At 66.1% G+C, this 55,789-nt stretch carries 52 protein-coding genes (2 of these 52 running past the window's edge); 31 read left to right on the top strand and 21 right to left on the bottom strand.

Annotation, left to right across the window (positions count from 1 at the left end; all coding sequences use genetic code 11):
- Together ACEN9F_RS15485 and ACEN9F_RS15480 are read right to left on the bottom strand one after the other, a co-directional pair.
- Positions 1-576 carry the 5' portion of a hypothetical protein gene (locus tag ACEN9F_RS15485; RefSeq protein WP_413420990.1) on the bottom strand. The gene continues 807 nt to the left of window position 1, outside the view, so only the first 576 of its 1,383 coding nucleotides appear in the window; it begins with the start codon at positions 574-576; the stop codon falls past the left edge of the window.
- Complete coding sequence (locus tag ACEN9F_RS15480; protein WP_413420988.1) at positions 573-3,050, bottom strand: DUF6531 domain-containing protein; 2,478 nt, start codon at positions 3,048-3,050, stop codon at positions 573-575. Before ACEN9F_RS15480 ends, ACEN9F_RS15485 begins: the two co-directional genes overlap by 4 nt.
- Positions 3,051-3,337: 287 nt before the next feature.
- On the opposite strand from ACEN9F_RS15480, the gene hutU reads away from it, so the two are divergent.
- The 8 genes from hutU to ACEN9F_RS15440 all read left to right on the top strand — a co-directional run bounded on the left by hutU (position 3,338) and on the right by ACEN9F_RS15440 (position 14,835).
- Complete coding sequence (gene hutU / locus ACEN9F_RS15475) at positions 3,338-5,041, top strand: urocanate hydratase (protein ID WP_413420986.1); 1,704 nt, start codon at positions 3,338-3,340, stop codon at positions 5,039-5,041.
- Between the two features lie 8 nt (positions 5,042-5,049).
- A complete protein-coding gene (hutH, locus tag ACEN9F_RS15470) occupies positions 5,050-6,591 on the top strand; it encodes a histidine ammonia-lyase (RefSeq protein ID WP_413420985.1) in 1,542 nt (513 codons plus the stop codon).
- 18 nt (positions 6,592-6,609) lie between these two features.
- Complete coding sequence (gene hutG, locus ACEN9F_RS15465) at positions 6,610-7,398, top strand: N-formylglutamate deformylase (RefSeq protein WP_413420983.1); 789 nt, start codon at positions 6,610-6,612, stop codon at positions 7,396-7,398.
- Positions 7,395-8,756, top strand: coding sequence for a formimidoylglutamate deiminase (locus ACEN9F_RS15460; protein ID WP_413420981.1), 1,362 nt, complete (start codon positions 7,395-7,397; stop codon positions 8,754-8,756). The genes hutG and ACEN9F_RS15460 overlap by 4 nt, the downstream gene beginning before the upstream one ends.
- Positions 8,753-9,328, top strand: a complete 576-nt coding sequence (locus tag ACEN9F_RS15455; RefSeq protein WP_413420979.1) for a HutD family protein — start codon at positions 8,753-8,755, stop codon at positions 9,326-9,328. The genes ACEN9F_RS15460 and ACEN9F_RS15455 overlap by 4 nt, the downstream gene beginning before the upstream one ends.
- Positions 9,329-9,350: 22 nt before the next feature.
- A complete protein-coding gene (gene hutI, locus ACEN9F_RS15450) occupies positions 9,351-10,562 on the top strand; it encodes an imidazolonepropionase (protein WP_413420977.1) in 1,212 nt (403 codons plus the stop codon).
- Between the two features lie 81 nt (positions 10,563-10,643).
- Positions 10,644-13,295 carry a zinc-dependent metalloprotease gene (locus tag ACEN9F_RS15445; RefSeq protein ID WP_413420975.1) on the top strand — a complete coding sequence of 884 codons (2,652 nt, stop codon included), beginning with the start codon at positions 10,644-10,646 and terminating at the stop codon, positions 13,293-13,295.
- A 7-nt stretch (positions 13,296-13,302) separates the two neighbouring features.
- Positions 13,303-14,835 (top strand): glycine betaine ABC transporter substrate-binding protein, encoded by a 1,533-nt coding sequence (locus ACEN9F_RS15440; RefSeq protein WP_413427079.1) that lies wholly within the window; start codon positions 13,303-13,305, stop codon positions 14,833-14,835.
- Here ACEN9F_RS15440 and ACEN9F_RS15435 read toward each other — a convergent pair.
- The 3 genes from ACEN9F_RS15435 to ACEN9F_RS15425 all read right to left on the bottom strand — a co-directional run bounded on the left by ACEN9F_RS15435 (position 14,830) and on the right by ACEN9F_RS15425 (position 16,665).
- Entirely contained in the window at positions 14,830-15,006 is a 177-nt protein-coding gene (locus ACEN9F_RS15435) for a hypothetical protein (protein WP_413420974.1), read from the bottom strand. The genes ACEN9F_RS15440 and ACEN9F_RS15435 overlap by 6 nt on opposite strands.
- A gap of 247 nt (positions 15,007-15,253) precedes the next feature.
- A complete protein-coding gene (locus ACEN9F_RS15430) occupies positions 15,254-15,745 on the bottom strand; it encodes an N-acetyltransferase family protein (protein WP_413420972.1) in 492 nt (163 codons plus the stop codon).
- Positions 15,745-16,665 carry a DMT family transporter gene (locus ACEN9F_RS15425; RefSeq protein ID WP_413420970.1) on the bottom strand — a complete coding sequence of 307 codons (921 nt, stop codon included), beginning with the start codon at positions 16,663-16,665 and terminating at the stop codon, positions 15,745-15,747. The genes ACEN9F_RS15430 and ACEN9F_RS15425 overlap by 1 nt, the downstream gene beginning before the upstream one ends.
- Positions 16,666-16,824: 159 nt before the next feature.
- Between ACEN9F_RS15425 and ACEN9F_RS15420 the strand changes: the two genes are divergently transcribed.
- Positions 16,825-16,962: a hypothetical protein gene (locus ACEN9F_RS15420; protein ID WP_413420968.1), complete on the top strand. Its 138-nt coding sequence runs from the start codon at positions 16,825-16,827 to the stop codon at positions 16,960-16,962.
- Here ACEN9F_RS15420 and ACEN9F_RS15415 read toward each other — a convergent pair whose 3' ends face one another.
- Positions 16,963-17,397 (bottom strand): DUF962 domain-containing protein, encoded by a 435-nt coding sequence (locus ACEN9F_RS15415; protein WP_413420966.1) that lies wholly within the window; start codon positions 17,395-17,397, stop codon positions 16,963-16,965.
- Between the two features lie 96 nt (positions 17,398-17,493).
- Here ACEN9F_RS15415 and ACEN9F_RS15410 point away from each other — a divergent pair, with 96 nt between their 5' ends.
- Positions 17,494-18,027, top strand: a complete 534-nt coding sequence (locus ACEN9F_RS15410; RefSeq protein ID WP_413420964.1) for a DNA-deoxyinosine glycosylase — start codon at positions 17,494-17,496, stop codon at positions 18,025-18,027.
- A 108-nt stretch (positions 18,028-18,135) separates the two neighbouring features.
- A complete protein-coding gene (locus ACEN9F_RS15405; protein WP_413420962.1) occupies positions 18,136-19,689 on the top strand; it encodes a PQQ-binding-like beta-propeller repeat protein in 1,554 nt (517 codons plus the stop codon).
- Between the two features lie 15 nt (positions 19,690-19,704).
- Here the strand turns inward: ACEN9F_RS15405 and ACEN9F_RS15400 are convergent, their stop codons facing one another.
- Entirely contained in the window at positions 19,705-20,385 is a 681-nt protein-coding gene (locus ACEN9F_RS15400; protein ID WP_413420960.1) for a GNAT family N-acetyltransferase, read from the bottom strand.
- Between the two features lie 120 nt (positions 20,386-20,505).
- Here ACEN9F_RS15400 and ACEN9F_RS15395 point away from each other — a divergent pair, with 120 nt between their 5' ends.
- Entirely contained in the window at positions 20,506-20,883 is a 378-nt protein-coding gene (locus ACEN9F_RS15395; protein WP_413420958.1) for a homoserine dehydrogenase, read from the top strand.
- 93 nt (positions 20,884-20,976) lie between these two features.
- Here the strand turns inward: ACEN9F_RS15395 and ACEN9F_RS15390 are convergent, their stop codons facing one another.
- The 4 genes from ACEN9F_RS15390 to ACEN9F_RS15375 all read right to left on the bottom strand — a co-directional run bounded on the left by ACEN9F_RS15390 (position 20,977) and on the right by ACEN9F_RS15375 (position 27,114).
- Positions 20,977-23,601, bottom strand: coding sequence for a BACON domain-containing protein (locus ACEN9F_RS15390; RefSeq protein WP_413420956.1), 2,625 nt, complete (start codon positions 23,599-23,601; stop codon positions 20,977-20,979).
- Between the two features lie 117 nt (positions 23,602-23,718).
- Complete coding sequence (locus ACEN9F_RS15385; RefSeq protein ID WP_413420954.1) at positions 23,719-24,897, bottom strand: tetratricopeptide repeat protein; 1,179 nt, start codon at positions 24,895-24,897, stop codon at positions 23,719-23,721.
- 119 nt (positions 24,898-25,016) lie between these two features.
- Positions 25,017-26,237, bottom strand: coding sequence for a hypothetical protein (locus ACEN9F_RS15380; RefSeq protein WP_413420952.1), 1,221 nt, complete (start codon positions 26,235-26,237; stop codon positions 25,017-25,019).
- A gap of 10 nt (positions 26,238-26,247) precedes the next feature.
- Positions 26,248-27,114: an HDOD domain-containing protein gene (locus tag ACEN9F_RS15375; RefSeq protein WP_413420950.1), complete on the bottom strand. Its 867-nt coding sequence runs from the start codon at positions 27,112-27,114 to the stop codon at positions 26,248-26,250.
- Between the two features lie 263 nt (positions 27,115-27,377).
- Here ACEN9F_RS15375 and ACEN9F_RS15370 point away from each other — a divergent pair, with 263 nt between their 5' ends.
- Entirely contained in the window at positions 27,378-27,956 is a 579-nt protein-coding gene (locus ACEN9F_RS15370; RefSeq protein WP_413420948.1) for a DNA-3-methyladenine glycosylase, read from the top strand.
- Here ACEN9F_RS15370 and ACEN9F_RS15365 read toward each other — a convergent pair.
- Together ACEN9F_RS15365 and ACEN9F_RS15360 are read right to left on the bottom strand one after the other, a co-directional pair.
- Positions 27,861-29,507, bottom strand: coding sequence for a methyl-accepting chemotaxis protein (locus ACEN9F_RS15365; protein WP_413420946.1), 1,647 nt, complete (start codon positions 29,505-29,507; stop codon positions 27,861-27,863). The two genes, ACEN9F_RS15370 and ACEN9F_RS15365, sit on opposite strands and share 96 nt — an antisense overlap.
- Before the next feature lie 42 nt (positions 29,508-29,549).
- Positions 29,550-30,002: a cache domain-containing protein gene (locus tag ACEN9F_RS15360; RefSeq protein WP_413420944.1), complete on the bottom strand. Its 453-nt coding sequence runs from the start codon at positions 30,000-30,002 to the stop codon at positions 29,550-29,552.
- A gap of 139 nt (positions 30,003-30,141) precedes the next feature.
- Between ACEN9F_RS15360 and ACEN9F_RS15355 the strand changes: the two genes are divergently transcribed.
- From ACEN9F_RS15355 to ACEN9F_RS15340, 4 genes are read left to right on the top strand one after another with little or no spacing between them, the layout of a single operon-like run.
- Positions 30,142-31,590, top strand: a complete 1,449-nt coding sequence (locus ACEN9F_RS15355; RefSeq protein ID WP_413420942.1) for a KamA family radical SAM protein — start codon at positions 30,142-30,144, stop codon at positions 31,588-31,590.
- 9 nt (positions 31,591-31,599) lie between these two features.
- Positions 31,600-32,979 carry an MFS transporter gene (locus ACEN9F_RS15350; protein ID WP_413420940.1) on the top strand — a complete coding sequence of 460 codons (1,380 nt, stop codon included), beginning with the start codon at positions 31,600-31,602 and terminating at the stop codon, positions 32,977-32,979.
- Positions 32,976-33,860 (top strand): 2OG-Fe(II) oxygenase, encoded by an 885-nt coding sequence (locus ACEN9F_RS15345; RefSeq protein WP_413420938.1) that lies wholly within the window; start codon positions 32,976-32,978, stop codon positions 33,858-33,860. The genes ACEN9F_RS15350 and ACEN9F_RS15345 overlap by 4 nt, the downstream gene beginning before the upstream one ends.
- Positions 33,861-33,908: 48 nt before the next feature.
- Positions 33,909-34,763: a fumarylacetoacetate hydrolase family protein gene (locus ACEN9F_RS15340; RefSeq protein WP_413420936.1), complete on the top strand. Its 855-nt coding sequence runs from the start codon at positions 33,909-33,911 to the stop codon at positions 34,761-34,763.
- A gap of 6 nt (positions 34,764-34,769) precedes the next feature.
- Here ACEN9F_RS15340 and ACEN9F_RS15335 read toward each other — a convergent pair whose 3' ends face one another.
- On the bottom strand, positions 34,770-36,101 hold the full coding sequence (locus ACEN9F_RS15335; RefSeq protein ID WP_413420934.1) for an aspartate aminotransferase family protein: 1,332 nt from the start codon (positions 36,099-36,101) through the stop codon (positions 34,770-34,772).
- A 107-nt stretch (positions 36,102-36,208) separates the two neighbouring features.
- Between ACEN9F_RS15335 and ACEN9F_RS15330 the strand changes: the two genes are divergently transcribed.
- Positions 36,209-36,760, top strand: a complete 552-nt coding sequence (locus ACEN9F_RS15330) for a carboxymuconolactone decarboxylase family protein (protein WP_413420932.1) — start codon at positions 36,209-36,211, stop codon at positions 36,758-36,760.
- An 84-nt stretch (positions 36,761-36,844) separates the two neighbouring features.
- On the opposite strand, the gene ACEN9F_RS15325 is transcribed toward ACEN9F_RS15330, so the two are convergent.
- The 3 genes from ACEN9F_RS15325 to yjgA are packed head-to-tail and all read right to left on the bottom strand — an operon-like array spanning position 36,845 to position 38,710.
- Positions 36,845-37,510 carry an alpha/beta hydrolase gene (locus tag ACEN9F_RS15325; protein WP_413420930.1) on the bottom strand — a complete coding sequence of 222 codons (666 nt, stop codon included), beginning with the start codon at positions 37,508-37,510 and terminating at the stop codon, positions 36,845-36,847.
- Positions 37,511-37,518: 8 nt separating this feature from the next.
- Positions 37,519-38,124, bottom strand: a complete 606-nt coding sequence (gene mog, locus ACEN9F_RS15320; RefSeq protein ID WP_413420928.1) for a molybdopterin adenylyltransferase — start codon at positions 38,122-38,124, stop codon at positions 37,519-37,521.
- Positions 38,114-38,710 carry a ribosome biogenesis factor YjgA gene (gene yjgA / locus ACEN9F_RS15315; protein WP_413420926.1) on the bottom strand — a complete coding sequence of 199 codons (597 nt, stop codon included), beginning with the start codon at positions 38,708-38,710 and terminating at the stop codon, positions 38,114-38,116. Before yjgA ends, mog begins: the two co-directional genes overlap by 11 nt.
- A 94-nt stretch (positions 38,711-38,804) precedes the next feature.
- On the opposite strand from yjgA, the gene pmbA reads away from it, so the two are divergent.
- The gene (gene pmbA / locus ACEN9F_RS15310; protein WP_413420924.1) at positions 38,805-40,157 is read left to right on the top strand and encodes a metalloprotease PmbA; all 1,353 of its coding nucleotides are present in this window, start codon (positions 38,805-38,807) and stop codon (positions 40,155-40,157) included.
- A gap of 23 nt (positions 40,158-40,180) precedes the next feature.
- Here pmbA and ACEN9F_RS15305 read toward each other — a convergent pair whose 3' ends face one another.
- From ACEN9F_RS15305 to paaX, 4 genes are all read right to left on the bottom strand, one after another.
- The gene (locus tag ACEN9F_RS15305) at positions 40,181-40,621 is read right to left on the bottom strand and encodes a hypothetical protein (protein WP_413420922.1); all 441 of its coding nucleotides are present in this window, start codon (positions 40,619-40,621) and stop codon (positions 40,181-40,183) included.
- Positions 40,622-40,788: 167 nt separating this feature from the next.
- Positions 40,789-41,892: a hypothetical protein gene (locus ACEN9F_RS15300; RefSeq protein ID WP_413420920.1), complete on the bottom strand. Its 1,104-nt coding sequence runs from the start codon at positions 41,890-41,892 to the stop codon at positions 40,789-40,791.
- Between the two features lie 102 nt (positions 41,893-41,994).
- Entirely contained in the window at positions 41,995-43,125 is a 1,131-nt protein-coding gene (locus tag ACEN9F_RS15295) for a M14-type cytosolic carboxypeptidase (protein WP_413420919.1), read from the bottom strand.
- A 116-nt stretch (positions 43,126-43,241) separates the two neighbouring features.
- Positions 43,242-44,159, bottom strand: coding sequence for a phenylacetic acid degradation operon negative regulatory protein PaaX (gene paaX, locus ACEN9F_RS15290; protein WP_413420917.1), 918 nt, complete (start codon positions 44,157-44,159; stop codon positions 43,242-43,244).
- 164 nt (positions 44,160-44,323) lie between these two features.
- On the opposite strand from paaX, the gene paaA reads away from it, so the two are divergent.
- The 12 genes in view from paaA to paaZ are tightly spaced (at most 50 nt apart) and all read left to right on the top strand, a layout consistent with a single transcriptional unit that may run on beyond the window.
- Entirely contained in the window at positions 44,324-45,313 is a 990-nt protein-coding gene (paaA, locus tag ACEN9F_RS15285; protein ID WP_413420915.1) for a 1,2-phenylacetyl-CoA epoxidase subunit PaaA, read from the top strand.
- Between the two features lie 22 nt (positions 45,314-45,335).
- Positions 45,336-45,620: a 1,2-phenylacetyl-CoA epoxidase subunit PaaB gene (paaB, locus tag ACEN9F_RS15280; protein WP_020701068.1), complete on the top strand. Its 285-nt coding sequence runs from the start codon at positions 45,336-45,338 to the stop codon at positions 45,618-45,620.
- An 8-nt stretch (positions 45,621-45,628) separates the two neighbouring features.
- On the top strand, positions 45,629-46,381 hold the full coding sequence (paaC, locus tag ACEN9F_RS15275; RefSeq protein ID WP_413420912.1) for a 1,2-phenylacetyl-CoA epoxidase subunit PaaC: 753 nt from the start codon (positions 45,629-45,631) through the stop codon (positions 46,379-46,381).
- Between the two features lie 13 nt (positions 46,382-46,394).
- Positions 46,395-46,955 carry a 1,2-phenylacetyl-CoA epoxidase subunit PaaD gene (gene paaD / locus ACEN9F_RS15270; protein WP_413420910.1) on the top strand — a complete coding sequence of 187 codons (561 nt, stop codon included), beginning with the start codon at positions 46,395-46,397 and terminating at the stop codon, positions 46,953-46,955.
- Positions 46,956-46,960: 5 nt separating this feature from the next.
- Entirely contained in the window at positions 46,961-48,040 is a 1,080-nt protein-coding gene (gene paaE, locus ACEN9F_RS15265; protein WP_413420908.1) for a 1,2-phenylacetyl-CoA epoxidase subunit PaaE, read from the top strand.
- A gap of 21 nt (positions 48,041-48,061) precedes the next feature.
- A complete protein-coding gene (paaG, locus tag ACEN9F_RS15260) occupies positions 48,062-48,853 on the top strand; it encodes a 2-(1,2-epoxy-1,2-dihydrophenyl)acetyl-CoA isomerase PaaG (protein WP_413427078.1) in 792 nt (263 codons plus the stop codon).
- A gap of 1 nt (position 48,854) precedes the next feature.
- A complete protein-coding gene (paaH, locus tag ACEN9F_RS15255; RefSeq protein ID WP_413420906.1) occupies positions 48,855-50,444 on the top strand; it encodes a 3-hydroxyacyl-CoA dehydrogenase PaaH in 1,590 nt (529 codons plus the stop codon).
- Positions 50,437-50,916: a hydroxyphenylacetyl-CoA thioesterase PaaI gene (gene paaI / locus ACEN9F_RS15250; RefSeq protein ID WP_413420904.1), complete on the top strand. Its 480-nt coding sequence runs from the start codon at positions 50,437-50,439 to the stop codon at positions 50,914-50,916. Before paaH ends, paaI begins: the two co-directional genes overlap by 8 nt.
- A gap of 13 nt (positions 50,917-50,929) precedes the next feature.
- Positions 50,930-52,240: a phenylacetate--CoA ligase PaaK gene (gene paaK, locus ACEN9F_RS15245; protein ID WP_413420902.1), complete on the top strand. Its 1,311-nt coding sequence runs from the start codon at positions 50,930-50,932 to the stop codon at positions 52,238-52,240.
- 9 nt (positions 52,241-52,249) lie between these two features.
- Positions 52,250-53,455, top strand: a complete 1,206-nt coding sequence (pcaF, locus tag ACEN9F_RS15240; protein WP_413420900.1) for a 3-oxoadipyl-CoA thiolase — start codon at positions 52,250-52,252, stop codon at positions 53,453-53,455.
- Between the two features lie 50 nt (positions 53,456-53,505).
- A complete protein-coding gene (gene paaY / locus ACEN9F_RS15235; RefSeq protein ID WP_413427076.1) occupies positions 53,506-54,117 on the top strand; it encodes a phenylacetic acid degradation protein PaaY in 612 nt (203 codons plus the stop codon).
- Positions 54,118-54,144: 27 nt separating this feature from the next.
- Positions 54,145-55,789: the 5' portion of a phenylacetic acid degradation bifunctional protein PaaZ gene (gene paaZ, locus ACEN9F_RS15230; RefSeq protein WP_413420898.1), read on the top strand. Its footprint extends 401 nt past the window's final position; the window shows 1,645 of its 2,046 coding nt (coding positions 1-1,645); the start codon lies at positions 54,145-54,147; its stop codon lies beyond the right edge, outside the window.

The following is a 55,789-nucleotide window of genomic DNA, read 5'->3' as shown; positions in this document are numbered from 1 at the left end:
GATAGTGCGCGCCTCCGCCAGCACCCTGCCGTGCTGGTCGTAGCTGTACTGCGTGGTGCCGCTGATATCCGTTAGCTGGCTCAGGCGTCCGATGCCGTTCTCGCCTTGATCGTAGACGTAGGTTGCGCTGCTGCCATCGGCGTAGCTGATCGAGACAGGACGGTTCAGCAAGTCATACTGAAAAGTGGTGAGCTGTCCTTTCGCGTCTGTCTGCGTCTTGAGGTTGCCGGCGGCGTCATAGGTGCTATTGACGATGCCGGTGTCGGGACTCGTGGTTCGTGTCAGGTTGCCCAGGCCATCAATCGCGTACGCAGTCACCAGAGTGCGAGCGTCAGTTACCTGGGTTAGCTGATCGAGGCCATCGTACTGATACTGGGTAATACCGCTGTTCGTATCCGTTACTTTGATGCGGCGCCGTAGCAAATCGTAGTCCTGCTTCGTGATCCTGTTCAAGGGATCCGTGATCTGGGTCAGGTTGCCCACCGTGTCGTACACGTAGCTCGTGGTTGTATTCTGAATTTGGGCCGTAGCGGTGCTGCACAACACCGCTACGAATGGTAGAAGTGCGCGCTTCATTGCGATGCTCCCGTGATTTGCTTCAGACGATTCAAAGGATCAAATACGCGGCTGATCTTGCGGGCAAGGGTGCCGTTGGCATCTGTGACTTGTTCTGCGATACGATTTCCGACCAGATCGAGCGTGTAGGTAATGCTATTGCCATTGCTGTCAGTGATGCCGGTCAGGCGGTGGGCAGGATCGTAGGTGTAGATCAGGGTTGAGCCGCCAGGCATGGTTGCCTTGGTCATTTGACCTACGCCATCGTATTCATAGCTGGTGCTTTCTCCTCCGCTAGAGCTGGTTGATAGCCAACCGCGGGGCGTATAGCTAAGGTCTGTCACCAGTCCGTTCGGGTCGGTGATTTTGCCTACTCTGCCATTGGCGTCATAGTTGCTATAGCTGATCACATGCCCGGCGGCGTTGGTCACGCTGGCGAGGTTTCCCTGGCTGTCGTAGCTGAGATTGGTCGTGTCGTTGAGCGGTCCGGTAACGGTCAACGGTTGGCCAACGTCGTTATAGGTATAGGACCAGTTGCGAACCGCACCCGCAACCGCCGCGCCTAGTCCCTGCGCGCCGTTGATGTCGGTGGTCGCTTGTATGGATTTACTGAGCAAATTTCCGGCGATGTCGTAGGCCAAAGTCGTCATCCGCAGTGGCGTGGCGATCTTGACGGGCAAGCGCATGGTGGGGTGCCATGAGGTCGTCGTGGTGCGGGCAGACGCGGTTCCCGACGCTTCGGTCCGACTGGTTTCGAGATTCCGCGTCAAGTCATAGGCATACGCGGTGATGCTGCCATTCCAGTCTTTGCTGGTCAGTACATTGCCATTGTTGTCGTAGGTTCGCGCCAGCATGCCGTCGCAGCCGGCGCAAGGCTGATCTATTGTGTCGTTCCTCGATACGCCAAGTATGACCTTGATGTGATAGTTACGCACGATCGTCGCAGGTGTCGCTGCGGTGCCGATCGAAGATGTTGTCGTGTTCGTCAGCGCCCCAGTGCTGCCATCGCGACTGCCGAAGCTGACTTGAACCTTTTCCACCCCGCCGGCATGTTCGGAGGCCACAGTGCGTGCATAGCAATCGTAACTCCATGTGGCAAAACGCACACCGTTTTCGTCGGTGATGCCGGTAAGTGCATTGAGCAGATGTCCAAAACCGTTGCCCGACGCCGTGACGTTGGAGCAGTAGCTTCCACCATTAATCCGGGGCGATTCGTTGTAGTGATACAAGCGGCTTTTGCCATCGGGATAAGTGACTTTTGTGAGGTTGTTTGCGGTACAGGCCAAGCTGGTTGGCGCCGATGACAAGCACCCACTGGACGGACCATCATAGCTATACAGATAGGACTGGCCAGCCGGGTCCAGCACTTTGACGATACGCGACTTGCCGTCATATTCGAACTGCAATTGCCGTCCCCAGTGATCGGTTACGCAGACGAGCATGCCGGCGGCGATGGGCGCTCCGGATTGAACGTTGGCGCAGGCCGGTGCATCGACCGGTAAGCGCGAAACATTGGTGTCGTTGGAACTGCCGCTGCTGTATGTGAATCGTTGGCTCGCTCCCGTGCGACTGGTAGCGGCAATCAATCGTCCATCCGCATCATAATTTTCGGTATCCTGCGCGGCAGTCAGGTAAGTCCAGCTCACCGGCGTTACGCCATCCGACGCATATTGCGCACTGATGCGGTCATCCACATCCGCGTCGCCGATCCATTGATCGCCGGACTTGGTAAAAGCGTAGATCTTGCCATCTGGGCGAACCGCCGATACCGCTGGTGCCGCGCCGGCCACCGCTCTATTTTCGCAAAACACCATGCCGGTGGTTGAGCGCGAAAAGCACATGGACTCGGTGCGTTGAGGCAGCATCTGCAGCCTGCGGTCGACAGGTTGGCTCCAACGGCTGCCGAAGGCGCCGGACAAGACGCTGATGTCGGCGAACATGCCTCCGTTGTATGTTCGCGCCTGCGAAAGCGGCAAGCCCGGCGTCAGCGTCTCAAAGTCCACCTCCAGTTGAACCTTGTTGCCTGTGCCAATTGCAATAGGGTTGCCACAAGAGGGCTGGCGGTTTTGCGGGTTGGTCGGGCAGGAGGCACCGTTCGCCTTGGGACTGGAAGGCAAAGGCATTGTGTATTTGCTTATAAAATCACAACGTTTTGTATCGCTGAAATAGTGAACCCTATCGTTGTTTGAGCAGGCCCACGCATTGAGATAATAGAATTTAGTGATGCCAGCTGGCTGGGACCTGTCCTGAAACCATCCGCCGACAATGTTGTTAAATGAATTGGGATTGTCGACCGGAGCTGCCGCACCGCAATTGGCAACATTATTCAGCGTGCTGTTCATCAGATCGACGCATGCGGCATAGAGCACCGTCGCAGTGACATAATTGCCCTCCCACACATAGTGCGTCCCCGGGATTTCCTCCCTTATGTCAGCCCTTGCCTCTATTGAGCCCAATAGCAAAAGTGCGATTACGCATTGCCATAAATATTTCATCTTTAACATCCGCCTGAGTATGATGGAAGGATTAGGTAACGCGAGCAAGCATCGACCCGCTGAGCAGGTTGGAACATAGCATGTGTTGCCGTATGGAAATCTATTCAAATGTCACGTTGAGATGCGCCATCTTGAAAGGCTGTAAGCGGACGCCAGCCGGGCGGCAAGCGGGTGTGTAAAAAGGCAGCTAAATGAGTTGACTTGGTTGTCTATACAACTTATCCTTTGAGGATGCGCTGACCGCAGGCATGCGGCCGGTCCCCACTCACTCAGGAGCAGGAGCTACCATGACGACCCATTTAGACAGCGACCCACGTTACGATGCCAGCCGCGAGATCCGCGCGCCGCGCGGGCCGGAACGCACCTGCAAAAACTGGGGCGCCGAGGCGGCCTATCGCATGATCCAGAATAATCTGGACAAGGAAGTGGCGGAAAATCCCAAGCACCTGGTGGTGTACGGCGGCATCGGCCGCGCGGCCCGCAACTGGGAGTGCTACGACCAGATCCTGGCGTCGCTGCGCGAGCTGGAAGACAATCAAACCCTGCTGATCCAGTCCGGCAAGCCGGTCGGCGTGTTCCAGACCCACGAAGACGCGCCGCGCGTGCTGATCGCGAATTCCAACCTGGTGCCGAAGTGGGCCAACTGGGAGCACTTCAATGAGCTGGACCGCAAGGGCCTGTTCATGTACGGCCAGATGACGGCCGGCTCGTGGATCTACATCGGTACGCAGGGCATCGTGCAGGGCACGTTCGAGACCTTCGCCGAGGCGGGGCGCCAGCATTTCGGCGGCGACCTCAAAGGCCGCTGGGTGCTGACCGCCGGTTTGGGCGGCATGGGCGGCGCGCAGCCGCTGGCCGCGACCATGGCGGGCGCGGTGTCGCTGACCATCGAGTGCCAGCAGAGCAGCATCGACTTCCGCCTGCGCACCCGTTACCTCGACAAGCAGGCCGCCAGCATCGACGAGGCGCTGGAGATGATCAAGCTGCACAAGGCGAACGGCGACGCGATTTCCATCGGCCTGCTGGGCAACGCGGCCGACGTGCTGCCGGAGCTGGTGCGCCGCGCCAAGGCCGGCGGCATCGTGCCGGACGTGGTGACCGACCAGACTTCCGCGCATGACCTGATCAACGGCTACCTGCCGCAGGGCTGGAACGTGGACGAGTGGAAGGCCGCGCAGCACGACGCCGCGCGCCATGAGGCGCTGAAGGCCGCCGCCACCGTCTCGTGCGCCGTGCACGTGCAGGCGATGCTGGACTTCCAGGCGCTGGGCGCCAAGGTGGTCGACTACGGCAACAACATCCGCCAGGTGGCGTTCGACCACGGCGTGAAGAATGCGTTCGATTTCCCTGGCTTCGTGCCGGCATACATCCGTCCGCAGTTCTGCGAAGGCCGCGGCCCGTTCCGCTGGGTGGCGCTGTCCGGCGATCCGGAGGATATCTACAAGACCGACGCCAAGATCAAGGAGCTGTTCCCGCATCACGCGAACGTGCACCGCTGGCTGGACATGGCGCGCGAGCGCATCGCCTTCCAGGGCCTGCCGGCGCGTATCTGCTGGCTGGGACTGGGCGAGCGCCACATCGCCGGCCTGGCCTTCAACGAGATGGTGCGCAACGGCGAGTTGAAGGCGCCGGTCGTCATCGGCCGCGACCACCTGGACACCGGCTCCGTCGCCAGCCCTAACCGCGAGACCGAGAGCATGAAGGACGGCACCGACGCCGTCTCCGACTGGCCGCTGTTGAACGCGCTGCTGAATACCGCCGGCGGCGCGACCTGGGTGTCGCTGCACCACGGCGGCGGCGTGGGCATGGGCTATTCGCAGCACTCCGGCGTGGTGATCGTGGCCGATGGCACCGATGCCGCCGCCAAGCGCCTGGCGCGCGTGCTGGTCAACGACAGCGGTTCCGGCGTGATGCGTCACGCCGATGCCGGCTACGACACCGCGGTTGCCTGCGCCAAGCGCAATGGCCTGAACCTTCCCATGATCAAATGAGTAACGATATGAATGCACTGACTCTGAAACCCGGCGCGATGACGCTGTCCGAACTGCGCGACGTGTGGAGCGCAGCCGCTCCGTTGAGGCTGGCCGCCGAAGCCTACCCGGTGATCGAGGCATCCGCCGCCGCCGTGCGGGCCATCGTCGCCAAGGGCGACGCCGCCTACGGCATCAATACCGGCTTCGGCCTGCTGGCCAAGACCCGTATCCCGGACGACAAGCTGGAACAGCTGCAGCGCAACCTGATCCTGTCGCACTCGGTCGGCACCGGCGAGCTGGTGTCGGATGCGGTCTGCCGCCTGATCCTGCTGATGAAGATCGGCAGCCTGGCGCGCGGCTACTCGGGCGTGCGTCCGCTGATCATCGATACGCTGATCGCGCTGTACAACGCCGGCATCATGCCCGCGATTCCGGCCAAGGGTTCGGTCGGCGCGTCGGGCGACCTGGCGCCGCTGTCGCACATGACGCTGGCCATGCTGGGCGTGGGCGACGTGCGCGTCGACGGCAAGCTGGTGCCGGCCGCCGATGCGCTGAAGGCCGCGGGCATCGCGCCGGTGGTGCTGGCCGCGAAGGAAGGACTGGCGCTGATCAACGGCACGCAGGTGTCGACCGCGCTGGCGCTGCACGGCCTGTTCATGGCCGAGCGTTTGCTGGAAGCGGGCATGGTCTCCGGTGCGTTGTCGCTGGACGCCGCCAAGGGCAGCGACTCGCCGTTCGACGCGCGCGTGCACGAAGTGCGCGGCCAGCCGGGCCAGATCGCCGCCGCGTCGATCTATCGCCAACTGGTCAGCGACAGCGCGATCCGCGCCTCGCACCTGGTCGGCGACGAGCGCGTGCAGGATCCTTACTGCCTGCGCTGCCAGCCGCAAGTCATGGGCGCCTGCTGGGATATCATCGGCAACGCCGCCCGCACGCTGCTGATCGAGGCCAACGCCGTGACCGACAATCCGCTGCTGTTCAAGGACGGCGAGTTGTCGGTGGTGGTCTCGGGCGGTAACTTCCACGCCGAGCCGGTGGCCTTCGCCGCCGATACGCTGGCGCTGGCCATCGCCGAAATCGGTTCGATCTCCGAGCGCCGCATCGCGCTGCTGATCGACGCCACCTTGTCCGGACTGCCGCCGTTCCTGGTGCGCGATCCGGGCGTGAATTCGGGCTTCATGATCGCCCACGTGACCGCCGCCGCGCTGGCGTCGGAGAACAAGTCGCTGGCCCATCCGGGCAGCGTCGACACCATTCCGACCTCGGCCAACCAGGAAGACCACGTCAGCATGGCGACCTACGCCGCGCGCCGCCTGGACGATATGGCGCAGAATACGGCTGTCATCCTCGGCATCGAATTGCTGGCTGCGGCGCAGGGCATCGACTTCCATCGTCCGCTGAAGACGTCGCCGCATCTGGAGCATGTGCATGCGCAGTTGCGCCAGAAGGTGCCGTTCTACGACGCCGACCGCTTCTTCGCGCCGGATATCGAGGCGGCCAAGGGCATGGTCATGCGCGGCGAGTTGAGCGCATCGTGCAAGGGTTTGTTCACGCCCGTGCATCCATAGTTCATCCAGGAGGACATCATGGATTATCAGTTCAAAGCAGGCAGTATTCCCTTGCTGGTGTCCATGCCGCACGTGGGCACCGAGATCCCCGACGATATCCTGGCGTCGATGACGCCGGCCGCGACCGGCAAGCAGGATACGGACTGGCACCTGGTGCGGCTGTACGAGTTCCTGGGCGGGATGGGGGCGTCGGTGCTGTCGGCGCGCTGGTCGCGTTACGTCATCGATTTGAACCGGCCGCCGGAAAACACCAACCTGTATCCGGGCCAGGATACGACGGGCCTGTGCCCGGTCGACACCTTCCACAGCGAGCCGCTCTATCTCGACGGCCGCGTGCCGGACGAGGCGGAAGTGCGGCGCCGCCTGCAGGCGTACTGGAAACCGTATCACGACCAGCTGCGCGCGGAGCTGGACCGTTTGCTGGCGCTGCACGGCGCCGTGGTGTTGTGGGATGCGCATTCCATCGCTTCGGTGGTGCCGCGTTTCTTCGAAGGCAAGCTGCCGGACCTGAATTTCGGTACGGCCGACGGCAAGAGCTGCGCGCAGGGTCTGGGCGACGCCGTCGTTGCGCGCGCGCTGGCGCAGGAACGGTTCAGCGTCGCCGTCAACGGCCGCTTCAAGGGCGGCCATATCACGCGCCATTACGGCAAGCCGGAAGCCAACGTGCATGCGATCCAGCTGGAGATGTGCCAGTCAACCTATATGGATGAAGACGCGCCTTACGGCTACCGGCCGGACCTGGCGGCGCAGGTGCAGGGGGTCTTGCAGGGCATGACGCAGGCCGCCGCCGACTGGGTGCGCGCATGAGCAGGCTGTTCGCCCGCCACGCGCTGCTGCCGGAGGGATGGCGCAAGGATGTGCTGATCGCGTGGGATGCCGCCGGGGATATCACGGCGGTGACGGCCGGTGCGGCTGCTGAAGGTGCCGACGCGGCCGAGTATGTCCTGCCGGGCATGATCAACCTGCATTCGCACAGCTTCCAGCGGGCGCTGGGCGGCCGCACTGAAAAGGCCGGCGACAGCAAGGACAGCTTCTGGACCTGGCGCGACCTGATGTACCGCTTCGCGCGCAACATCACGCCGGAGCACATCGAGGCCATCGCGGCCCAGCTGTTTTCCGAGTGCCTGCGCCACGGCTACACGTCGATGTGCGAGTTCCATTACGTGCAGCGGGCGCCGGATGGCGCCATGTATCCGCGCCCGGCGGAAACGGCGGAGCGTGTCATCGCCGCCGCACGTTTGACCGGAATCGGCATGACCATGCTGCCGGTGTTGTATAGTTATTCCGGCTTCGGCGAAAGTCCGCTGAAACCCGAGCAGAAACGTTTCAAAACAGATGCGCAGGATGTGTTGCGCGTGATCGAGGCGCTGGAACCGTTGCGCGATGCGCAGACGGAGGTGGGCGTGGCGCCGCATTCGCTGCGCGCGGCGTCGGTGGAACAGATGAACGAGGTGTTGGCGACGCTGCCTGCGGCGCGCCCGGTGCACATCCATATCGCCGAGCAGCAGGCGGAGGTGCGGCAGTCGCTGGACTGGAGCGGACGCCGCCCGGTGCAGTGGCTGCTGGACCAGATCGCCGTTGACGAGCGCTGGTGCCTGATCCATGCCACGCACCTGGTGGCGGACGAGGTGGATGGCATCGCCCGCAGCGGTGCGGTGGCGGGCTTGTGCCCGACCACCGAGGCGAACCTGGGCGACGGCCTGTTCCCGCTGGAGCCGTTCCTGGCGGCGGGCGGGCGCTTCGGCATCGGCAGCGACAGCCATGTATCGCAGAGCGCCGTCGAGGAATTGCGCTGGCTGGAATACGGCCAGCGCCTGCAGCTTCAGCGCCGCAACGTCGCGGTGTCCGCCGATGAGCGCAACGTCGGCGACTTTTTGTGGCAAGGCGCGCTGCGCGGCGGCGCGCAGGCGGCGGGACGGCCGGTGGGCGCCTTGGCGCCGGGCCGCCGCGCCGATATGATCGTGCTCGATGACGGTCATCCGAATATGTTTGGATTGGCGCTGGACGAGGTACTCGGCAGCTTCGTCTTCAGCGGCAATGACAATCTGGTCAAAGACGTCATGGTCGGCGGCCGGTGGGTAGTACGCAATCAGCAGCACGTTGCGCAGCAGGCGATCGCTGCGCGCTTCAAGCAGACCTTGGCCGAACTGAGGGAGTTCCGATGACCCAGCTAATCCAGTATGCAAGCCTGCGGCCCGCGCCGTGGAAAAACGGCGGCGGTTCCACGACCGAAATCGCCATCTCGCCCACCGGTTCCGGTTTCGATGAATTCGACTGGCGCATCAGCCTGGCGACCATTTCGCAAAGCGGCCCTTTCTCCTCCTTTCCCGGCATCGACCGCTCGCTGGCGCTGGTGGACGGCGACGGCGTGCTGCTGGACTTCGGCGACGAGCGCTTTGTGCTCAGCCCCAGCGAGCCGCTGATCGAGTTCGCCGGCGAGGACGAGGTGCACGCCACCGTCACCGGCGCGCTGACCACGGACTTCAATGTGATGACGCGGCGCGGCCGCTGCCGCCACCGGCTGGAACCGCTGGTGGTGCGCGGCCGGGAGGAGCTCAAGCGCCGCAGCGCCACCACGCTGCTGTTCCTGGCCGACGGCGAGAGCCTGACGCTGAGCAGCACGCGCGAGCGCATCGCCATGGTGCGCTACGACGTGGTCGTCATGGAGGCCGAGGAGGCCTGGTCGCTGGAGGCGTCGCTGGCGACGGTATTCGTGGTCGATATCATCAATAACTAGACAATCATTCGAAAGCCGCTTCATGTGGGATGTCCTGTTTACGAACGTGCACCTGGCCACGATGGCCGATGGCTATGGCGAAATCCGCGATGCGGCCATCGCCGTCAAGGATGGCCGCATCGCCTGGTTCGGGCCGCAAGCCGGCATGCCGCAGGGCGTACCGGCTGTCACGGTCCACGATGGCGGCGGCAGCTGGCTGACGCCGGGACTGATCGACTGCCATACCCACATCGTCCACGCCGGCAACCGCAGCGACGAATTCGAGGCACGCCTCAACGGCGCCACCTATGAAGACATCGCGCGCGCCGGCGGCGGCATCATGTCCACGGTGCGCGCCACGCGCGCCGCGTCGGAGGACGAGCTGCTGCGCCAAAGCCTGCCGCGCGTGCGCAGCCTGCTGGCCGAGGGCGTGACCACCATCGAAATCAAATCTGGCTACGGCCTGACGCTGGAGTCGGAAGCGAACATGCTGCGCGCCGCGCGCCGCATCGGCCGCGATTTCCCGGTCAATATCGCCACCACCTTCCTCGGCGCGCACGCGCTGCCGCCGGAATTTGCCGGCCGCGCCGACGACTACATCGCCGAAGTCTGCGCGATGATCGCGCCGCTGGCCGCCGAGGGTTTGGTCGATGCGGTCGACGCCTTCTGCGAGCGCATCGGCTTCTCGCATGAACAGACGGAGCGCGTGTTCCAGGCTGCGCGCGCGCACGGCCTGCCGGTCAAGCTGCATGCGGAGCAGCTGTCGGACCAGCGCGGCGCGGAACTGACGGCGCGCTACAACGGCTTGTCCGCCGATCACCTTGAACACCTGAGCGAGGCGGGCATCGCGGCGATGGCCGGCGCCGGCACCGTGGCCGTGCTGCTGCCCGGCGCCTACTACTTCCTGCGCGATACCACGCCGCCGCCGGTGGCCGCATTGCGCGCCGCCGGCGTGCCGATGGCCGTGGCCACCGACTGCAACCCCGGCACCTCGCCGATGACGTCCCTGCTGCTGGCGATGAACATGGTGTGCACCTTGTGGCGCTTGACGCCGCTGGAAGCGCTGGCCGGCTGCACGCTGCACGCGGCGCGCGCGCTGGGCATGCAGCAGCAGACCGGCAGCCTGGAAGTGGGCAAGCGCGCCGACTTCGCGCTGTGGCGCATCGCGCGTCCGGCCGACCTGTCCTACGCCATCGGCCTCAATCCGTGCCGGGGCGTGGTCAACGCCGGCGTATTGCGCTCCCCCCAGGTTTAGAGGCAGCTCTCGAAAATCCGCTCGTTAAGTTGTGCTTTCGGTTACATTATCCCGGATGCCCTCTAACGTAACAGGATACCCATGTCTGCCTTGAACTCCCTCCGCGCCGCCATCCTGCTGGCGATCGGCGCGCAGGCGCTGGCCCAGGAGCCTACGCCGCCAGCGCCGCCCGTGCCGCACGCGCCCGACGTGCCGGTGGTGGCGACCACGCCGCTGCAGCCTGCCGCCACGCCCACGCCTGTGGCGGCGCCGGTCGCCGCGCCGCGCCCCTTCGCCGATCTGGTGCGCGGCGCCGCGCATTTGCCGGGTTTCCTGGGCCTGTACCAGAAGGAGGAAAAGGTCTGGATCGAGCTGCGGCCCGACCAGTTCGACCGGCCGATCTTCATGTCGGTGAACATGCCGAACGGGATCGGTGAGCGCGGCGTGTACGGCAGCCAGATGGGCATGAGCCAGGTGGTGGTGTTCCACCGCATCGGCAACCTGGTGCAGATGATCGCCAAGAATACCGGCTATGGCGCCAAGGGCGGTACGCCGCAGGCGATGGTGGTGCAGCAGGGATTTTCGGACAGCCTGCTGGCGATCGCGCCGGTGGCCAGCGGGCCCAGCGCGCAGAGCAAGTCGATACTGGTCGAGGCGAACATCCTGCTGCTCGGCGATATCCCGTCCTATACGACGCGGCTGGAAGCGGCGTTCCGCATGCCGTACGCAATGGACGCGCGCAACAGCAGCTTCATGACGATACGTTCGGACGAGGCGATGACGGGTCTCCAGGTCAATGCGCACTTCTTCGTGCCGCGCATTGCGGCGCCGCCGGCGGTCGTGCCGCCGGTGCCGACGGCGATCGCCAATCCACCGGTGACGCTGCCGGACCCGCGCAGCATGTTCCTTGGTTTTTACTACAGCTTCATGCCGCTGCCGGCGCAGCCCATGCACGGCCGCCGCGCGGACGACCGCATCGGCCATTTCGTCAGCACCAGCCAGGATTACTCCGACGACGTGACGCCGACCACGGCGGTGCATCTGGTGTCGCGCTGGCGCCTGGAGAAGCAGGACCCGGCGCAGGCGCTGTCGGAACCGAAGCAGCCTATCGTGTACTGGCTGGATGCGAATATCCCCGAGAAATACCGCGAGTCGGTGCGCCAGGGCGTGCTGGCATGGAACGAGGCCTTCGAGCGCATCGGCTTCAAGAACGCCATCGTGGTCAAGCAACAGGCCGAGACCGACCGCTTCAATACGATGGATGCGCGGCATGCGTCGGTGCGCTGGTTCGTCGGCAGCGATGTCGGTTTCGCCATCGGGCCGCGCCAGGTCGATCCGCGCAGCGGCGAGATACTCGATGCGGACATCGGCATGTCCGACGTGTTCGCGCGCGGCGTGCGGCGCGTGGTGGCCGAGGATGCATATGCACTTGCGCCAACGCCGAACGACGAGGCGCATTGCGACTACATGCACGAGTCGGCGCAGGAGATGGGCTTCGCGATGGATCTGCTGGAGCTGCGCGGCGAACTGGACATGGGCAGTCCCGAGGCGGACGCGGTGGCGCAGGCTTACGTGCGCTCGGTGATCATGCACGAAGTCGGCCACACGCTGGGCTTGCGGCACAACTTCCGTTCGTCGACCATTTACAGCATCGCGCAGTTGCAGGATGCCGAGTTCACGAAGAAGAACGGGCTGGCCGGATCGGTGATGGACTACACGCCGTTCAACCTGTCGCTCAAGGGCGAGAAGCAGGGCGAGTACGTGACCTCCACGCTGGGGCCTTACGATTACTGGGCGATTGAATACGCCTACAAGCCGCTGGAGCCGGCGCAGGAGAAAGAGGAGCTGGCCAGGATCGCCTCGCGCTCCGATGAACCGCTGCTGGCCTTCGGCACCGACCAGGATGCGGGCGGGTTCAACTCCGATCCGGACGTGAACGTGTTCGACCTCGGTAGCGATCCGCTGGCTTACTTCCAGCGCCGCCTGACGATATCGCGCGAGCTGTGGGACCGCGTGCAGAACCGCACGCTGAAGCCCGGCGAGAGCTATGAATCGCTGCGCCGCAGTTTCGACTATGGCTTCCAGCAGTTTGCGCGCACCATGCCGGTGGTGGTCAAGTATGTGGGCGGCGTGACCTATCTGCGCGATCACGCGGGCACGGGGCGCGCGACCTTCACGCCGGTGCCGCTGCCGCGCCAGCGCGCGGCCTTGCGGATGCTGACCGACAGCCTGTTCAAGACCGACAGCTTCAAGTTTACGCCGGCGATGATCAGCCGCCTGGGCGTGGATCACTTTGCGGAGCGCGGCAGGGCGGATGTGTCGGTGGGCGGCCGCGTGCTGGCCTTGCAGTCGGGCGCGCTGGATCAACTGATGTCCGATGCGGTGGCGGTGCGCCTGCTCGATTCGGAGGAGAAGCTGGACGACCGTAAGCAGGCGCTGAGCCTCGACGAGCTTTACACCACGGTGCAGGGCGCCGTGTGGAGCGAGCTGAAAACCGGCAAGGATGTCACCGGCATGCGCCGCAACCTGCAGCGCGAGCATTTGAAGCGGCTGGTGGCCGCGCTGCTGCGCATGTCGGCGACGACGCCGGCCGATGTGCGCAGTCTGCAGCGCGAGAATGCCTTGAAGCTGCAGCGCGAACTGCGCGGCGCGATGGGCCGGCCGATCAGCCGCGAGGCCAAGGCCCACCTGTCGGAGAGCTATGAGACGCTGAGCCAGGCCTTGAAAGCGTCGATGCTGCGCGCGGGAGCCTGAGGTGCGGATATCACGACGACTTCCGGCCTGGCTGGCCGGCGCGGCGCTGCTGTGCCTGGCGATCGCCGACGCGGCGGCGGCCGGCGACACGCTGCGCATCGGCTCCAAGCGCTTCACCGAATCCTATATCCTCGGCGAGGTGCTGGCGCAGACCGCCGCGCCGCACGCCAAGGCCGAGCACCTGCAGGGACTGGGCAACACCGCCATCGTGCTGGCCGCGTTGCAGGCGGGGCGCATCGACGTCTATCCCGAATACCTGGGCACCATCGACCTGGAAATCCTCAAGCACACGCAGGCCGCGCCGCTGGAGCGGATCCGGCGCGAACTGGCGCCGATGGGATTGGGCGTGGCGGTGCCGCTGGGCTTCAACAATACCTATGCGCTGGCGATGCGCGGCGGCCCGGATGGCGTGCGGAAGCTGAGCGAGCTGGCGGGCCAGGACAAGCTGCGCTTCGGGCTGTCGCATGAATTCATCGGCCGCGCGGACGGTTGGCCGGGGCTGGCCGCGCGCTACGGCTTGAAGCAGCGACCGGAAGGGCTGGACCACGGCATCGCCTACGAGGCGCTGATGCAGAAGCAGGTCGACGTCATCGACATCTATTCGACCGACGCCAAGATCCGGCAGTACGGCTTGCGCGTGCTGGACGACGACCGCGCCTACTTCCCGCGCTACGACGCGGTGCTGCTGTACCGGCTCGATGCGGCGCAGCGCTTTCCCGAGGCGTGGAAGGCGATCGGCCAGCTGGAGGGACGCATCAGCGCGGCCGACATGATCGCCATGAACGCCGCCGCCGAAATCGACGGCCAGGGGTTCGACCGGGTGGCGCGCGAGTGGCTGGCGACGCATCAGCCGCAGACCGCCGGCGCACACGGCGTGCCCGTGGCATCCGCACCCGCCACGGGAGCGGCGCGCGATGGATTGATGGCCAAGCTCTTCGACCACAACCTGTGGCGCTTGACGCGCCAGCATCTGACGCTGGTGCTGCTGGCGGTGGCGCTGGCCTGCGTGGCCGGCATTCCGCTGGGCGTGCTGGCGGCCGCGCTGCCGCGCTTGCGGCAAGTGGTGCTGGGCCTGACCGGCGTGCTGCAGACCGTGCCGTCGCTGGCCCTGCTGGCGCTGCTGATTCCGCTGCTGGGGATGATAGGCACCGTGCCGGCGCTGGTGGCGCTGGTGGTGTACGCCTTGCTGCCCATCGTGCGCAACACCTGCACCGGCTTGCTGCAAGTGCCGGCCGGCCTGCAACTGGCGGCGCAGGCGCTGGGGCTGCGTCCCTTCCAGCGCCTGCTGCATATCGACCTGCCGCTGGCGCTGCCGGTGATACTGGCCGGCGTCAAGACGGCGGCGGTGATGAGCGTGGGGACGGCCACCATCGCCGCCTTCATCGGCGCCGGCGGCTTCGGCGAGCGCATCACGATCGGCCTGGCGCTGAACGACAACGACATGCTGCTGGCGGGGGCGATTCCGGCGGCGCTGCTGGCGCTGCTGACCCAGGGCGCGTTCGAGCTGCTGGAGCGCCTGGCCGGGCGCGGGCGCTCATAGCGACTGCAGCTTGGAGCGCACCGTGACCACCTGCTTGTGCAGCACACGTTCCGCATGGAAATCATTCTCGCGCTGGGCGGCGATCACTTCCAGCGCGCGCTTGTAGCGGTCCAGCCGGGAACGCAGCCAGGCCTTGTAGACGGTGATAATGACGGGGGGCAATTTGATCATGGCAGACTCCGGCAAAGTTGGCATCCTCACCATTCTCTGGGAGTCGACCGCTCGCACCTTGCGATGAATCAATAGCAGGCAGCAGGTTTTTGTAAAGCGGAGGTAAGCAATTTTAAGGCGGGGTAATGATTTGTAAGGCCTGCGGAAGCCGGCGCGCAGGGAGGCTATAGTGAATCCGTTGATTCAATCTCCCTCCCACTGACACCGGGTTCTTCCCACACAGCAATATCGTTGTGTGGGATTTTTTTTACGCCTGGTCCGACAAATGCGTCAGCGCATCGCCGGTGACGCGGCAGATGCGCCAGTCCGGCATCACGGTCGCGCCCATGCCTTCGTAGAAGGTGATGGCGTTGGCGTTCCAGTCCAGCACCGACCATTCGAAGCGGCCGCAGTCGCGCTCGACCGCCAGGCGCGCCAGCGCGACCAGCATCTGCTTGCCGTAGCCCTTGCCGCGGCAGGATTGCTTGACGTACAAATCTTCCAGGTACAGGCCCTTCTTGCACAGGAAGGTGGAGAAGTTGTGGAAGAACAGCGCGAAGGTGACCACTTCGCCGCCGGTCTCGCCGACCAGCGCTTCGCACACCGGCTTGTCGCAGAACAGGCTGTCGTGCAGCATGGCTTCGTTGGCGACCACCATGTGCTCCAGCTTTTCGAACACGGCCAGTTCGAAGATCATGCCGAAGATGGCGGGGACGTCGGCCGGCGTGGCCGGGCGGATGTTGAGTTCGGAAGTGCTCATCAGGCTTCTGCTGCGCTTTCTGTAGGGAGGGGGGAATCGGATTGCAGGGCCCAGGCGACGCTGGACAGGCACAGTACCATGCCGGCCCATTCCAGCGCGCCGGGACGGAAGTGTTCGAGCTGGATCGACAGCAGCACCGAGATCACCGGCGTGACGACGCCGATGTAGACGGCCTTGTCGGAACCGATGCGGTGGATCAGCGTGAAATAGGCGGCGAAGGCGATCACCGAGCCGAACAGCGAGAGGTAGAGCAGGCCGCCCCAGTATCTGGCGGTGGACGGCATGCTGAACGATTGGCCGCTGACCAGCACCCACACGGCCACCAGCAGGCTGCCCCACAGCATCGACCAGGCCATGGTCAGCAGCACGTTGGACGATTGCTCGCGCACCTTGATGACGACCACGTTGCCGACCGAGCTGGCGATGGTGGCGGTCAGGGCCAGCACCAGGCCGAGCAGGAAGTGTCCGTTGCCGCCGTTGAGGATCTCGTTCCAGGCGCCGTGGATGGATTGGAAGAACAGCAAAACCACGCCGCAGATGGCGACGCCGCCGGCGCTCCAGGTGCGCCAGCCCAGCGGCGTGCCGAAGGCGAGGCGGTTGAGGATGGGGTTCCAGAACACCATCAGCGCAAACAGCACGGCGACCAGGCCGGACACCAGGTATTGCTCGGAGGTGTAGGTGCAGATGTAGCTGAGCCCGAAGGTGGCGCAGCCTTGCAGGATCATCCAGCGCTGCGTGCGCCAAGGCATCCGCAGGCGGTCGCCGCGCACGGCGCACCAGGCGAACAGCACGGCCGAGGCCAGCGCGAAGCGGTAGACCACGGAGACGGCCGGCGCCACCTCGCCCAGCTGCAGCGTGATGGCGAAGAAGGTGGAGCCCCAGATCAAACAGGCGATGACGAAGAGTAAAGGAGAGGACATCGAACGAGTATAGCTGGCGCGGCGGTTTCTTGCCTAGTAGCCACCTTTTTGTTGCGACGCAACACCCGCGGATTTAAGTTGTAACCGGCGTGTAAATCTAGCTGATTTTGTTGAAATACCAAGTATAGTGAAATTTATAATCATCAACAGGAGAGCGGCATGAGCACCGCGCTGCAAATCAAGGTCATCACGCTGCTGGGCTATGTGGCGATCAGCACCATGCTGGTGCTGATGCTGGCCGAGGACGAAATGCAGGGCGCCGCGCAGACCTTGTTCGCCCACGCGATGTTCCGCTAGTCAGTACGCCAGGTTCAGGCGGCGGTACAGAAAGCCCAGCACGAACAGCGGGCCGATCAGCAGGAAGCGCAGGTCGTCGAAAAACGACGGCTTCTTGCCCTCGATCTTGTGGCCGATAAACTGGCCGATCCAGGCCAGCACGAAAATCGCGATCGACAGCGGCAGGATGGCGCGCTCCGGCAGGGCGGCCAGGAGGGCCAGCATCACGGCCGCCATCAGCAGCATGCCCACCGCGAACGGCTTCGACAGCTTGAAGTAGTACCACAGCGAGGCCAGGGTCAGCGCCAGCGCCGCCAGCGGGTGGATGGCCCACACCAGGCCGAGCAGCGTGAACATGATGATGGGCACGCAGACAAAGTGGATCAGTTCGTTGGTGGGATTGAGATGGCTTTCGCTGTACTGGGCCAGCAGGGTATCGATGGTGCGTTCCGTCATACTAGTCTCCCGCGGTTATTGTTATGGCGCGGTCGGTGCCGCCGTCAAATTCTACACCCGAAAATGCGCCTGTCCACTGTCCGGTACAATGGCAGCATGCCTGCAGACCCATCTCCATCCCCTTCCGGTGCGCCGGCGCGCAAGTGCTGCTTCGATCCTGTGATCGACGAACATACCCGCTTGCTGGTGCTGGGTAGTCTGCCGGGAGAAAAGTCGCTCGCGGCGCAAGAATATTACGCCAATCGTCAAAACAAGTTCTGGCTGCTGATGTCGGAAGTGATCGGTTTGGAACTGGTTACACTCAACTACGCCGCGCGCCTGCAAGCCTTGCTGGCCCATGGCGTAGGGCTGTGGGATGTGGTGGCGCAAGCCCATCGGCCCGGCAGCCTGGACAGCGCTATCCGCAATCGCGACGATAATGATTTGCCTGGGCTATTGGAGCGCTACCACAACATCGCTGCGATTGGCTTCAATGGCGGCACCGCGGCCAAGCTTGGTTTGAAGGTGCTGAAGGAGCGCGCTATGCGCTACGAGATTATCGCGCTGCCGTCCAGCAGCCCCGCCTATACCCTGGCCTATGCCGAAAAGATGAAGTCTTGGTCGGTCTTGCGGGCCGCCCTCGCCAGATGATAATTTCCAAAAAGAATTATTGACTAAAGGCATCTATTTTGTGATTATTTAGTCAAATGATTTTTTTGAAAGTACTTCATGTTGAAAATTTGTAGCGCTGGCGTTGTCTTGCTGGCATTGGGCGCGTGCGGCGGCGGTTCGTCCGAAGCGCCTTTGTCGATCAGCCTGTCCGCCCCGACTCAAACCATCCAGCTGGCAGAGGGCGCGTCCGGGCAACTGAGCTTTGACGTCAATGTTGCCGGTGCTGGTAGCAAGTCGTTGATCCCCGTGGTCAAGTTCGATCAAAAGTTGTTCGCGCTGAATACGCCCATCAGTTCTTCCGGGGGGAAACATAGCGTGACACTCAAGGTGTTGCCCGATATTGTCTATGATGGCTTGCAAGGCCAACTGACGGTGCAACTGTGCGAGGACGCCGCTTGCGTGACGCCCCGTGCGGGCACGACGCAGACACTGAGCTACAAAGTCGCCATGGAGTTGAAGGATTGGGGCATGTATCAGCGCAATGCGACCCACAGGGGCTATGTGCCGCTGCTTGCGGATGTCTCCAGGTTCAAGCAGGCCTGGACGTGGTGGTTGCCGCAACTGGGCGCGTTGAATTCGGTCGCCAGCGGCGATGGCAAGGTATTTTTGACGAGCGATAATTACAACATGGCCAATGGGGCCTATGCCCTGGACGAGGCCACCGGGACTGCGTTGTGGAGCAAGACTGCTTCCAATCTTGCCTTGAATGCTCCGGCCTATGCGAATGGCGCCGTGTATGCGAATGCTCGCGAGGTGAATAATTCCATGTACAGTTACAGCCTCTGGACGCTGAATGCCAAAGACGGCGGCCTGACCCGGAAAATACCGCTGACCCGCGGCGACGACGTGTTGGCGCCCACCATCGAAGGCGACAGCCTTTTCATCGACGGCGCGTATTTCTCCGGCGGCGTCACTTCGTTCTCGCTGGGTGACGGCGCGACCCGCTGGCGTATGAGCGACGGCAATAACGCTTTTTCCACGCCGGCAGTGGACCAGGAGCAGGTCTATTACTACAACGGCTCGGCGCTGTTTGTTTACCGGCGCGCCGACGGTAGCCGCGTAGCGTCCATCCGCGATACCAATGCGACCAACAATGCGAATTCGTCCGATGCGATTTCAGCGCCTGTACTCGGATCCTCCAACAATGTGCTGGTCTTGAGCGGTACACAGTTCACCGGGCTGGGCGGCAGCAGCGCGGCAGGCGGCAGCAGCCGGCAGATCGTCAACTTCGGGCTGGGCGGCGCCAATATCGGTCCGCTGTGGATCACTGCGGACCGCTATTTGACTCAGCCCGCGTTGGTGGACGGCGTGATCTACGCCGGCACCGGTTCGATTTACACGGGCGCGACCACCGGCTATACCGCACGCTTTGATGCGATCAGCGAGAGCACCGGTAAAGTGCTGTGGTCGTGGACGCCACCTGCCACCGACAAGAGCTTTTACCGCAACGTGGTTGTGACCAAGAATCTGGCGTTTGTGAGCACCGATCAGAACGTGTATGCGATTGATCTGGCAATGCACCAGTCGGTCTGGCAAGCGCCCTACCCCGGGGAGCTGGCCATCAGCGCCGGCAAGTTCCTGATGATCGCCACTGGTGCACGCCTCGGCGATGGCCGGGTGGTGGCAATCAAGCTGCAATAAGTCGGCGGACCAGGCTTATTCCGCTACCACCACCCGCACCGTCGATTCCAGGTAATCCTTGAAGCCCATGTCCAGGTAGAGCTGGTGGGCGGGGTTGGTGCGCATGACGTGCAGGAAGGAGGTTTCGCCGCGCAGCATGTGGCGGCGGATCAGCTTGCCGATCAGGCGCTTGGCCAGGCCGCGTCCCTGGTAGTCGGGATGGGTGCAGACGCCGCTGATCTCGCACAGCCCCGGCGCGCGCAGGCGCTCGCCCGCCATCGCCATCAGCCGCTCGCCGTCGAAATAGCCGAAGTAGTCGCCCAGCTCGATGGTGCGGATGCCGAACGGGCCGGGCTTGCACAGCGTGGCCAGCTCCAGCGCCTGCTGCGCGTGGCGCGGCTGCAGCGGCACGGCCTCGGGCGCCGGGTCGGCGGCCGGCATCGCGCCGTCCCAGACCATGCGGAACATGGTGGTCTCGGCGTCGATGCGCCAGCCGGACGGGGCGGCGCCGTTCCAGTTTTCGCAGTAGAAGTGCTCGCCTTTGAGGCACCACGGCGCCAGCGCCGCGAAGTCCGGCCGCGCCGGGTCGGCGAAGGCGATGATGGGCGAGAAGCCCTGCGTGTAGCGCCGCACCTGGTCGGTGCCGCTGGAGTGCTGGCGGTGCGCGCCGGCCAGCGTGTGCCAAAAAATGTGGTCTAGCAGTTCATTCCGTTCCATTCGTCTTGCCTTGTCGAGAAGTCATGGTTATGCTTGCTTTCAATACACTTTCTTTTAGCATAGTTTTAACAGGGGCATTGATCGCAGTTGAATTTTACCTAAGACCAAGCAGGGGACACCATGGATAATCAGAAAATCGCCATCATCGGACTGGGCCGTATCGGATCCGCGTTCTTGCGCAATATGCTGGGCCGGCGCGGCCGCGGCGTGGAACTGGTGGGGGTGGCCGAGAGCGGCGATACGCCGGGCCGGCAAATGGCGCTGGACGCCGGCTTGAGCGTGGTGTCGCTGGATCAGATCGTGGCGCTCGGCACCGGCGTCGATATCCTGTTCGACCTGACCGGCATTCCCGCGGTGCGGCGTGAGATCCGCGAGAAGCTGATGGCGCAAGGTAACCACCATACGGTGATCGCCTCGGAAACCATCGCCCGCCTGATCTGGGTCATGACCACCGACGACGACTTGCCGGTGATCGCCGGCCGCAGCACCGGCTACTGACGCCGTTCCCCATAAAAAAATCCCTCCCCGGCACCGGGCGCGATCTTGACGCGCCCGGTGCCGGGGAGGGATTTTTTGTTGCGCCGCCGGCGCTTACGGGCCGACCGGGAAGATGGTGACGGCGCCGTCGTCGGTGATGCCGACCACGATCCAGCCGTCGCCGGACAGCGCCATCTGGCGCGGCAGCAGCTGCTTGCCGACGCTGCCCAGCTTGAATTGCTTGAGCAGGGTGGCGCCGGTGCTGTCGTACATCCAGATATCGCTGCTGTCCGACTTGACGGCGCCGCCGCAGAAGATGCGGCCGTCGACGCCCACTTCGATGTTGTTGGGCGTGGCGTCGCCGATCGGCAGATAGCCCTGCACGCCGAGGTCGTCCGCGAGCATCACGCTGCACGACTTGGGCGTGCTGCTGGCGCTGTAGATCAGCAACTTGTCGCTGCTGTTGAGGCGGACGAGCAGGTCCTGGCCCAGCGTGCCGGGGCTGGTATGGCTGGCTTTCGGCACCTTGGCCGAGTACAGCGTGCCGTTGTTGAGCGCGGCGTAGTCGAGCGCGATGCTGGTGTGCTGCACGCTGCTGGCGCCGCCCTCATCCTGCTGCACCACCAGCTTGCCGTCGCCGCTGGCGGCCAGCGTGCCGCCGGTGCTCAGCGGCAGCTTGGGCAGGGCCGCGAAGGTGGCGGTCAGGAAGGCCTGGCCGTCGCTCAGCAGCAGCACTTCGACGCCGTTCGGCCGCGCCACCTTGAGGCGGGTGGCCTTGGTGCCGGCCGTGGCCAGCGGCAGCTGCCGGCTGATGGCGCGGGTGGCCAGGTTGACCTCGGTGATGCGGCTGTTGTCGATGTCGACCACGTACAGGTAGTCGCCGTTGAGGCCGGCGGCCATGTCGCCCAGGTGGGCCGAGAAGCCGGCCATGCTGGCTTCCTTCAGGCCGGTGTACAGGTTGTAGACGTCGATGACGGCGCCGCCGTTGTGCACGTAGGCGTAAGGACGGGCCGGATCGGTGATGACGTTGGTGTAGGACAGCGGCACGACGGTCTTGCCGGACGGCGTGGCCGCGCCTTTCCACAACGCGACGCGGATCGGTTCGGGCGCGCTGGCGTCCGGATCGGAAGCCTGCAGCGTGATGGTGGCCGTGCTCAGCGTGTCGTTCAGCATCGGCGTCGGGTCGGCGGTCAGGATCAGCTTGTCGCCGTTGACGCCGACCACCAGCCACGGTTGGTTGCTGGTGGCGGTCATGCCGCCAAAGCTGTCGTAGTTGTCGGTCACCTTGATGGTGCGGGTCAGGCGGGTCCAGCCCGGTGTGCTGGCGAAGGCCACCGCGGTTTCCGCCGGCAGCAGCTTGTGGGTGTCCTTGTTGAGCGTCAGCAGCACCGGCGCGGCCACCAGGTCGCCGTTCACCAGGGCGAACAGCGACATCAGGCTGGAGGTCACGCCGACGTTGGCGTTGGCCGGCTTGGCCGCGAGCACGGTGCTGGACAAGACCTGGTTGACGGTGCCGCTGGCCACGCTGGCGGTGGCCCATGCCGGCAGGCTCACCATGCTCCACGGCCAGCTGTTGGTGCCGGTGTTCAGGCTGAGGTTCAGCGTTTGCGAGCCGCCGAAGCTGCGGCCATAGGCGCCGCCCAGCGTGATGCTGTTGGACGAGGCCAGCAGCGTGGCCTGGCTCAGGTTGAGCGTGACCGGCAGCGTGCGCGTGGCCAGGCCTTGCGGCACCACGGTGATGTTGCCGGTATAAGTGCCGCTGGCCAGCTTGCCGACGGTCGGGTCGACGGTCAGCACGGTGGTGGCGGGCGTGGCGCCGGCGGTCGGCGAGACGCCCAGCCAGCCGGCGCTGCTGCTGGCGGTCCAGTTGGCGCTGATTTTATTGTCGGTGTCGAGGCTGACGATCTGCGAGGCGATCGGCGCGCCGTTGATGGCGTTGAAGGTGATGCTGTTGCTGCCCAGGACCAGGCCGCTCGGCAGCACGGTCAGCGCGACCGGCAGCGCCGCGCTCTGGTTGTCGCTGGCGGTGACGGTCAGCGTGGTGCTGTACTGGCCGGCGGCCAGCCCGGTGGCGTCGTAGCTGACGTTGAGCGTGCCGTTGCCGCTGCCGCTGGCGCTGTCCAGCTTGAGCCAGGCGGCGCCGCCGGTGCTGGCGGTCCAGCTGCGGCCGGCGGCGCTGATGGTGACGGCGACACTGGCCGGCGCGGCCCCGCCCAGCTGGGCGGTGGCGGTCAGCGGCAGGGCGCTGACGGCGCTGAAGGTGGCCTGGCCGGCGGGCACCACGGTGAAGTCGTAGGGCAGCGACATCGGCGAGCCGGGGAACTGGCTGGCGCAGCCGCTGTCGCGGCACAGCTTGACGCTGAAGTTGCCCTTGTAGTTGCCGGCCGCCAGCGCCGGCGCCGTCTGCAGCACGGCGTGGTACTGGGTGTCGCTGTCGCGTATCACCTGGGCGCTGGCCTGGATCACGCCGGTGGTGTCGGTGAGGGTGGCGAACACGGTGCCGGCGTTGGCGAAATCGGCCGGGCGCACGACGGTGGCCACCACGTTCAGCGTCTGCGAGGTGCCGGCGCCGATGCTGGCGGTGACGGTGGCCGGGCTGAAGGTGAGCGCCGGACTGGCGGCCGGCGTGCCGGTATCGCCGCCGCCGCTACCGCCGCCGCCTCCGCCGCCACAGGCGGTGAGCAGGGCGGCGACGAATAGGAAGGGGACGGCGGCGCGGGCGGGCCTGAGTCTCAGCATGACGGAATCCTTGTGATAAATGCTGCTTGATTTACATATTTTGCAATTGTTGCGTGTCCGCAACTATGTGTCAAGCAATGTCTACCGCAGGATACCATTCCTCGCGCCGGTTTTCGCCTATTTGCCCGGCGGATGGGCCTCGTAGGCGCGGATGCGGTCCAGCTTGGCCGCATACAGGTCGTGGTCGCCGCGCGTGGTGCTGTTTTCCAGCGCCCGCGCCATGTGGGTGTCGGCGGCGCGCAGGTTGCCCAGCTGGTAGTTGGCGAGCGCCAGCCAGAAGTGGAATTCATGGTAGTCCGGCACGCGCTCGAGTTCGCGCTCGAACATCTTGCGGGCGCGCTCATAGTCGCCCAGCTTCATCGCTTCCTGGCCCAGGTTGAAGAAGTGGAAGGGCGGATGCGGTTCCAGCTGCACCAGCCGGGCGCGCACCACGGCCGCCTCATCCAGCTTGTTCGCGCTCTCCAGCGTTTGCGCCAGGTTGGACAGGAAGATGGTGTTGTCGGGCGCTTGCGACTGCGCGTAGCGCAGCGTCTGCTCGGCCGCCTCGAAGTGGCCGGCGTACTGGTAGATCACGCCCAGCGTGTTGTAGGCGTTGAGGAAGCGCGGATCGACTTCGGCCGCCTTGCGCACCGACCAGTAGGCGTCGTCGACCTTGCCGGCGGCCAGCTGTTCGGCGGCGCGGTTGTTCAGGTACATGGCGATGACGGTGTGTTCCTCCAGCGGCCGGGCGTTTTCGCGCGACTTTTGCGGGATCGGGATGAAGTCCACCGTCAGCGCGTTCGACAGGTCGACGTTGTAGCCGCCGGAGTAGGGATTGTGCTCGGTGCGCTGCTTGCCCAGCGACAGGTTGACGTGGTTGCTGGCGAAGTAGAGGTTGCCCGAGCGGCTCCAGCTTTCATCGACCTGGACTTGCTGGAATTGCACCACCAGGTTCAGCTCGCGCGCCAGCGCCGCCGTCATGATGGCCAGCGACAGGCAGTTGCCGGCGCGGGCGTCGAAGGTCTGGCTGGCGTTGCGGGTCATGGCCGAATCGTATTCGAGCTGCAGCTTGTCCTTGCGGTACAGCGCGTCGAACAGCTGGCGCCGCACGTCCTTGCCGTGCGCCAGGCTGATCTCCTGCTGCAGATAGGCGCGCATGCGCGGGCTGAGGGCGAACACGCTGCTGGTGTCGATCGGCGCGGAAGGCGGTTGGAACAGCTGGTCGTGGAAGACCTGCGGCGGCGGCGTGCGCACCGGCGAGAGGCTGGCGCAAGCGCTCAGCAGTGCGGCGCACAGGATGATGGCCCATGATTTCATGCTGGTCTCCCTTTGCTGCGGAGCACAAGACCCTGCGCCGCACCAGGTAGCGGAATCTGTGTTCCGCGATGAGGAAAGTATCCTCGGCTAAGGGGCGACTGTCAAACAGGAAATCGCTTTCAGGCCAGCGGCTTGCTTTCCACCGGCTGGCCCTGGGCGTCGAAGCGCAGCGCCACGGCGACGCGGGTGACGCCGATGCTGGCCAGGGCGTCGCGCAGGTCGTCCACTTCCAGCGCCAGGTCGGCGCCCAGGTCGAGCGGCTTGTCGCAGGCGGCCAGCACGGCGCCGTCCGCCGCCAGCCGCACCCGCAGCACCATCTCGTCGTCGACGTCGGACGGGGCGATGACCGCGTCGGCCAGCGCCGGGTCGCGGCCGGCCAGCGCCTGGTTCAGCGTCGACAGCATCTGCAGCGTCGCGTACTCGGACTGGCCTTGCTCCCGGGCGCCGAAGAACAGGTCCTGGTACAGGAAGTTCAGGGTCAGTTCCGGCATCGCGCCACGGCCCCGGCCGAGGCAGCGCCGCACCAGCGGCGCGTACTGTTCGGTCCATTTCTGGTAGCGCTCGGCGCGCTTGGCGAAATAGGCGTCGGCCGCCTTTTCGCTGGCCGGCACCTTATAGAAGGCGTCGTCGGCGCGCTTGAGCGAAAAGCCCAGCAGGAAGCGCAGCTCGACCGCGCTGTCGTCGGCGCCGAAGGCGGTGGCCGACCAGCCGGCCGCCATGCTGCGCTCCAGCGCCGGCGCGGCGGCGATCTTTTTCTCGGTCAGCGATTGCGCCGCCTCGCGCACCATGGCGTGCAGCTGGCCGTAGGTGACGCGTTCGATTTCCTCCAGGTCGTAGGCGTGGCTGACCAGCACCACCTTGGCCTGCGGGCTTTCCAGCCCGGCGTCGGTGAAGCTGTCGAGCAGCGCCTCGTAGGCGGCGCCGTCCTGGAAGTCGGCCGCCGCGTCGAGGCCGCCCTGGCTGTGCACGAACACCGGGATCGCGAAGGCGTCGATCTCCAGTTCCGGCGCGCCTTCGCGGCGCAGCAGCACGGTGGCCGCGCCTTCCTCGACGGCGTTGCGCAGGTAGCGGTAGCCGTCCACCGATTCGTCGCGCGCCAGTTCGATGGCGCCGTACAGCACCTCATCCTTGCCCTGGTTGAGCAGCTTGCGCAGCAGGCGCTGGAACTCCAGCGCCTTCTGCGCCAGGTCGGCGCGGGTGGCGTCGGCCACGATGTCGTTGTTGAATTCGCCATCCGACAGGTCCAGCGCCAGGGCGCACAGCTCGGTGGTGTTTTGTTCGTCCTTCAGTTCCGGGGAATTGGCGGATTTGCGCGGGACGGGGCGCTTATTTTTAGGCATGTTGTGATGGTTATCGTTCGGTGTGGAAGGCTTCGTGCAGTTCGTCGAGCAGGTCGGCGGTTTCATCCTCGCTCAGGCCGAGGTGGCGGCAGGCCAGGTCGCCGCCTTTTTCCCATTCATACGACATGCTGTGGCCATGGAAGCGCTGGATGGCTTTTTCGGCCAGCAGCGACAGGGCCACCAGCGAGCGCACGGCGTCGTCGGTGGCCGGGTCGTCCAGCACGCGGTAGTCGTGGTGCAGCAGGATGGCCCAGGAGACATCCGGCGACAAGCCCCAGTTGCGCGCCAGCAGGCAGCCGATGGCGGCGTGGTTGGTGCTGTAGCGTTTGTCCTCGATGACGGTGAACGGCTGCTCGGGATCGTTGCAGGCGTCGTCGTAGGTGCCGGCGTAGTCGCTGAAGCGGTTCATCAGCAGCGGCACGCCGATGTCGCAGAACAGGCCGAAGGTGTGGGCGATGTCGGGCGGGGCGATGCGCAGCTTGCGCGAGGTGAACACCAGCGCCTGCGCGCGGCGCGCCGAGATTTCCCAGAAGGCGTTGAGGTCGGCCTCCTTGCCCTCGATGGCCTGGCGCGCCAGCAGTCCGGTCAGCAGCGCGGCGCACTGGTTGACGCCGAGGAAGTTGATGCCCTGCTCGACCGACTTGGCCTTGCGCGCGGCGCCGAAGAACGGCGAATTGGCCAGCTTGAGCAGGGCGCCGGACATGCCGACGTCGTTGCCGATGATGCGGGCGATCTTGCGCGGCGACGGATCGGGCTGGGCCAGTTCGCGCTGCAGGTCGACGAGCAGGCTGGGCCGAGGCGGAATCCGGATGGAACGCATCAGCGCATCTTCCACCGCGTTTTCTGTTGGCAAGGCTGGGGCAGCAACTGTCGTCATTATGGTCTTCAGGGGTAAAGGCGGCCCGCGGCTGGGCGCCGTACTTTGCAATAGCAACACTATAAACCAGCACCGGTACTCGCGCATGAGCTCATGCTGAGCATGCTGACCCTGATTATCGCCGCAAGCGGGCGCGGATTGCGCGAATTTGTGCCGATTTTCTGGGGGATGGGCCGTATTTTGTCGCGAATTGCCGTGGTTTGATATACATTTGTCACCACTTTCGTGATCGCCCTGACCAGATTGGTGTTTACAATAGCTCCATGATTACCGACCTGGCTGGCATCGATTTCAGCGCGCCCTCGTGCGAGGTGGCGCGCCAACTGATAGGCGTGACCGTGCTGGTCGACGGCGTCGGCGGCCGCATCGTCGAGACCGAGGCCTACGACCGCACCGAGCCGGCCGCCCACACCTTCAACGGGCCGACGCCGCGCAATTTCTCGATGTTCGGGCCGCCGGCGCGCACCTATGTGTACCGCTCGCACGGGCTGCACTGGTGCCTGAATTTTGTCTGCCGCGAGGCAGGCCACGGCGCCGGGGTGCTGATACGGGCGCTGGAACCGCTGGCCGGCGTCGACTTGATGCGCGAGCGGCGCGGGCTGGGGGCGGGCAGCGAGCGCCTGCTGTGCGCCGGGCCGGGGCGGCTGTGCCAGGCGCTGGGCGTGACGCGCGCGCATAACAACCTGGCGCTGGCCGAGTCGCCGTTCCAGCTGGTGGCGCGCGACCAGGCCGAGGCGGTCGAGGTGCTAGCCGGTCCGCGCATCGGCATTTCGAAAGCGGTGGAGCTGCCGTGGCGTTTCGGCCTGGCCGGCTCGCGCTTTTTGAGCAAGCCCATGCGTTGAGGGCGGCGCCTCCAGCTTAAACACCGACACCGCCCGCGACAGCTGCTCCGCCTGCTCCTGCAGGCTGGCCGCCGCCGCCGCGGCCTGCTCGACCAGCGCGGCGTTCTGCTGCGTCACATCGTCCATCTGCCCGACCGCCTGGTTGACTTCGGCGATGCCCTGCGCCTGCTCGGCGCTGGCGTCACTGATGCGGGCGATGATGTCGTTGACCTGCCGCACCGCGGCGACGATGTCGCCCATGCGCTCGCCGGCCTGCTGCACCGAGGCGCTGCCGCTGTCGATGGTGGCGACCGAGGCGGCGATCAGCGCCTTGATTTCCCTGGCGGCGGCGGCGCTGCGCTGGGCCAGCGTGCGCACCTCGGCCGCCACGACGGCGAAGCCGCGTCCCTGTTCGCCGGCGCGCGCCGCCTCGACGGCGGCGTTCAGCGCCAGGATGTTGGTCTGGAACGAGATGCCGTCGATGACGCCGATGATGTCGACGATCTGGCGCGAGCTGGCGCGGATCGACGCCATGGTCCGCACCGCCTGCTGCACCGCCGCGCCGCCGTGCTGCGCCAGTTCGCTGGCGCCGGCCGCCAGCTGGCAGGCCTGGCGGGCGTTGGCGGCGTTGGCCTGCACCGCCTGCGTCAGGCTGTCCATGGCGCTGGCGGTCTGCTCCAGCGAACCGGCCTGCATCTCGGTGCGGGTCGACAGGTCGAGATTGCCGCTGGCGATTTCGTGGGCGGCGGTGTCGATCGAGCGCACCGACGCCAGGATGGCGGTCAGCGTGCGGGTCAGGTTGTGCATGGTCTGGTCCAGCATGCGCGCGGTGTCGGCGATTTCGTCGCGGCCGTGGTCGCCGTTGCCGGCCGCCAGCCGGCCGGCGGCCAGCGCCACCACCACGTCGGCGATGGCGCGGATGTCGCGCAGCATGGCGCCGCGCACCGCCATCGTCACGCCCAGCGACAGCGCGATCGACAGCAGCACCATGACAGCGATGGTGGCGGTCAGCGCGCGGAAGTCGGCCTTGGCCTGCGCGTGCGCCCGTTCGCTGAGCTGCTTTTCCAGCGCGGACAATCGCGCCAGCTGGTCGTTCAGCAGCAGGAATTGTTTTTCCGCGCGCGCCATCGAATTGGTGGCGATGCTCTGGTCCATCTGCGCCATCTCCATCGTCTCCAGCACCGCCTTGCGGTAGGCCGCCAGCGATTGCAGCGACAGCGCGACGATCTTGCGTTCGCCGTCGTCGGCCAGGGCGTCGAGCTGGCGCAGCTGCTGCTCGATGCCGGCGTGGCTGGACTTGATCCGCAAGCCCAGCGCGTCGAGCCGGTTCTGCGCGAAGCTGCCGTTGACCCAGGCCAGCAGCTGGTAGATGTGGGCGTGGGCGTAGCGCGCCTCGCCGCCGACGTCGGCCGCGATCTTGAGGCGGGCGGCGCGCACCTGCACCAGGTTTTCCAGCGAGGCGTTCTGGCGCACCATGCCGACATACGCGGCGGCGGCGGTGACGATCAGCAGCAGCAGCACCAGGCCGGGCGCGAGCAGCAGTTTGGGACCGATACGCAGTTTCTTCAGCATGGTGCTCTCCCGGCGTGGTGGCGGCGCGGCTTTTTTCAGTTCCTATTTCTTGTAGATGCCCGCTTCCAGCACCACGTCGCCGACGCGCAGGATGTAGGTGGTCTTGGGTTCGATCTTGCCGGTGGCCGGGTTCTTGTACTGGTAGTCGACCCAGCCGCGGCCCTTGGCGGCGGCCAGCTCGATGATCTCGCGCCGGTATTTCTTGCCGTTGGCGTCGGGGATGTCGGTCAGGTCCTTGCCGACGATGGAGGGATTGATCGGATGCGCCAGCACGATGCCGGTCTTGATGTCGCGCATGTCGACGTACAGCGAGCCCTGGACGTAGTCGGGGTCCCTGGCGCTGATCTTTTTCATCATCTCCTCCTTGCCGTGCGCCTTGACGAAGGCGGCGCCTTTTTCGGCCATGGCGATGGCGTCTTTTTCGGTGGGCTCGGCGGCGAAGCCGGGCAGGCAGAGGAAGGCGGCGGCGGCGGCCAGCGTGGCGTGCGGTTTCATGGCGGTTCCTTGTCGGTTGAGTGTTGACCGGATGAACTGTACGCCGCTGGCGCCGGCGAGAGTTGCGTTGTCGCAAGTTATAGCCGCGTGGAAAGCCTAGCATGGAGTTCCCGCACCCTCACTCCGATAGGAACCCGCGATGACCACCACACCGATTTCGTCCTGGAACACCGCCGGCGCGCAGGCGCCCAAGTTCAAGCCGTTCATCCGGCAAACCATCGCCCATTCCCGCCAGTGGGAATGGATCCCGCGCGACCTGCAGGAGGCGGTGCAGGTGGTGTCGCATGTGCTGCCGTTCCGCGTCAACGAGTACGTGCTCGATCACCTGATCGACTGGAACAACATCCCCGACGATCCGATCTACCGGCTGACCTTCCCGCACCGCGACATGCTGGCGCCGGACGACTACGCGCAGCTGCGCGAGCTGGTGCTGGGCCACGCCAATCCGGGCGCGCTGGCGGACCTGGTGCGCAAGATCCGCATGCGCATGAATCCCCATCCGGCCGGGCAGATGACGCACAACGTGCCGCGCGTGAACGACGCGCCCCTGAAGGGCTTGCAGCACAAGTACAAGGAGACGGTGTTGTTCTTCCCCAGCGCCGGGCAGACCTGCCACGCCTATTGCACCTTCTGCTTCCGCTGGCCGCAGTTCGTCGGCATGGACGATATGAAGTTCGACGCCAGGGAGTCGCACGAGCTGGCGGCCTACCTGAAGACGCACCCGGAGGTGACCGATGTGCTGATCACCGGTGGCGATCCCCTGATCATGAATACGCGCTCGCTGGAGGCGTATATCGAGCCGCTGCTGGCGCCGGAGCTGGCGCATATCCAGAACATCCGCATCGGCACCAAGTCGGTGGCGTACTGGCCGCAGCGCTTCGTGTCGGACCGCGATGCCGACGACCTGCTGCGTCTTTTCGAGCGCGTGGTCGCCGCCGGCAAGAACATGGCGATCATGGGGCACTACAACCATGCGGTGGAACTGCGGCCGGAGATCGCGCAGCGCGCCGTCAAGCGCATCGTCGGCACCGGCGCGACCTTGCGCATGCAGGGACCGCTGATCCGGCATATCAACGAGGATCCCGCCAGCTGGGCGGAGCTGTGGCAGACCGGCGTGCGGCTGGGGGCGATTCCATACTATATGTTCGTCGAGCGCGACACCGGGCCGCGCGAATACTTCCAGCTGCCGCTGGCGCGCGCGCACGAGATTTTCCAGGCGGCCTACCAGATGGTGTCGGGCTTGTCGCGCACGGTGCGCGGGCCGTCGATGAGCGCCTTCCCCGGCAAGGTGGTGATCGACGGCATCGCCACCATCGGCGGCGAGAAGGTGTTCGCCTTGCAGTTCCTGCAGGCGCGCAATGCGGACTGGGTGCGCAAGCCGTTTTATGCGAAGTTCGATCCGGCGGCGACCTGGATGGACGAGCTGAAACCGGCGTTCGGCAAGGAGAAGTTCTTCTTCGAGGAGCAGGGCGGCAGCCGCAGCGAGTTCGGCATCGAGCCGCCCGGTGCGCGCAAGGTGATACCGCTGATGGCGGCGCGGCCGGAGGGCGCGGCGGCCGAGGCCTGCGGTTCGCACAGCGCGGCGTAGGGGGCGGCGATGCGCCCGCGCGAGCGGCAGGACCAGGCGCCGCCAGCGGCCGGGCCGCCTCCGCCCGTCGCGCCAGGCGCGGCGACGGCCGCGCGCGCAGCCGCGATCCCGGTCGTGCCGGCGCCGCGCCTGTCCGGCGGCGCGGTGTTCGTGCTGGTGTTCCTGCCGTTCGCGCTGGGCCACTACCTGTCGGCGCTGATGCGCACGGTGAACGCGACGCTGGCGCCGCAACTGGTGGCGTCGCTGCAGCTGACGCCCGGCCAACTGGGCCTGCTGACCAGCGCCTTTTTCTTCTCGTTCGCACTGGCCCAGCTGCCGGTCGGCATGGCGCTGGACCGCTGGGGGCCGGCCAGGGTGCAGCCGCCGATGCTGCTGCTGGCCGGCGTCGGCGCGCTGGCGTTTGCCGGTGGCCAGGATTTCACCCAGCTGCTGGTGGCGCGCGCCGTCATCGGCCTGGGGCTGGGCGGCTGCTTCATGTCGGCGGTCAAGGCCATCTCCACCTGGATCGCGCCGGCGCGCCTGCCGTCGGTGCAGGGCTACCTGATCGCCGTGGGCGGCCTGGGCGCGGCGTCGGCCACCTTGCCGGTGCGGCTGGCGTTGCACTACACCGACTGGCGCGGCCTGTTCCTGTGGCTGGCGGCGGCGGCGGCGGCGGCCGGCCTGCTGATACGCCTGCTGGCGCCCGCGCAGCCGGCGCCGGTGCGGCGCACGGCGATGCTGGCGGCGATGGCCGAGGTGTACCGCCATCCTGCCTTCCGCGAGGCGGCGGCGCTGGTGCTGGTGCCGCATACCGTGTTCTTCGGCGTGCAGGGCCTGTGGATCGGCCGCTGGCTGACCGACGTCGCGCGCTTCAACGAGGAGGCGGTGGCCTACCTGCTGTACCTGGGGATGGCGGCCATCATCTTCGGCGCCATCGCGGTCGGCATGATCACCGAATGGGCCGGGCGCCACGGCGTGCGGCCGGTCAGCGTGGCGGCGGCCGGGGTGGCGCTGTTCATCGCGGTGCAGCTGGGCTTTGTGCTGAGCTGGGCGCCGAGCTACCAGCTGCTGTCGGTGCTGTTCACGCTGGTCGGCACGGTGACCGGCATCGAGTACGCGATCATCGCCCAGAGCCTGCCCGGCGCCCTGACCGGGCGCGCGGCGACCTGCCTGAACTTGCTGATCTTCCTGGGCGCGTTCGCGGTGCAGGCGGGCTTCGGGATGGTGGTGGGCTGCTGGCGGCCCAATCCCCTGCAGCATTATCCGGCGCTGGCCTACCAGGCGGCGTTCGGCGCGCTGGTGTTGCTGCAGTTGCCGGGATTGATCTGGTTCCTGCGCCGGCGCTGGAGACGGGCCGCGCAATCCGGTAGAATGGATCTCCCATCCGACCCGCCCCTAACGACGCGATGACTCAAACTCACAACGTTTTTGCTTCCCTGCCGCAGACCTGGCAGGACTGGATCATGGAAAACCTGGCGCGCGCCTGCAGCCCGCTGGATATGGCCAACAGCATGGCGCGTTCGGGCCAGCACAGCATGGCCGTGGCGCGCGCCGCCATCGACGAGGCGCTACGCATCCAGGCCGGCGAGGCAGGCGCGCCGGCGCCGCGGGAAGCCAGCGCGTTCCAGGCGCCGCGCGAGATGCCCTTCATCGATGTCAGCCGCAATATCATCTCGGTGCCGGACCGCGAGGTCGAGGTGCTGTTCGTGCTGAAGAAGCCGCAGGTGATCCTGCTGGGGAATGTGCTCAGCGCCGAGGAGTGCGACGCCATCGTCGAACATTGCGGCACCCGCTATACCCGTTCGACCGTGACCGCCGAGGCGGACGGCGCCAGCGTGGTGCACGAGGGCCGCACCAGCGAGATGGCCTTCATCCAGCGCGGCGAGGCCGAGGTGGCCGAGCGCATCGACCGCCGGCTGGCGGCGCTGGCGCACTGGTCGCCCGAGTGCAGCGAGCCGTTCCAGCTGCAGAAGTACGGCAAGACCCAGGAGTACCGGCCGCATTTCGACTGGCTCGACCCGGACAGCGCCGGCCATCGCAGCCACCTGGCGCGCGGCGGCCAGCGGCTGGCGACGTTCATCCTGTACCTGTGCGATGTGGAGCAGGGCGGCGGCACGGTGTTCCCGGCGCTGGGGCTGGAGGTGTTCCCGAAAAAAGGCAACGCGCTGTGGTTCCTCAACACCGACGGCAACCACCAGCCGGACCAGCAAACGCTGCACGGCGGCGCGCCGGTGGTCAGCGGCACCAAGATCATCGCCAACAAATGGCTGCGGCAGGGACGCTACGGTTAAGGGGTTAAGGGTTAAAATGGCGGCGACTATTTTTAACCAAGGAACCCCATGAGACTCGTGCGCTACGGCCGTCCCGGCAAAGAAAAACCAGGCTTGATCGATGACGAAGGCAAGTTGCGCGACCTGTCCGGCGTGATCGCCGACATCGACGCGGCGCAGCTGGCGCCCAAGGCGCTGCGCAAGCTGGAGAAGATCCCGCAAGCCTCGCTGCCGCTGGTGCGCGGCAATCCGCGCTACGGCGTGCCGCTGGCGCGGGTCGGCAAATTCATCGGCATCGGCCTGAATTATTCGGACCACGCGGCCGAAATCGGCATGCCGGCGCCGAAGGAGCCGGTGGTGTTCATGAAGGCCATCACCTGCCTGTCCGGCCCGGACGATCCGGTCATGATCCCGCAGGGCTCGAAGAAGACCGACTGGGAAGTGGAGCTGGGCGTGGTGATCGGCGCGCGCGCGCAGTATGTCAGCGAGGAGGATGCGCTGAAATACGTGGCCGGCTACTGCGTGGTCAACGACCTGTCGGAGCGCTCGTTCCAGCTGGAGCGCGGCACCCAGTGGGACAAGGGCAAGGGCTGCGATACCTTCGGCCCGGTCGGCCCGTGGCTGGTGACGCCGGAAGACATCTACGACGTGCAGAAGCTGGACCTGTACCTGGACCTGAACGGCAAGCGCATGCAGACCGGCAGCACCGGGACCATGATCTTCACGGTGGCGCAGATCATCAGCTACCTGTCGAGGTTCATGACCCTGGAGCCGGGCGACGTGATCGCCACCGGCACACCGCCGGGCGTGGGCCAGGCGCGCAAGCCGCAGCGCTTCCTCAAAAAGGGCGACACGCTGCGCCTGGGAATCGCCGGCCTGGGCGAGCAGCAGCAGGACGTGGTCGCCTGGAGCGCGAAGCGGTAGGCGCGCTCACCTCGCCGTGGCCAGCGCGCTCGCCAGCGCCTCGGCCAGGCGGCCGGTGATCTCCGCCAGCTCGGCCTCGGTGGCGATGAACGGCGGCGCCAGCAGGATATGGTCGCCTTGGCGGCCGTCGATGGTGCCGCCCATCGGGTAGATCATCAGGCCGCGCGCCATCGCCTGTTCCTTGACCACGGCGTGCAGCTTCAGCGCCGGGTCGAACGGGGCCTTGCTGCCCCGGTCCAGCACCAGCTCCAATCCCAGCAGCATGCCGCGGCCGCGGATGTCGCCCACGTGCGGGTGCGCGCCGAAGGCTTCGCGCAGCATGCGGCGGAAGGCGGCGCCGCGCACCGTGACCGCGCCCAGCAGGCAATCCCTTTGTATGACGCGTTGCACCGCCAGCGCGGCGGCGGCGGCCACCGGGTGGCCCATGTAGGTGTGGCCGTGCTGGAAGGCGCCGCTGCCGTCGCGCAGGCGCTTGACGATGTACTCGCGCGCCAGCACCGCGCCGATCGGCTGGTAGCCGGCGCCCAGCCCTTTGCCCAGCACCACCAGGTCGGGCAGCACGTTTTCCTGCTCGAACGCGTACAGCGTGCCGGTGCGGCCCATGCCGCACATGACTTCGTCGGCGATCAGGAGGATGTCGTACTTGTCGCACAGCCGGCGCACGCCGCGGAAGTAGCCGGGCGTGGGCGGCACCGCGCCGCCGGTGGCGCCGACCACGGTTTCGGCGACGAAGGCGATCACCCGCTGCGGGCCGGTGGCGAGCATGCATTCCTCCAGTTCGCGCAGCAGCGCGGCGGTGTAGTCCTCGAGGCTTTGATCGGGGCGGCGGTCGCGGTATTCGTAGCAGGGGGAGACGCGCGGCACGTCCATCAGCAGCGGTTCGAACGGGCGGCGGCGCCATTCGTTGCCGCCGACGGCCAGCGCGCCCAGCGTGTTGCCGTGGTAGCTCTGGCGGCGCGCGATGAAGACGCCGCGCTGCGCCTGCTCGCCTTCGACGAAGTACTGGCGCGCCAGTTTCAGCGCGGTCTCCATCGCCTCCGAGCCGCCGGAGACCAGGTAGACGTGATCGAGGTCGCCGGGGGCGTCGCTGGCCAGGCGGGCCGCCAGTTCCTCGGCCGCCTCGCAGGTGAAGAAGGCGGTGTGGGCGTAGGCGTTGCGGTCGATCTGGGCGTGCATGGCGGCCAGCACGTCGGGATGGGCGTGGCCCAGCGAGGAGACGGCGGCGCCGCCGCTGGCGTCCAGGTAGCTGTTGCCGCGGCTGTCGCGCACGACCAGGCCCGAGGCGCTGACCGCCACCGGCGGCGGCCGGCGCAGGTTGCGGTGGATGATGTGGCTCATGGCGTCCTTTCTGGTGAGGGTGACCGACAGCAGAAGATAGCCGCGATCGGCTTGTGTTCTTTTGATTTATGCCGGAACATGGCTGAATAACCGGAAGGATTTACGCTATGAGCGACAGACTTGGCCCCATCCCTTTTGCTGAAATGAGCGCCAGCCAGCAGGTGGCGGCGCAGGCCGTGATCGACGGCCCGCGCGGGGCGCTGTACGGGCCCTTCGTGCCGCTGATCCGCAGCCCGGAGCTGATGGCGGCGGCGCAGCGCATGGGCGAGTACCTGCGCTACCGCAGCGCGATCGGCACGCGCCTGACGGAGCTGGCGATCCTGGTGACGGCGCGGCACTGGAGCCAGCCGGTGGAGTGGGCGATCCACGAGCCGATCGCGCGCGACCACGGCATCGCCGACGGCGTGATCGCGGCGATCGCGGCGCGCCGCCGGCCCGAGGGGCTGTTGGCGGACGAGGCGCTGGTGTACGCATTCTGCGTGCAGCTGCACGCGCGGCAGCGGGTGGACGACGCCACCTACGCGGCGGCGCTGGCCGCCTTCGGCGAGCACGGGGTGGTCGACCTGATGGGCATCAACGGCTACTACACGTTTTTGGCGATGGTGATGAACGCGGCGCAGACGGCGGTGCCGGCCTCGCCGGCCGCGCCGCTGCCATAATCCGGGGTCAGGTCCAAAACGCGGACACGAGCTCTTCCGCTAGCAGTTGAGCCCGTGTCCGCGTTTTGGACCTGACCCCGGAGTTTAGAGGACCCGCTTGAGCCAGGCGCTGATGTGGTCGACTTCTTCCTGGCACAGCGAGTGCTGCATCGGGTAGTCGTGCCATTCGACGCTGTAGCCCCATTGCTGCAGCAGGTCGCGCGAGCGCGTGGCGCGGGCGATCGGGATCACCGGGTCCATGCGGCCATGCACCATGAAGATCGGCGTGGCCTTGCTTTCCGGCGTACACTCCAGCGCGGCCTGGTCGGCGATCGGCACGTAGCCCGACAGGCACATCAGGCCGGCCAGCCGTTCCTGCTGGCGCAGGCCGGTCTGCAGGGTCATCGCGCAGCCCTGCGAGAAGCCGGCCAGGATGATGCGGCCGGCCGGGATGCCGCGCGCCTTTTCACGTTCGATCAGCGCCTCGACCTTGCGCTGCGAGGCGCGCAGGCCGGCTTCGTCCTCCTGCCGGCCAAGGTCGGTGGCGACGATGTCGTACCAGGCGCGCATCACGTAGCCGTTGTTGATGGTCACCGGCATGGTGTCGGCGTTGGGGAAGATGAAGCGGATCGGCGGCAGGCCGGCCAGGTCCAGCTCGTGCAGCATGGGCACGAAGTCGTTGGCGTCGGCGCCCAGGCCGTGCATCCAGATGATGGCCACGCTCGGGTTGGCGCCGGTTTCTTTTTCGATGGTGTGCAGCAGGGTGCTCATGGGCGTCCTCAGGATGGGCGGATGGCGGATTTGGGGCGGAAGGCTGGACAGACCGCCGGGTCGGTTTCCATGTAGGGACCGCCGATCAGGTCGATGCAATAGGGGACGGCGGCGAAGATGCCGCCCACCAGCGCGGCGCCGCCGGCGTCCTTCAGGCCGCCCAGGGTTTCGGCGATGGCCTTCGGCTGGCCCGGCAGGTTCAGGATCAGCGCGGCGTGGTCGGCGCTTTCGCGGATCACGGCGGTCTGGCGCGACAGGATCGCGGTCGGCACGAAGTGCAGGCTGATCTGGCGCATCTGCTCGCCGAAGCCCGGCATTTCCTTGGTGCCGACGGCGCGCGTGGCTTCCGGCGTGACGTCGCGGCGCGACGGGCCGGTGCCGCCGGTGGTCAACACCAGGTGGCAGCGGACGGTGTCGGCCAGTTCGGTCAGCGTGGCTTCGATCCGCGGGCGTTCGTCGGCGATCAGCCGGGTCTCGACGCGGTAGGGCGTGGTCAGCGCCCGCGCCAGCCAGGCTTCCAGCGCGGGGATGCCCTGGTCCTGGTAGACGCCGCCGCTGGCGCGGTCGGAGATCGAGACCAGGCCGATGACCAGGGTGTCGCCGTTACTCGTCATCGGACTCGCTGTCGCCGGCTTCGTCATCGGCGGCGGCCTTGTGCTTCTTGGCCTCGACCTGCTTGATGATCTGGAAGATCTCGCGGTAGGCCTTCGGCGGCTTGTTCTCGGCCTGCTCCTTGCGGGCGTTGCGGATCAGCGTGCGCAGGTGCTGCACGTCCAGTTCCGGGTTTTCCTCCAGCAGCACGGTGAGCGCCTTGTCGTCGGTCAGCAGCTTGTCGCGGCGGCGCTCCATCGCGTGCATGGCGGCGGTCTCGGACTTGGAGGCGCCCTTCCAGCTGTCGATGGCTTTCTGGATCTCGGCCACCTCGGCCTCGTCCAGCGTGCGCATCTTCTTGCCGACGAACTGCATCTGGCGGCGGCGGCCCTCGTGGTTGGTGATCTGCTGGCAGGCCAGGATGGCGTCGAGCACGTCCTCCGGCATCGCCACGCGCTTGACGCGGTCGCGCGGCGCCTCGACCAGCGTTTCGCCCATTTTCTGCAGGGCGTCGGACTGGCGTTTGAGCTCGGATTTGGAGGGGCGCTCGTACTCTTGCTCGAATTCGGTGGAGCTGAAGCCGACCGCGCCGCGATTTGGATTTACCATAATATTAACTTTCGGTGGGGCGTGTGGCTGCCCCTATAAACTGTAAACGACTGCTATGATAACTGTTTTAGCAGTCACCCGAAGAAAACAGCCCATGAGCGATACCCATTTTACCCACACCCAGGACCAGTTGCAGCAGCTTGCGCGCGATGTGCTGGGGTATGCCAAGGCCCAGGGTGGCAGCGATTGCGCCGTCGAATTCAGCGAGGGCAGCGGGCTGTCGGTGTCGGTGCGCAAGAGCCGGATCGAGACCATCGAGCAAAACAAGGACAAGGGCATGGGGGTGACGGTGTTCATCGGCCAGCGCCGCGGCAACGCCAGCACCTCGGACTTTTCGCCGGCGGCGCTGAAGGCGACGGTGGAGGCGGCCTATAACATCGCCCGCTTCACGGCCGACGACGATTGCGCCGGCCTGGCCGACGCCGACCAGCTGGAAATGGCGCCGCGCGATTTGAAACTGTTCTATCCGTGGACCATCTCGACCGCCGAGGCGGTGGCGCTGGCGCAGCGCGCCGAGGCGGCCGGTTTCGCGGTCGACCCGCGCGTGACCAACTCCGAGGGCGCCGGCGTGCACGTGCAGCAGTCGCATTTCGTGGCGGCCAATTCGCGCGGCTTCATCGGCGGCTACCCGTATTCGCGCCATACGCTGTCGGTGGCGATGATCGCCGGCAAGGGCGCCAGGATGCAGCGCGACGACTGGTACACCTCGGTGCGCGACGCCGGCAAGATGGCGTCGCCGGAGGCGGTCGGGCGCTACGCGGCCGAGCGCGCGCTGGCGCGCCTGAACGCGCGCACCATCGACACACGCAACTGCCCGGTGCTGTTCGAGGCGCCGCTGGCGGCCGGGCTGCTGGGCGCCTTCGTGCAGGCGACGTCGGGCGGGGCGCTGTACCGCAAATCGACCTTTTTGCTCGACTCGCTGGGCAAGCAGGTGCTGCCCAAGCATATCCAGATCAAGGAAGACCCGCATGTGATCGGCGCGGTGGGCTCGGCGCCGTTCGACGAAGAAGGCGTGCGCACCGTCAAGCGCGACGTGGTCAAGGATGGCGTGGTGCAGGGCTATTTCCTGTCGACCTATTCGGCGCGCAAGCTGGGCATGCAGACCACCGGCAACGCCGGCGGCTCGCACAACCTGTCGCTGACGTCGTCGCTGACCGGGAAGGGCGACGATTTCGCCGCCATGCTGCGCAAGATGGGCACCGGCCTGCTGGTGACCGAGCTGATGGGCCAGGGCACCAACTATGTGACCGGCGATTATTCGCGCGGGGCGTCGGGCTACTGGGTCGAGCATGGCGTGATCCAGTATCCGGTCGAGGAAATCACCATCGCCGGCAATATGAAGGACATGCTGGCGCAGATCGTCGCCGTCGGCGCGGACGTGCTGGTGCGCGGCACCAAGGAAACCGGCTCGATCCTGATCGAGAACATGGTGGTGGCGGGCGGCTGAGGCTGCTCTTCGGTTGGTCGTCTTCAGTCGGTGCTGCGGCGGCCATGGCGGCGGCGGTCGATGCCGGGACGCTTGAGATTGGCCGCTTCGGCGGCGCGCCAGGCGCCGGCCTGCGTCCAGAGCTCGGTGTAGTTGCGGCGGATCCAGACGTCGCGCCAGGCGTTGCGCACGCTGCCGCATACTTCCGCGACCCATGTGTTCGGCGTGACGATTTTTCCTTCTGCCATTAACAGATCGCCCTCCACCTGAGCGAAATAGCACAGGCCGGCGCGGCGAATGCGCAGACGGGTGCCATTCGGCAAAAACAGGTCTTTCCATTGATAGCCGCGGTCAGTGGGTTGGCCGTAGTTGCGGGCCATCCATTCTTTCAGCGCAATCAGCGCAACTTCTTCCGGTGTGCGCAGGTCTTGGCGTTTGCGCATCTGGAAAAGTAGTTCGGTATATATGTGGGGCGTGGTGTCCATGGCGATTGCCTGAATTTGCCTGAAACTGCCTGCGGAATGCCTGCATTTGTACCAGTTAGATCGCGATCGCCAGAGGGGAGTTCCCTGTTTGCGTCCAAAAAATCAGGCATTCGTCAGGCAAATTCAGGCAAAATCAGGCGTTGGCCGTATACCTTCACCCCATCGGGCTACTCTCGCTTGCAGAGGTTGCTTGTCGGCTGGCCGCAGGCGATCAGGCGGCCGACATCCGGGTTGGTCAGGTAATCGAGGTGGGCGTGGTCGGGCCGCTCCAGCAGGCCGAGGTAGGTGGGCGCATTCGAGACCAGGATGTTAAAGACCGTGATCCCCTCGCGCGCATATTTCTGCGGCGGCAGCGTATACGACAACAAATCATTCGGATCGGTAAACGCCACCAGCGTCAGATGCTGGTCGTCGGCCGCGCGCCCTATCGCCGCAAGCCGCTTTTGCAACAGCAGCTGCAAGCTATCGGGCACGGACGGTGCCAGCCCCATCGCCGCCGCAATCTGCTGGTCCGCCAGCGACAGCAAGGGAATCTGGTTCGCCGCCATCACCAGGAAGCGCATGCGGTCCACCGCCTGCATCGCCACCAGCGCCGCGCGCGAGCCGGGCGTCTCCTCGCTCATGCGCAGCAGCGTATCGAACAAGATCTTGCTGCCCATGCTATGCGAAATCACCACCAGCGGCGCCGCGTCGCCGGCCGCCATCACCTGCAGGATGGCGTCGCGCATGCGGCGCTGGATATCGTCGCGGGCCACGCCCTGGTAGATCAGCGCATCGGGCAGGCAATCATCGATCAGCCCATCCTTGAAGCGCGCGTTGAGCCGCGCCCGCGCGTAAGGGTAGGCCGGCTCGCCGGCGCACAGCGACGATTTACTGCTTTGGTCATAGCACAGCTGGCGCTTGAGGCCACTGGTCAGCGGCGACCAGATCAGCGCATTGAAGCGCAGCCGCCCGGCCGGCGTCTCGACCGTTGAGGGCACGATGTGAATCTGCGCGCCGCCGTCAACGCGGGCAGGGGCCGACGACGTCGCCGCCGTGAGCGCGCGCATCAGCTGCGACACGACCAGCCCGGCCCAGGTGGCGTCATGCGTACAGATGCCGTGCACCAGCAGCACGTCCGCAGTGCCGGCCTGTGCCGCCAGATCGATCAGGCCGGGATAGGCGGTGTTCGCGTCGAGCAGTTGCGGCGGATGATAGGGCGTGCCGCAAGCTGCCAGCAGCAAGGCAAATAACAGAACCGCGCGGCGGCGCGTCAAACACAGGGTATGCATACCGAACCTCCCGAAGCGGCGCGTGGATGCGCCGTATGAGGTCCAGTGTATTTTTCCCTGCGGCGGCGATATTGTCGCGCCGCAGGGAACAGGCTCAGCTGATTACTGCTGCGCCAGCAGCGACTGCAGCACCGGCTGCAGCACCGACTTGCCCAGCTCGGCGCTGCGGGCGCCGTTCCAGCCGGTCTCCGGGTCCGGATCGTTGGCGTTGTCCTTGAACGGCATCTCCAGGGTCAGCGACAGGCAGCCGAACGCATGGGTGATGTGCGGCGAACCCATGGTCAAGGTCTCGTCGGTGTACGGCGTCTCGCCGTAGCCGTACTCGTCCTGGAAGTCCGGGCTGGCGATCAGGAAATTATCGATGAAATACTGCTGCGCCTCTTCCTGGTCCGGGGTGAAGGTCGGCAGCGACTCGCTGCCCGCCACGAACACGTAAGGCAAGCCCTCGTCGCCGTGGATGTCCAGGCACAGGTCGCAGCCGATTTCCAGCATCTTGTGCTTGACCAGGAACACTTCCGGGCTGCGCTCCATGGTCGGGTTCAGCCACTCGCGGTTCAGGTTGGCGCCGGCCGCGTTGGTGCGCAGGTTGCCGCGCACCGAGCCGTCCGGGTTCATGTTCGGCACCACGTAGAACACGGCCTCCTTCAGGCACTGGCGGCCGAACGGGTTGGCCGGGTCCAGCAGCGCCTCGACCATGCCCTCGACGAACCACTCGGCCATCGTCTCGCCCGGATGCTGGCGTGCGATGACCCAGACCTTTTGCTCCGCTTGCGGATCGCCGATCACCAGCATGTTCAGGTCGCGGCCGTCGATGGTGCTGCCCAGGTCGACCAGCTTGACCAGCGGCGACAGTTGCGCGTTGTCCAGCAGCGACAGGTGGCGTTCCCACGAATACGGCTCGAAGTAGGCGTAGTAGACGCTGTCGTACTCGGGCGTGTGGTCGATGGTCATGACCGAGCCGTCATAGCGGGTCGGCACGCGGAACCAGTTGTCGCGGTCGTAGCTGGCCACGGCCTGGTAGTCTTTCCAGCCGTCCGGATAGGCGGCGGTGCCGGCGTTCAGGAAGCGCAGCGCCAATGGCGTCGCCTGCGCGCCCTGGACACGGAAATAAAACCACTGCGTGATATCGGCGTGGGAATCCTTGCGGATGTTCAGGTCGATGGCGGCCGGATCGTCGGCGCGCAGGACCTCGATGGCGCCGGCGTCGAATTGCTGGCTGATTTTGATAGGCATGACGGAATCCTGGTGAATTCTAGAGGGATGGTTGGTGCGCTTGTGGCGCAGAGCCGACATGATACAGGCTTGCGCGCGAGCCGGCTTGATTTAACCCGGCCGTGCGGCAAGCGGCGCTAGCGCAGCGCGCCGAAGCGCTCGTAGAACGCGGCGTCGGCCTCGGGCGCGGTGGCGTCCTCGCGGCGCAGCGTCGCCAGCACGTGCTGCTCGGCGGCGGCGAACAGCAGCCGGTAGATGTCGCGCGTCAGCTCGTAGGCGTGGGCGCCCGGCCACGGCTGCGGCAGCAGCTCGACCGGCAGTTGCGGATCGTGCAGCTGCACCCGGCGGTAGGCGTGGATCAGCAGGCTGCGCATGACGAAAGCCTGTTGCGGCGTCAATGTCCCGGCCTCGCTCCGCAGCGCCGCCAGCAGCGGCTCGAAGCGGGCGATGAACTGGCGGTAGCCGTCGGCCACGCCGCTCAGGTCCCAGCCGGTGGCCACCAGCTCGTTCAGCGGCAGGCCGCCGACCTGCGCCACCGACTGCGCATGCAGCACCAGCAGCTTGCCCTGCACGCCCTGGCGCTGCAGCAACTCCTCCAGCGCCTCGGCCTCGGCCGCCGGATGGCCGAAGATGCCCGGCGCGATCAGGCTGTAGCCCTCCCACAGCAACTCCTTGCGCAGCGCGCCGCGCTCGGCCGCGTCGACCGCGCCGCTGTTGATCACCAGGGTCCAATGGCCGTCCCAGTGCACCGCCAGCGGCGCATAGATGCGGCGGTAGGCGTGGCGGAAGCGCGCCATCGCGCCCGGCGTGATCGCATACGAACTGCGGCGGCCGTCGCGCTGCGAACCCAGCCAGCCCTCCTGCGCCAGCCGGAACACCGAGGTGCGCAGCAGGCGGTCGTTGACGCCGAACGGCGCCAGCAACTCGATCAGGCTGCCCAGCCACACCGTGCCGCCGTGGGGCACGATGGCGTCGCCGAAGATGGTCACCACCAGCGACTTCGAGCGGGGCGGATCCTCCGCCAGGAACCGGGCTATCCAATCGTTGCAATTCATAGGCTGAGGTTTAATCTGTACATGGAAACAATAGTTTACTTTGCCTCGCCCCCGGCGCCGCAATTATTTCAACAGGATACCATTTATCAATGTGACTCAAAAAAAACGTAGTCAAATCAAAATTCGTATCGTAGTATGTAGCCATACCTGACGAGGAGACAGCTATGTACGCACAAATGGTCGAAACCGGCCTGAGCACCGTCCGCACGGCCGACGACATGGCCGCCGACGAGCGCGCCTTCCAGGCCCGCATCGACGACGGCGTCAAGATCGAGGCCAAGGACTGGATGCCGGACGCCTACCGCAAGACGCTGATACGCCAGATTTCCCAGCACGCGCACTCGGAAATCGTCGGCCAGCTGCCCGAGGGCAACTGGGTGACGCGCGCGCCCACGCTGAAACGCAAATCCATCCTGCTGGCCAAGATCCAGGACGAGGCCGGCCACGGTCTGTACCTGTACAGCGCCGCCGAGACGCTGGGCGTGTCGCGCGACGAGCTGCTGGCCGCCCTGCATTCGGGCAAGGCCAAGTATTCCAGCATCTTCAACTACCCGACGCTGTCGTGGGCCGACATGGGCGCGATCGGCTGGCTGGTGGACGGCTCGGCCATCATCAACCAGATCCCGCTGTGCCGCTGCTCCTACGGCCCCTATGCGCGTGCCATGATCCGCGTGTGCAAGGAGGAATCGTTCCACGCGCGCCAGGGCTACGACATCATGATGTCGCTGGCCAAGGGCACGCCGGAGCAGAAGGCCATGGCGCAGGACGCGCTGAACCGCTGGTGGTGGCCGTCCTTGATGATGTTCGGCCCGTCGGACGCCGAATCGGTCAACAGCGCGCAATCGGCGCAATGGCGCATCAAGCTGTTCTCCAACGACGAACTGCGCCAGCGCATGGTCGACCAGACCGTGCCGCAGGCCGAGTACCTGGGCCTGACCGTGCCCGACCCCGATCTGAAATTCAACGCCGAAACGGGCCACTACGAATTCGGCGCCATCGACTGGAGCGAATTCCACAACGTCCTGAAGGGCAACGGCCCGTGCAACCGCGAGCGCCTGCGCACCCGCGTCAAGGCCTGGGACGACGGCGCCTGGTTCCGCGAAGCGCTGGTGGCGCACGCCGACAAACACGCCGCCGCCAAGGCCGCGGCCTGAGAAGAGAAACGAGGAGACAAGCATGAGCAAGGAATGGCCATTGTGGGAAGTATTCATCCGTAGCCAGCACGGCCTGGCGCACAAGCACGTCGGCAGCCTGCACGCGCCGGACGCCGAGATGGCGGTCAACAACGCGCGCGACGTCTACACGCGGCGCAATGAAGGCGTCAGCATCTGGGTGGTGCGCGCCGCCGACATCGTCGCCAGCAGCCCGGGCGACAAGGGCGCGCTGTTCGAGCCGTCCAACAGCAAGGTATACCGCCACCCGACCTTCTTCCCGATGCCGGAAGAAGTCAAGAACCTGTGAGGCGGAGCATGGACGATAAAGTCAACTACCTGCTGCGCCTCGGCGACAACGCCCTGATCCTGAGCCAGCAACTGTCGCAGCTGTGCGGCAAGGGACCGGCGCTGGAAGAGGACATGGCGCTGACCAACGTCGCGCTGGATCTGCTGGGCCAGACCCGCCTGTGGTACGAATACGCCGCCGAGTTGGAAGGCGCCGGCCGCGACGAAGACAAGCTGGCCTACCACCGCGACGCCCACGATTTCAAGAACTGCCTGCTGCTGGAACAGCCGAACGGCAACTACGCCGACACCATGATGCGGCAGTTCTACTTCGACACCTGGCACTACTTCCTGATCGAAGGCCTGACGCGCGGCAGCGACGCGCGCATCGCCGCCATCGCCGAGAAATCGCTGAAGGAAGTGACCTACCACCTGCGCCGCAGCGGCGACCTGATCGTGCGCCTGGGCGACGGCACGGACGTCAGCCACGCCAAGACGCAGGCCGCCGCCGACGAGCTGTGGATGTACAGCGGCGAAGTGTTCGCCTACGACGCCATCGACGACGCCATGGTCGCCGCGGGCATCGCGCCGCCGGCCGATGAACTGCGCGCGCAATGGCTGGCCCACGTGGCCGAGATCTTCGCCGAAGCCACGCTGGCCATGCCGCCGGTGGACGCCTGGATGCAGAAAGGCGGCAAGCAAGGCCGCCACAGCGAGCATCTCGGCTACATCCTGGCCGAGATGCAGTTCCTGCAGCGCGCCTATCCCGGCGCGACCTGGTAAGCGCGGCCCAGCCATGACAGCCGCCATCGACACCGACATCGCCGGCGCCGCACAGGTCTGGGCCTGGCTGGCCGAGGTCTCGGACCCCGAGATCCCGGTCATCTCCATCGTCGACCTGGGCATCGTGCGCGACGTCCGGCTGGCCGCCGACGGCGCCTGCGACGTCACCATCACGCCGACCTACTCGGGCTGCCCGGCGATGCAAGTGATCGCCGACGCCGTCACCGACGCGCTGCGCGCGCACGGCGTGGCCGAGGTCCGCCTGCACAACCAGCTCTCGCCCGCCTGGACCACCGACTGGATGAGCGAGGACGGCAAGGCCAAGCTGAAAGGCTACGGCATCGCACCGCCGGCGCAGCAGGTGATCGACATCAGCGGCCTGCGCGCCGGAGCCGGCGCCAATGCGGCGCTGAGCGCCATCTCGCGCCGCGCCCAACCGCGCCTCAGCGTCGCCTGCCCCAACTGCGGCTCCACGCACACCGACATCACCAGCCAGTTCGGCTCAACGCCCTGCAAGGCGCTGTACAAATGCCTGGACTGCCGCGAGCCCTTCGATTACTTCAAGTGCCACTAAAGATCATGAGCAAATTCCATCCGCTGACCATCTCGCAAGTGCGCAACGAAACGCGCGACACCATCGCCGTCACCTTCGCGGTGCCGCCCGAGCTGCGCGACAGCTTCCAGTTCCTGCAAGGCCAGCACCTGACCCTGCGCGCGCAGATCGCCGACGAAGACGTGCGCCGCTCGTACTCGATCTGCTCGGCCGTGCAGGACGGCGCGCTGCGCGTCGCCATCAAGCGCACGCAGGGCGGCCTGTTCTCCAGCTGGGCCAACGACACGCTCAAGGCCGGCGTCACGCTCGACGTCATGCCGCCGATGGGCCACTTCAACGTCCCGCTGGACGCCGCCAACCGCAAGCACTACCTCGCCTTCGCGGCCGGCAGCGGCATCACGCCCATCCTGTCGATCATCAAGACCACGCTGGCGGCCGAGCCGCACAGCCGCTTCACGCTCTTCTACGGCAACCGCGCCTCGTCGTCGGTGATCTTCAAGGACGAGCTGTCGGACCTGAAAGACACCTACATGGAGCGCCTCAAGCTGGCCTACGTCATGAGCCGCGAGCAGCAGGACATCGAGCTGTTCAACGGCCGCATCACCAAGGACAAGGCCGCGCAATTCCTGCAACACTGGGTGCGCGCCGAGGACATCGACGTCGCCTTCATCTGCGGCCCGGAAGACATGATGCACGGCGTCTCCGAAGCGTTGCAGGAAGCCGGCATGCCGAAAGCGCACATCAAGATCGAACTGTTCGCCGCCAGCATCCCCAAGCACCAGCACAAGCCGCGCGCCATCGACCCGGCGGCGGGCCGCCACGAGACCGAAGTCACCGTCATCATGGACGGCAGCGCGTCGACCTTCACCATGGACCAGGACAAGGAATCGCTGCTCGACGCCGGCCTGAAGGCGGGCATCGACATGCGCTACTCGTGCAAGGGCGGGGTATGCTCGACCTGCCGCTGCAAACTCATCGAGGGCAAGGTCGACATGGACGTCAACTACGCGCTGGAAGACTATGAAATCGCGCGCGGCTATGTACTCAGTTGCCAAAGCTTCCCCACCACCGACAAAGTCGTCATCGACTTCGATCAAGCAGAATAAAACCACGGAGACGCCATGAACATGAACTACGAAAACATCCTGTTCGACATCACCGACGGCGTCGCCACGCTGACGCTGAACCGCCCGGACAAGCTCAACAGCTTCACGCAAGCGATGCACGAGGAGGTGCGCCACGCGCTGCACAAGGTCGGCGCCGACAAGAGCGTGCGCGTGTTCGTGCTGACCGGCGCCGGGCGCGGTTTCTGCGCCGGCCAGGACCTGTCGGACCGCTCGGTGGAACCGGGCGCGCGCCCGGTCGACCTGGGCGACTCGGTCGAAAAGAACTACGCCCCGCTGGTGCTGGCGCTGCGCGCCTTGCCGATGCCGGTGATCTGCGCCGTCAACGGCGTGGCCGCCGGCGCCGGCGCCAACATCGCGCTGGCGTGCGACATCGTACTGGCCGCCAAATCCGCCTCCTTCGTCGAGGTATTCTGCAAACTGGGCCTGATCCCCGACACCGGCGGCACCTACTTCCTGCCGCGATTGATCGGCAGCGCGCGCGCCATGGGCCTGGCCATGCTGGGCGATAAACTCAGCGCCGAAAAGGCCGAAGCCTGGGGCCTGATCTGGAAGGCCGTCCCCGACGAAGAATTGGCCGCCGAAACGCAGGCGATGGCGCGCCACTTCGCCAGCGCCCCGACCAAGGGCCTGGCCTTCACCAAGCAAGCCCTGTACGCCAGCCCGCACAACACGCTGCAGCAGCAGCTCACGCTGGAATGCGGCATGATGAGCGAACTGGGTCGCAGCGACGACTATCGCGAAGGCGTCGCCGCCTTCATGGAAAAACGCGCACCGCAATTCCAGGGGAAATAACATGGCCGCCCTCCACACCGCGCGCCCCATCGCCGTCGTCGGCAGCGGCGCCATGGGCGCCGGCATCGCGCAGGTCGCCGCCGTCGCCGGCTACACCGTCAAGCTGTACGACAGCCGTCCCGAAGCCGTCGCCAAGGCGCTGTCCGACATCGCCGCCGCGCTCAACAAGCTGGTCGTCAAGGAGCGCATCAGCGCCATCGACTGCGCCGCCGCCATCGCCCGCCTGCAGCCGGCCGTCGCGCTGACCGAGGTCGCCGACGCCGCGCTGGTGGTCGAAGCCATCGTCGAAAACCTCGACGTCAAGCGCGGCCTGTTCGCCGAACTGGAAAGCATCGTCGGCGACGACTGCATCCTCGCCACCAACACCTCGTCGATCTCGGTCACCGCCATCGCCGCCACGCTGCGCGCGCCGGCGCGGCTGGTCGGCATGCACTTCTTCAATCCAGTGCCCTTGATGGCGCTGGTCGAAGTGATCAGCGGCCTGGCCACCGACGCCGCCGTCGCCCAGACCGTGTACGACACCGCCGCCGCCTGGGGCAAGAATCCGGTGCACGCCAAATCCACGCCCGGCTTCATCGTCAACCGCGTCGCCCGTCCGTTCTACGCCGAGGGCTGGCGCCTGCTGAGCGAGCAGGCCGCCGACGCCGCCACCATCGACGCCGTCATGCGCGAAGCCGGCGGCTTCCGCATGGGGCCCTTCGAGCTGATGGACCTGATCGGCCACGACGTCAATTTCTCGGTCACGCAATCGGTGTTCAACGCCTACTTCAACGACCCGCGCTTCACGCCGTCGGTGCTGCAGCAGGAAATGGTCAACGCCGGTTTCCTCGGCCGCAAGACGGGACGCGGCTTCTACCACTACGGCGAAGGCGCCGCCGCAGCGCCGCAGGCGCAGGCCGAAGCGCCGCAGCCGCGTCCCGAATTCGTCAGCTACACGGTCGAAGCGGGCGCGGTCGGCGGTGCGTCGCACGCGGTCGGCGGGGCGATGGCCGACGCGCTGGCCGCGCGCCTGCGCGCCTCCGGCATCGACGTCGCCCACCGCAAGGCGCCGGAAACGCGTGGCCACGTGACAGGCGACGAAGCACCCGCCTTCCATTGCAACGGCGCCGCCGTCTACCTGACCGATGGCCGCAGCGCCACCCAGCGCGCGCGCGACAACCACCACCCGGACACGGTGCTGTTCGACTTGGCGCTGGACTACGCCACCGCCAGGCGTATCGCCGTCTCTTGTTCGGACCAATGTTCGCCCGCCGCCTACCATGCGGTGGTCGGCCTGCTGCAGGCGGCCGGCTTCACGGTCACTCGGCTCGACGACGTTCCCGGCATGGCGGTGATGCGCACCGTCGCCATGCTGGCCAACGAGGCGGCGGACGCCGTCCACCAGGGTGTCTGCAGCGCGCAAGCTGCAGACATCGCCATGCAGAAAGGCGTCAACTACCCGCGCGGCCCGCTGGCATGGGCCGACGCCGTCGGCGTCGAGCAGATCGTCGCCGTGCTGGCCAACCTGGCGGCCGGTTACGGCGAGGACCGCTACCGCGTCTCGCCTCTGCTGCGCCGCAAGCTGGCAAGCGGAGGGCGTTTCCATGACTAAGCTCGGCATCCTGGCCGCCGCGCCCGAGCGCAGCGCAAGCGAGGCGCAGGCACTGGCGGAAGCCGTCGCCGCCGCCATGTTTGCGCGCGACCCCGCCTCGCAAGGCTTGGGCATGACCATCGACGCCGTGGCCCCCGGCTACGCCCGCATGTCGATGGCGATCCGCGAGGATATGCTCAACGGCCATGGCAGCTGCCACGGCGGCTTCATCTTCGCGCTGGCCGACAGCGCCTTCGCCTTTGCCTGCAACAGCCATAACCACAACACGGTGGGCGCCGGCTGCACCATCGACTATCTCGCGCCCGGCCGCCTGCACGATGTGTTGACCGCCACCGCGGTCGAGCAGGCGCTGGCCGGCAAGAGCGGCGTCTACGACGTCAAGGTCAGCAACCAGGACGGCCGCACGGTCGCGCTGTTCCGGGGGAAGTCGCATCGCGTCAGCGGCGAGGTCGTCCCGCAGCATCCAGCATAAGGAGGAGACAGAAATGGTCCAACGTATTCCCGAGCCATCCGACCTGGAGCCGATCGAGCGCGCCAGCAAGGATGAACTGCACGCCTTGCAGCTGCAGCGCATGCAATGGTCGCTCAAGCACGCCTATGAAAATGTCGCGCACTACCGCGCCGCCTTCGACGCCGCCGGTGTCCACCCCGACGACCTGCGGACGCTGGCCGACCTGGCCAAGTTCCCCTTCACCGGCAAGAAGGAACTGCGCGACAACTACCCGTTCGGCATGTTTGCCGTGCCGCAGGACCGCGTGGTGCGCGTGCATGCATCGAGCGGCACCACCGGCAAGCCGACCGTGGTCGGCTACACGCAGAACGACATCGACACCTGGGCCAATGTGGTCGCGCGCTCGATCCGCGCCGCCGGCGGCCGTCGTGGCGACATGGTGCACATCTCCTACGGTTATGGCCTGTTCACCGGCGGCCTGGGTGCGCACTACGGCGCCGAGCGCCTCGGCTGCACGGTGATCCCGATGTCCGGCGGCCAGACCGAGAAACAGGTACAGCTGATCCAGGACTTCAAGCCGTCCATCATCATGGTCACGCCGTCGTACATGCTCAACATCATCGAGGAATTCCAGCGTCAGGGTCTCGACCCCGCAGCCAGCCCGCTCAAGGTCGGCATCTTCGGCGCCGAGCCGTGGACCGACGCCATGCGCAAGGAAATCGAGCAGCGCGCCGGCATCGACGCGGTCGACATCTACGGCCTGTCCGAAGTGATGGGGCCCGGCGTCGCCAGCGAATGCATCGAGAGCAAGGATGGCCCGGTGATCTGGGAAGACCACTTCTACCCGGAGATCATCGATCCCGAAACCGGCGAGGTGCTGCCGGACGGCGAAGAGGGCGAACTGGTATTCACCTCGCTCAGCAAGGAAGCGCTGCCCATCATCCGCTACCGCACGCGCGACCTCACGCGCCTGTTGCCGGCGACCTCGCGTTCGATGCGCCGCATCGGCAAGATCACCGGCCGCTCGGACGACATGCTGATCATCCGTGGCGTCAATGTGTTCCCGACCCAGATCGAAGAACTGATCTGCAAGATGCCCAAGCTCGCTCCCCAATATCAACTGGTCGTCAGCCGCGACGGCCATCTCGACAAACTGGATGTGCTGGCCGAACTGCGCCCGGACACGCCCGCCGACGAGACCGAAGCGCTGGCGCGCGAACTGGAACATCACATCAAAACCTATGTCGGCGTCACCACGCGTGTGCGCCTGCTGGCCGCCAACGGCATCGAACGCACGCTGACGGGCAAGGCCCGCCGCGTGGTCGACCAGCGTCCGAAAAATTAAGGAGATTCCGTGAACGAAGCTTTTATCTGTGACGCCATCCGCACACCCTTCGGCCGCTACGGCGGTGCGCTGGCCGGCGTGCGCGCCGACGACCTGGCCGCGCTGCCGATCGCCGCGCTGATCGCCCGCAATCCCGGCGTCGACTGGTCGCGCGTGGACGACGTCTACTATGGCTGCGCCAACGGCGCCGGCGAGGATAACCGCAACGTCGGCCGCATGGCCGCGCTGCTGGCCGGCCTGCCGGTCGAGGTCCCCGCCAACACCATCAACCGTTTATGCGGCTCGTCGCTGGACGCGGTCGGCATCGCCGCGCGCGCCATCAAGTCCGGTGAAGCGCAGCTGGTCATCGCCGGCGGCGTGGAAAGCATGACGCGCGCGCCCTTCGTCATGGGCAAGGCCGACAGCGCCTTCTCGCGCGCCGCCAAGATCGAGGACACCACCATCGGCTGGCGCTTCGTCAATCCGTTGATGAAGGCGCAGCACGGCATCGACAGCATGCCGGAGACGGCCGAAAACGTCGCCCAGGAGTTCGGCATCAGCCGCGCCGACCAGGACGCCTTCGCGGTGCGCAGCCAGCAGCGCTGGGCCGCCGCCCATGCCGCCGGCGTGTTCAAGAGCGAGATCGTGCCGGTCGCATTGGCTCAGAAAAAAGGCGATCCGAAGATCGTCGACACCGACGAGCATCCACGCCCGGACACCACGGTCGAGATGCTGTCCAAGCTCAAAGGCGTGGTGCGCCCGGACGGCAGCGTCACGGCGGGCAACGCCTCCGGCGTCAACGACGGCGCTTGCGCCATCCTGCTGGCGTCCGCCGCCGCCGCCGAACAATACGGCTTGAAGAAACGCGCCCGCGTGCTGGGCATGGCCACCGCCGGCCTGGCGCCGCGCATCATGGGCTTCGGCCCGTCGCCGGCGTCGAAGAAGGTGCTGGCGCAGGTCGGCCTCGCCATCGAGCAGATGGACGTCATCGAATTGAACGAAGCCTTCGCCGCGCAAGGCCTGGCCGTCACGCGTGACCTCGGCCTGGCCGACGACGCGCCGCACGTCAACCCGAACGGCGGCGCCATCGCCATCGGCCACCCGCTGGGTGCCTCCGGCGCGCGCCTGGTGCTGGCCGCGCTGAACCAGTTGGAGCGCACCGGTGGACGCTACGCGCTGTGCACCATGTGCATCGGCGTGGGCCAGGGCATCGCCCTGGTGATAGAGCGCGTATAGCCGTCCGTCATTCCCGCTTTCGCGGGAACGACGGCGGAACAGGAGACATGATGGTTAAGGTATACGAAATCAACGGCGTCACCCCGGTGGTCCATCCGACCGCCTACGTGCACCCCAGCGCGGTGCTGATCGGCGACGTCATCGTCGGCCCGCGCTGCTACGTCGGTCCTCTGGCTTCGCTGCGCGGCGACTTCGGCCGGCTGGTGCTGGAGGAGGGCGCCAACCTGCAGGACACCTGCGTCATGCACGGCTTCCCCGGCTGCGACACGGTGGTCGAGCAGGATGGCCATATCGGCCACGGCGCCGTGCTGCACGGCTGCCGCATCGGCCGCAACGCCCTGGTCGGCATGAACACCGTCATCATGGATAACGCCGTGATCGGCGCCGAGAGCATTGTCGCCGCCATGAGCTTCGTCCGCGCCGGCATGGAAGTGCCGCCGCGCAGCCTGGTGGTCGGCACGCCGGCCAAGGTCGCGCGCGAACTGCGCGACGACGAGATCAAATGGAAGACCGAAGGCACCGGCCAGTACCAGGAACTGGCGGTGCGCTCGATGAACACGATGCGCGAAGTCGAAGCGCTGACCGAAATCGAAACAGGCCGCAAGCGCATCGAATGGGACAGCGCGCTGCCGCTGCACCTGCACAAGAACGCCCAAGCATAACGAATGCGATAACGAACGGAGATAAACATGGCATCAACCCTGCAAAGCTGGATCGGAGGCCGCTGGATCGGCGCCGAAGCGTCGGCGCCGCTGCACAGCGCCCTGAACAACTCGGTGATCTATCACACCCACGCTGAAAAGATCGACTTCGACGAAGCCGTCACCTACGCCCGCAAGACCGGCGTGCCGGCGCTGATGAAGATGGACTTCCAGCAGCGCGCCGCGCGCCTCAAGGCGCTGGCGCTGTACCTGGCCAGCCGCAAGGAAGAGCTGTACGCCATCTCGCACCTGACCGGCGCCACCCGCGCCGACAGCTGGGTCGACATCGAAGGCGGCACCGGCACCTTGTTCGCCTACGCCAGCATGGGCAGCCGCGAGCTGCCTTCGTCCAATGTGCTGCACGAAGGCCCGGCCATCGCGCTCGGCAAGAACGGCGGTTTCGCCGGCACCCATATCCTGGTGCCGCGCGGCGGCCTGGCGGTCCACATCAACGCCTTCAACTTCCCGATCTGGGGCCTGCTGGAGAAATTCGCGCCCAGCTTCCTGGCCGCCATGCCGTGCATCGGCAAGCCCGCCACCGCCACCAGCTACCTGACCGAAGCCGTGGTGCGCATGATGCACGAATCCGGCCTGCTGCCGGAAGGCGCGCTGCAACTGGTCATCGGCAGCACCGGCGACCTGCTGGACCGGCTGGGAGGCGCCGACGTGGTCACTTTCACCGGCTCGGCCGACACCGCCGCCAAGCTGCGCACCAACCGCAACCTGATCGCCAACTCGGTACCGTTCACCGCCGAAGCGGACTCGCTCAACTGCGCCATCCTGGCGCCGGACGTCTCGGCCGACGATCCTGAATTCGATTTATTCGTCAAGGAAGTGGCGCGCGAGATGACCGGCAAGGCCGGCCAGAAGTGCACCGCCATCCGCCGCATCATCGTGCCGGAGAATATGCTCGACGCGGTCGGCACGCGGCTGCGCGAGCGCCTGGCCAAGGTCAGCGTCGGCGATCCGTCGGTGGAAGGCGTGCGGATGGGCGCACTGGCGTCGCGCGACCAGCAGCGCGACGTCGCCGAGCGCGTCGAACTGCTCGCGCGCGGCAACGAAATCCTGTTCAGCGCGCGCGACGGCTTCTCGCCGGTCGGCGAGGGCGTGGCCGAAGGTTCCTTCTTCGCACCGACGCTGCTGCTGTGCCGCGACGGCATGCGCAACGACGCCGTGCACGATGTCGAAGCCTTCGGTCCGGTCAGCACCATCATCAGCTACAACGGCATCGACGAAGCGCTGGCCTTGGCCGCGCGCGGCAAGGGCTCGCTGGTCTCGACGCTGGTGACCAAGGAACCGGCGATCGCCGCCTACGCCGTGCCGATGGCGGCCGCTTCGCACGGCCGCGTCCTGATACTGGAACGCGAAGCCTCGGTCGACTCCACCGGCCACGGCTCGCCGCTGCCGCAACTGAAACACGGCGGCCCGGGCCGCGCCGGCGGCGGTGAAGAGCTGGGCGGCATCCGCGCGGTGCGCCACTTCCTGCAGCGCGCCGCGGTGCAAGGTTCGCCGACCATGCTGGCCGCCGTCACCGGCGAGTACGTGCGCGGCGCCAAGGTACAGGAAAGCGAAGTGCACCCGTTCCGCAAACACTTCGAAGACCTCAAGATGGGCGACTCGCTGCTCACGCACC

The sequence above is a fragment of the Duganella sp. CT11-25 genome (assembly GCF_047302815.1).
In the GTDB taxonomy this organism is placed as follows: domain Bacteria; phylum Pseudomonadota; class Gammaproteobacteria; order Burkholderiales; family Burkholderiaceae_D; genus Rugamonas.
Note: the sequence above shows the minus strand (reverse complement) of the source record. Positions and strands in the feature narration are given on the sequence as shown.

Bases quoted from the DNA above. Each gene is read 5' to 3' on its own strand.
- ACEN9F_RS15480 (WP_413420988.1), bottom strand. From the start codon at position 3,050: ATGAAATATTTATGGCAATGCGTAATCGCACTTTTGCTATTGGGCTCA.
- hutU (WP_413420986.1), top strand. From the start codon at position 3,338: ATGACGACCCATTTAGACAGCGACCCACGTTACGATGCCAGCCGCGAG.
- hutH (WP_413420985.1), top strand. From the start codon at position 5,050: ATGAATGCACTGACTCTGAAACCCGGCGCGATGACGCTGTCCGAACTG.
- hutG (WP_413420983.1), top strand. From the start codon at position 6,610: ATGGATTATCAGTTCAAAGCAGGCAGTATTCCCTTGCTGGTGTCCATG.
- ACEN9F_RS15460 (WP_413420981.1), top strand. From the start codon at position 7,395: ATGAGCAGGCTGTTCGCCCGCCACGCGCTGCTGCCGGAGGGATGGCGC.
- ACEN9F_RS15455 (WP_413420979.1), top strand. From the start codon at position 8,753: ATGACCCAGCTAATCCAGTATGCAAGCCTGCGGCCCGCGCCGTGGAAA.
- hutI (WP_413420977.1), top strand. From the start codon at position 9,351: ATGTGGGATGTCCTGTTTACGAACGTGCACCTGGCCACGATGGCCGAT.
- ACEN9F_RS15445 (WP_413420975.1), top strand. From the start codon at position 10,644: ATGTCTGCCTTGAACTCCCTCCGCGCCGCCATCCTGCTGGCGATCGGC.
- ACEN9F_RS15435 (WP_413420974.1), bottom strand. From the start codon at position 15,006: ATGATCAAATTGCCCCCCGTCATTATCACCGTCTACAAGGCCTGGCTG.
- ACEN9F_RS15430 (WP_413420972.1), bottom strand. From the start codon at position 15,745: ATGAGCACTTCCGAACTCAACATCCGCCCGGCCACGCCGGCCGACGTC.
- ACEN9F_RS15425 (WP_413420970.1), bottom strand. From the start codon at position 16,665: ATGTCCTCTCCTTTACTCTTCGTCATCGCCTGTTTGATCTGGGGCTCC.
- ACEN9F_RS15420 (WP_413420968.1), top strand. From the start codon at position 16,825: ATGAGCACCGCGCTGCAAATCAAGGTCATCACGCTGCTGGGCTATGTG.
- ACEN9F_RS15415 (WP_413420966.1), bottom strand. From the start codon at position 17,397: ATGACGGAACGCACCATCGATACCCTGCTGGCCCAGTACAGCGAAAGC.
- ACEN9F_RS15410 (WP_413420964.1), top strand. From the start codon at position 17,494: ATGCCTGCAGACCCATCTCCATCCCCTTCCGGTGCGCCGGCGCGCAAG.
- ACEN9F_RS15400 (WP_413420960.1), bottom strand. From the start codon at position 20,385: ATGGAACGGAATGAACTGCTAGACCACATTTTTTGGCACACGCTGGCC.
- ACEN9F_RS15395 (WP_413420958.1), top strand. From the start codon at position 20,506: ATGGATAATCAGAAAATCGCCATCATCGGACTGGGCCGTATCGGATCC.
- ACEN9F_RS15390 (WP_413420956.1), bottom strand. From the start codon at position 23,601: ATGCTGAGACTCAGGCCCGCCCGCGCCGCCGTCCCCTTCCTATTCGTC.
- ACEN9F_RS15385 (WP_413420954.1), bottom strand. From the start codon at position 24,897: ATGAAATCATGGGCCATCATCCTGTGCGCCGCACTGCTGAGCGCTTGC.
- ACEN9F_RS15380 (WP_413420952.1), bottom strand. From the start codon at position 26,237: ATGCCTAAAAATAAGCGCCCCGTCCCGCGCAAATCCGCCAATTCCCCG.
- ACEN9F_RS15375 (WP_413420950.1), bottom strand. From the start codon at position 27,114: ATGACGACAGTTGCTGCCCCAGCCTTGCCAACAGAAAACGCGGTGGAA.
- ACEN9F_RS15370 (WP_413420948.1), top strand. From the start codon at position 27,378: ATGATTACCGACCTGGCTGGCATCGATTTCAGCGCGCCCTCGTGCGAG.
- ACEN9F_RS15365 (WP_413420946.1), bottom strand. From the start codon at position 29,507: ATGCTGAAGAAACTGCGTATCGGTCCCAAACTGCTGCTCGCGCCCGGC.
- ACEN9F_RS15360 (WP_413420944.1), bottom strand. From the start codon at position 30,002: ATGAAACCGCACGCCACGCTGGCCGCCGCCGCCGCCTTCCTCTGCCTG.
- ACEN9F_RS15355 (WP_413420942.1), top strand. From the start codon at position 30,142: ATGACCACCACACCGATTTCGTCCTGGAACACCGCCGGCGCGCAGGCG.
- ACEN9F_RS15350 (WP_413420940.1), top strand. From the start codon at position 31,600: ATGCGCCCGCGCGAGCGGCAGGACCAGGCGCCGCCAGCGGCCGGGCCG.
- ACEN9F_RS15345 (WP_413420938.1), top strand. From the start codon at position 32,976: ATGACTCAAACTCACAACGTTTTTGCTTCCCTGCCGCAGACCTGGCAG.
- ACEN9F_RS15340 (WP_413420936.1), top strand. From the start codon at position 33,909: ATGAGACTCGTGCGCTACGGCCGTCCCGGCAAAGAAAAACCAGGCTTG.
- ACEN9F_RS15335 (WP_413420934.1), bottom strand. From the start codon at position 36,101: ATGAGCCACATCATCCACCGCAACCTGCGCCGGCCGCCGCCGGTGGCG.
- ACEN9F_RS15330 (WP_413420932.1), top strand. From the start codon at position 36,209: ATGAGCGACAGACTTGGCCCCATCCCTTTTGCTGAAATGAGCGCCAGC.
- ACEN9F_RS15325 (WP_413420930.1), bottom strand. From the start codon at position 37,510: ATGAGCACCCTGCTGCACACCATCGAAAAAGAAACCGGCGCCAACCCG.
- mog (WP_413420928.1), bottom strand. From the start codon at position 38,124: ATGACGAGTAACGGCGACACCCTGGTCATCGGCCTGGTCTCGATCTCC.
- yjgA (WP_413420926.1), bottom strand. From the start codon at position 38,710: ATGGTAAATCCAAATCGCGGCGCGGTCGGCTTCAGCTCCACCGAATTC.
- pmbA (WP_413420924.1), top strand. From the start codon at position 38,805: ATGAGCGATACCCATTTTACCCACACCCAGGACCAGTTGCAGCAGCTT.
- ACEN9F_RS15305 (WP_413420922.1), bottom strand. From the start codon at position 40,621: ATGGACACCACGCCCCACATATATACCGAACTACTTTTCCAGATGCGC.
- ACEN9F_RS15300 (WP_413420920.1), bottom strand. From the start codon at position 41,892: ATGCATACCCTGTGTTTGACGCGCCGCCGCGCGGTTCTGTTATTTGCC.
- ACEN9F_RS15295 (WP_413420919.1), bottom strand. From the start codon at position 43,125: ATGCCTATCAAAATCAGCCAGCAATTCGACGCCGGCGCCATCGAGGTC.
- paaX (WP_413420917.1), bottom strand. From the start codon at position 44,159: ATGAATTGCAACGATTGGATAGCCCGGTTCCTGGCGGAGGATCCGCCC.
- paaA (WP_413420915.1), top strand. From the start codon at position 44,324: ATGTACGCACAAATGGTCGAAACCGGCCTGAGCACCGTCCGCACGGCC.
- paaB (WP_020701068.1), top strand. From the start codon at position 45,336: ATGAGCAAGGAATGGCCATTGTGGGAAGTATTCATCCGTAGCCAGCAC.
- paaC (WP_413420912.1), top strand. From the start codon at position 45,629: ATGGACGATAAAGTCAACTACCTGCTGCGCCTCGGCGACAACGCCCTG.
- paaD (WP_413420910.1), top strand. From the start codon at position 46,395: ATGACAGCCGCCATCGACACCGACATCGCCGGCGCCGCACAGGTCTGG.
- paaE (WP_413420908.1), top strand. From the start codon at position 46,961: ATGAGCAAATTCCATCCGCTGACCATCTCGCAAGTGCGCAACGAAACG.
- paaG (WP_413427078.1), top strand. From the start codon at position 48,062: ATGAACTACGAAAACATCCTGTTCGACATCACCGACGGCGTCGCCACG.
- paaH (WP_413420906.1), top strand. From the start codon at position 48,855: ATGGCCGCCCTCCACACCGCGCGCCCCATCGCCGTCGTCGGCAGCGGC.
- paaI (WP_413420904.1), top strand. From the start codon at position 50,437: ATGACTAAGCTCGGCATCCTGGCCGCCGCGCCCGAGCGCAGCGCAAGC.
- paaK (WP_413420902.1), top strand. From the start codon at position 50,930: ATGGTCCAACGTATTCCCGAGCCATCCGACCTGGAGCCGATCGAGCGC.
- paaY (WP_413427076.1), top strand. From the start codon at position 53,506: ATGGTTAAGGTATACGAAATCAACGGCGTCACCCCGGTGGTCCATCCG.